Raw genomic sequence first — 42,962 nt, forward strand, 5'->3', positions numbered from 1 at the left:
CAACCCGGACGACACCATGAGCATCCCATCGACACCATCTGCGACTTCATCGTCACCGCCACCTTCGGCATCGACGCGCGACCCCGCACAGGGCCGCCTGCTGCTGCTGACGGCCATCCTCTTCATCTCCTATCTCTGCGTGGGCATGTCCCTGCCGGTCGTGCCGATCTTCGTGACGGGGCAGCTCGGGCTGGGCAACGTGTGGGCGGGGCTCGGCGTGGGCATCGCCTTTCTCTCGACCGTGCTGAGCCGGGCGTATGCCGGCACGCAGTCCGACCGCGCCGGGGCCAAGTCCGCCGTGGCGCGCGGGCTGGTCTTCTACGTGAGCGGGGCGCTGGTCTCGCTGCTCGCGGGCCTGCTGGCGCCGTCGCCCTGGACGGCCTACCTGGTGCTGCTCGCGGGGCGGCTGCTGGTCGGCCTCGGCGAAAGCCTGGTCGGCGTCGGCATCATCGGCTGGGGCATCGGGCTCGTCGGGCCGGCGCGCTCGGGCAAGGTGCTGGCTCTGGTCGGCGCCGCCATATACGGCGCGCTGGCGGTCGGCGGGCCGATTGGGCTCGTGCTGCAGCAGCGCTTCGGGTACGCCGGGGTCATGAGCGTCGGCGTGATCCTGCCCTGCCTCGGCATGCTGGCGATCTGGCGGCTGGCCGGGGTGCCAGCGCACCCCGGTGCCGAGCGCCCGCCGTTCTGGCGCGTGATCGGTCAGGTCTGGCCGCACGGCACCATCGTGTGCCTGCAGGGCATCGGCTTCGCGGCGATCGGCGCGTTCTTCACGCTGCACTTCCTCGACCAGCACTGGCGCTTCGCCGGGCTGGGCCTGACGGCCTTCGGCGGCGGCTTCGTGCTGGTGCGGGTGCTCTTCGGGCATCTGCCGGACCGCGTGGGCGGGCTGCCCGTGGCCATCGGCTCGCTGGCCGTGGAGACCGTGGGGCAGGCGCTGATCTGGAGCGCTTCCGATCCTGTGCTCGCCCTCGTCGGCGCGTTCCTCACGGGGCTCGGCTGCTCGATGATCTTCCCTTCCATGGGGCGCGAGGTCGTGCAGCTTGTGCAGCCGCATCTGCGCGGCACGGCGCTGGGCGGCTTCTCCGCGTTCCAGGACGTCGCCTACGGGCTGACGGGTCCGCTGGCCGGGCTGCTGGCCGACAGGGCGGGGTATGGCGGCGTGTTCCTGGCCGGCGCGGGCGCGGCGGCTGCGGGGCTGGTGATCGCGATCAGCCTTCGCCGGACTCAGACACGCTCTCGGCCCTGACCGCGCAGGAGGCCTTGGCCTTCAGCTCGGCTTCGAGCTCGGCCTTCAGTTCGGAGGCGACCTTCTGCGGCTCCAGCCGCAGCTCGACAAGGTCGCGCTCGCCGACGCAGAGACCATCGAGCCGCACGTAGATGCGCGAGAAGTTGCCTCCCAGCGCACGCGCCACGTCGCCGAGGCAATCGGCCAGCGTGGCGAAGCCGCCGTTGCGGTACGAGCTGGGAGGTATCACGCCCCTGGAGCGGGGCGCGCGAACGGAGTAGGCGTACGACGAGGCATCCTTGCGCAGCTCCACCACGGGCTGCAGTCCACGCTGTGCTTCCCCTGTTCTCTTCATGGCCGCAGTGTAGATGCGGCGAAACCCCCTGACCAGCCGCCCAGGTCAGGGGCTCGGCCCCAGCGCGCGCTGCTTCGCGACGAACTCCGGCGTGATCGCGGCCTGCTTGTTGCCGAACTGCGCGATGACGTAGTTGGCCAGCGCCGCGACCTCGGCGTCGGTGTAGGCCTTGCCGAAGGCCGGCATGTAGATCTCCCTGTCGTGCACGTGCATGCGCACGCCCTGCAGGATCATCTGCGTCACGTTGGAGCCGTCGGGGTCGTTCACGCCGCGCGTTCCCAGCAGCGATGCGTCGGCGGTCTGCTGGCCCTTGCCGTTCCACTGGTGGCAGCTTGCGCAGGCGGCAGCGAAGAGCCTGAGCCCCTGCTCGTGGCCCTCGGCCGTGTTGGCGGCCGGCGCCGAGGCATTCGCCGCAAGCGCCCATGGCGCCTTCGCGTCGATCTCGATCGGGTTCTTGCCACTTTTCGCTGGCACCGTGCGCAGGTAGCTCACGAGCGCCGAGGCGTCTTCCGGCTTCAGGTACTGCAGGCTGTGCTCCACCGCCTCGCCCATCGGTCCCGACGCCGAGCCGCGTCCCTCGGCATGGCCGGTCGTGAGGTAGGCGGCGATCTCGGCGTCGCTCCAGGCGCCGATGCCGCTCTTCGCGTCGGAGGTGATGTTGTAGGCGCGCCATCCCTGGATGGATTCGCCCGCGAGCTCGTTGCCCTTGTCCATCGCGAAGGCGAAGTTGCGCGGCGTGTGGCATTCGGCGCAGTGGCCCAGCGCGGTGGCGAGGTACTTGCCCTGGTTCCACGCGAGCGGCTTCGACGCGTCGGCCTCGAAGCGGGCGCTCTTGAAGAAGGCCGCGTTCCAGAAGCCCATGGCCCAGCGCTGGTTGAACGGGAAGCCGAGGTCGGGCTCCCGGTTCGGCTGGCTCACCTTGGGCAGGCTGAACAGGTAGGCCTTGATCGCGAGCACGTCGCTTCGGCTCAGCGCGGTGTACGAGGTGTACGGGAAGGCCGGGTACAGGCGCTTGCCGTCGGCGCGCACGCCGTCGTGCAGCGCGCGCACGAACTGGTCGTCGCTCCACTTGCCGATGCCGGTCTCGGGGTCCGCGGTGATGTTCGACGAGTAGATCGTGCCGAAGGGCAGCACGAAGGGCAGGCCGCCTGCGAAGGGCTCGCCCTTGCCGCCGGGCACCGTGTGGCAGGCGATGCAGTCGGCGGCCTTGGTGAGGTACTCGCCGCGCACGAGCAGCGCTGCATTGCTGGGTGCGCCGGCCAGCACGGGCGCCTCGCCCGCGGAGCCGTCGGTGCGGTTCAGGAAGAAGTAGAGCGCGGCGCCGACGACGACCAGCACCGCCAGGGTCTTGAAGAACCGCTTCATGCCGACCTCCCTTCGTCGAATCCCTTGCCGGGCCCTGCATCGGCGACCTTCTTCTTCAGCGCCTCTTTGTCCTGCGCCAGCAGCGCGCGGTTCACCGGCAGCGCGCGCAGTCGCACGCCGGTCGCGGCGAAGATCGCGTTTGCCAGCGCCGGTGCCGCGATGGCCGTGCCGACTTCGCCGAGTCCGCCCGGGGCTTCCGCACTCTTCACCAAGTGCACCTCGATGGCCGGCGCTTCGTTGATGCGCAGCGTCCGGTAGTCGTGGAAGTTGCTCTGCTCGATGGCACCGTCGCGCAGCGTGATCTCGTTGTAGAGAGCCGCGCTCAGCCCGAACAGCAGCCCGCCCTGGATCTGCGCCTCGATGGAGCTCGCGTTCACTGCGATGCCGCAGTCCACCGCGACCACCGCGCGCCGCATGCGCACCTCGCCCTGCGGCGAGACTTCGGCCTCGATGATGGCGCACACGCGGCTGCCGAAGGCATCGCCCACGGCCACGCCGCGCCCCACGCGCGCGGGCAGCGAGCCCTGGCCCCAGCCGATCCTGCTGGCCGCGAGGTCGAGCACCGCGAGCGTGCGCGGGTTCTTCTGCAGCATCGCGCGGCGGTAGGCGACCGGGTCTTTCTTCGCGCGTTGCGCGAGTTCGTCGATGAAGCTCTCCATCACGAAGAGGTTGTGCGTGGGGCCCACGCCGCGCCACCAGCCGACGTTCAGGCCAGCCGGCATGTCGTGCCGCACCCATTCGACCTTGAGGTTCGGCAGGTCGTAGCAGGGCTCGGCCACGCATTCGATGAGGTCGCCGTCCATGCCGTCCTTGCCCATGAAGGCGGGTGCCCAGCGGCCCAGCACCGTGCCGCCCGAGATGCGGTCGCCGAACCACTGGATGCGGCCTTCGCCGTCGACCACTGCCGAGATCTCGTCGTGGTACATGGGGCGCACGATGTCGTGGCGGATGTCTTCCTCGCGTGTCCACACCACCTTGAGCGGGTAGGGCACCTGCTTTGCGAAGGCCACGGCCTGCTCCACCGAATCGGTTTCCAGCCGGCGGCCGAAGCCGCCGCCCAGGTACTGGTTGTGCAGCACCACCTTGTCTTCGGCCAGGCCGGTGATCTTCGCGGCCACGCCCACGCAGCGCGCCGGCACCTGCGTTCCCACCCACATGTCGCAGCCGTCGGGCCGCACGTGCACCGTGGTGTTGAGCGGCTCCATGGTCGCGTGCGCGAGCATCGGCAGGTCGTAGGTGGCCTGCACCAGCGTGCCTTCGGGCCGCTTGCCGGTTTCCTTGCCGACGATGGCCTTGTCCTTCGCGAGCGCATCGGCCAGCGCCGCGCGCAGTTGCTGCGTGGTGAGCGTCGCGTTGCGCCCCGGCGTCCACTTCAGCTTCAGCGCCTCGAGGCCGCACTTCGCGGCCCAGAAATGCTCGCCCACCACGGCCACCGCGTCCTTGATGCGAAGAACGTCGATCACGCCGGGTATGGCGCGCGCGGCCTTGTCGTCCACCGAGGCCAGCACGCCGCCCAGCGTGGGGCTCGCCTTGACCGTCGCCACCTTCATGCCGGGCACGCGCACGTCGATGCCGAACTGCGCGGTGCCGTTGACCTTGCCCGCCGAGTCGACGCGCCGCAGCGGCTGGCCGATGAGCCGGAAGTCCTTCGGCTCCTTCAGCGCCACCTTGGCCGGCATCGGCAGCTTTGCGGCGGCGCCGGCCAGCGCGCCGAAGCCGAGCTGACGGCCCGAGGCCGCATGGCTCACCACGCCGCGCTCCACGGTGCAGCTCGCCGGGTCGACCTTCCATTGCGCCGCGGCGGCACTCACCAGCAGGGTGCGCGCCACGGCGCCGGCCTCGCGCAGCACGCCGAAGGTGCCGCGCGTGCTGGTCGAGCCGCCGGTGATCTGGCCGCCGAGCAGCGGCATGCCGTAGAGCGCCTCGTTCGCCGGCGAGTGCTCCACGCGCACCTGGTCGAGATCGACGCCGAGCTCCTCGGCCAGCAGCATCGCCGAGCCGGTGTAGATCGCCTGGCCCATCTCGGCCATCGGCATCACCAGGCGCACGCCGCCGTCGGCATCGATGCGGATGAAGGCATTCGGCGCGAACGCCGGGTTGCCGTCGGCGAGTGCGGCTGCCGCGTCGCCCGGCTGCTGCCTCGGGTTGATGGCGGCGAAGGCCTTGCCCGTGCCCAGCCACGTGAAGGCCAGCGCGAGGCCGCCGGCCTGCAGGGCCGCGCGGCGGCTGATGCCTCCGATGCCGATGCCGCTGGCGGGACGGTCGAGGGTCTTCATGATGCGCTCCTTGCCGGCATCACCGCCACCGACTGCATCACTTCGGCCTTGCCCGTGGCGGCCTGCTTGATGGCTGCGCGGATGCGCGAGTAGGTGCAGCACCGGCAGACGTTGCCCGACATGGCCAGGTCGATGTCGGCGTCGCTCGGGTTGGGCGTGCGCTGTATCAGCGCGGCGGCCGACATGATCTGGCCCGACTGGCAGTAGCCGCACTGCACCACGTCGACGTCGAGCCAGGCCTTCTGGATGCTCTTGCCGGCCGGCGTCTGCTCGATCGCCTCGATGGTGGTGACCGCCTTCTTGCCGATGGCGCCCACCGGCAGCACGCACGATCGCACGGGCTGGCCGTCGAGGTGCACGGTGCAGGCGCCGCACTGCGCGATGCCGCAGCCGAACTTGGTGCCTGTGAGTCCGACGATGTCGCGCAGTGCCCAGAGCAGGGGCATGTCGTCGGGTGCGTCGATGGCAACGGACTGGCCGTTGATGTTGATGTCGATCATGGGCCTTGCCTTTTCTCCGGTTCGCCGTGGGTGGAGCGAACCATAGCGCGACTTTGCAAAGCGCGCTTGGCGGGCAAGGGTGTGTTCGACCGGCGCGCGATGCTTTCATCGCAGGCGCCGGCCTGCGTTCATTCGAAGGTATTCATCGCTGCCGTGCACTGCAGCAGCGTCGATGCCCCGGGCAGGCGAAGCGGCGTCAGGCAGGCATCTTCTGAACGGCCGGCGCCTGCAGCGGCGGCGTGCCGTTCTTGAACAGGCTCGCGAGCTGCTTGCGCAGCTCGGGCGAGTCTGTGTGGCCGTGAACGGTCACGGCATGCTGCACCGCGGCATCGAGCAGTTCGCTCTCGCTGTCGGCGCAAAGCGCGACGCTGCAGTTCGTCGTGCTCGGGTACTCGCGGCAGTCGATGTATTGGCGTGGCATGGCGACTCCTTGAATATGTCCTCACGGACGTGCTTCGAAGATCAGGTTGAAGGGCGTCTCGCTGGCGCGGCGGAAGTGCGTGAAGCCGCCCTTGGCCGCCACGTCGCGAAGCCGCGCCTCGCCGGCCTGCGCGCCCAGGCACAGGCCCACTTCCTGCGAGCGCGATGCGGGCGTGCAGATGAAGTTGGAGGCCGAATAGAACACGCGCCCCACCGGGTTCATGTTGTCCTCCAGCCGGTCGTTGGCGAAGGGTTCCACCAGCATCCAGGTGCCCTGCGGCCTGAGGCTGGCGCGCACGTGCGCCGCCGCGCCCACCGGGTCGCCCATGTCGTGCAGGCAGTCGAAGAAGGCGACGAGGTCGTAGTCCCTGCCCGGAAAGTCCTTCGCGCTCGCGACCTCGAAGCTCAGCCGCTTCGGATCGTCGATGCCGGCCTTGCGCGCCGTCTCGCGTGCGCGCTCGATCGACGGCGCGTGATAGTCGAAGCCGACGAAGCTCGACGCTGGATAGGCCTGCGCCATCAGCAGCGTAGAGGCGCCATGCCCGCAGCCCACGTCGGCCACGCGCGCGCCCCGTTCGAGTGCGGCGGCGACCCCTTCGAGGGCCGGTATCCACTGGCTCACGAGGTTGGCCGCATAGCCCGGCCTGAAGAAGCGCTCGGTGCCGTGGAACAGGGCGGGGTCGTGCTCGTGCCAGCCGATGCCCAGGCCCGTGCGCATGGCCTGGACCATCTTGGGCACGGCCTTGAACTGCGCCACCGCGATCTGGAAGGCGCCGGGCACGAAGGCCGGGCTGCCTTCCTCGGCGAGCGCGAAGGCCTGCTCTTCGGAGAGCGAGAAGACCTCGCCCTTCGGGTCGTACTCGACATAGCCGCTCGCGGCCTGCGCCGAGAGCCATTCGCGCAGGTAGCGCGGATCTGTCTCGGTGCGCCGGGCCAGCTCTTCCGCCGTGCCCGGGCCCTTCGCCATTTCCTTGTACAGGCCGAGCTGGTCGCCCACGACGATGGTCGCGGCGTGCATCACGGCGCCGATGTCATGGACGAAGTTACCCATGAACGCGTTAAGCCTTGTTTCGTCGATAGCCATGTGTTTCCCCTTCGCCGGCGGACGGCTCGCGCGTCCCCTGCCTGCCTATACTGGTTTCGCGGCACGGGGACAGCGCGACATCCTCCGCCCCGGTGCATGCAGGCGCCATACGCAGCAATGCGTATGCGGCACGAAGAAGAAAGCGAGACAAGGGGCACGCCATGACGCATCTCACGCGCGGCGATTGCGCGAGCGCACTTCGCCTGCTGGAGCAGCTGGAATCCGGGCAGCCGCTCGTGCGGCATCACGGCGTGCATGCGATCCGCCGCAACGCGGCCAAGGCACCCCGCAAGCGCGAGTTCCGCCGCGCCTCGATGCAGGCCGAGCACTACCGCCGCGCAGGGCTGGAGCACGCGGTGGCGGTGGCCCTGCTGTATCGGCTGGCCTGCCGGGCGGAGGAGCCGGCGCGGCCCGCCTTGCCGCCGGTGCTCACGCCGCGCGAAGGCGAGGTCATGCGCTGGCTCTCGCGCGGCAAGACCGACGCGGAGATCGCCGCCTTGCTCCAGATCAGCCCGCGCACGGTGCACAAGCACCTGGAGCACGTGTACGTGAAGCTGGGCGTGGAGACGCGCACCGCGGCCGTGATGCGCGCGCTCGGCATGGACGCCGGGGCGCCTTGAGGCGGCGCCGGAGGGCCCTCAGCGCGTCGTCCGCGGATGCGCCGGTACCGGCGCATCCGCGGGCGACGCGCTGCGGCCGATCATCCACGCGCACGCCGCCGACACCACGCCCGCGAACAGAACGTACAGGCAGATCTGCCACGGCTCGCCGCCGCCCGACTTCAGCAGCGCGGTCGCGATGATCGGCGTGATGCCCGAGGCGAAGATGCCCGAGAACTGGTAGACGAAGCTGATGCCCGTGTAGCGCACCTTGGCGTCGAACAGGTCGCAGAAGAGCGCGGCCTCCGGCCCGTACACCGACGCATACAGGATGCCGAAGGGCACGATGATCGACAGCCATATGAGCAGCACGTTGCCGCCGCTGTGCGTCATGAGCCAGAAGCCCGGGAACGCCGAGACGGCCGTGATGAGCGAACCCCACATGTACACGCGCGGACGCCCGAGCCGGTCGGACATGCGCCCGAAGAACGGAATCGCGAAGCACATCACCACCGCCGCGGCCATCACGCCCAGCAGCGCCTCGGTGCGGTTGATCTTGATCGTGCTCGTCAGGTAGTTGATGGAGAACACGCCGAAGATGTTGAAGAACACCCCGTCGATGTAGCGCGCGCCCATGCCCTTGAGCACGTTGCCGGGGTAGCGCCGGATCATGTCCATGAACGGAATGCGCAGCTCGGCGTTGCGGGCCTTCACGGCCGCGAACTCCGGCGTCTCCTTCACGTGCAGGCGGATGTACATGCCCACCATCACCATCGCGCCGGAGATCAGGAAGGCGATGCGCCAGCCCCACGACAGGAACTGCTCGTCGGTCAGCAGCCACGACAGCAGCGCCACCACGCCCGAGGCCAGGCACAGGCCGATGGCCAGCCCGATCTGCGGCAGCGAGGCATAGAAGCCGCGCTTTTCCTTCGGCGCGTATTCATACGCCATGAGCACCGCGCCGCCCCATTCGCCGCCCAGGCCTATGCCCTGCGCCACGCGCAGCAGCAACAGCAGCAGCGGCGCCGCGATGCCGATCTGCGCATAGGTGGGCACCAGTCCGATGAGGAAGGTGGCCACACCCATGATCATCAGCGTGATGACGAGCATGCTCTTGCGGCCGATCTTGTCGCCGAAGTGGCCGAAGATCACGCCGCCCAGTGGCCGCGTGACGAAGCCCACCGCGAAGGTGGTGTAGGCCAGCAACGTCGACACCACCGGGTCGCTGCCCGGGAAGTAGAGCTTGTTGAACACGATGCCGGCCACCACGCCGTACAGGAAGAAGTCGTACCACTCGATGGTGGCGCCTACCAGGGCCGAAACCACCACCCTGCGAATCGCTTTCTCGTCGCTTGCACTCATGTCTGTCTCCGATGAGGTTTGTCGTGGCGGTCTCTGCGGACCGTGGGGTTCGAAACGGGAACTCAGTGCGCGGCCGCTGCCGCTCTCGCGTCCTCTCTGATCAGATCGACGGCCTTCTCGGCCATCATCACGGCGGGTGCGTTGGTGTTGCCCGACACCAGCGTCGGCATCGCCGAGCAGTCGATCACGCGCAGCCCCGCCACGCCGTGCACGCGCAGGCGCGCATCGACCACGGCGAGAGCGTCGCTGCCCATGCGGCAGGTGCCGGTGGGGTGGAAGATGGTGGCGCCGTTGTTGCGGCAGAACTCCAGCAGGTTGGCGTCGCTCACCGCGCCCGGGCCGGGCTTCACCTCGCGCTTCACGTAGGGGCGCATCGCGGGCGAGTCGGCGATCGCGCGCGCGGCCTTCACGCCGGCCACGGTGGTCGCGCGGTCGAGTTCGGTAGAAAGATAGTTGGGCTGCATCTCGGGCGGCTCGGCCGCGTCGAGCGAGCGGATGCGCACGTGGCCGCGCGACTCGGGCCGCAGCTGGCACACCGACATCGTGAAGCCCGAGTACGGATGCACCTTGCCGCCCGCCATGTCGGCCGAGAGCGTGGCGACGTGGAACTGGATGTCGGGCGTGGCCGCCACCGGCCGGCCTTCGGCATCCTTCAGCGCGCGCATGAAGCAGCCGCCCTGGTTGATGCCCACTGCCAGCGGGCCGGTGCGGTGCAGCAGCCATTCGAGGCCCATGCCCATCTGTCCGAACCAGGAGTTGAGCTGGTCGTTGGTGGTGATCGGCTTGCTGCATTCGTAGCCCAGGCGGATCTGCAGGTGGTCCTGCAGGTTCTCGCCGACGCCGGGCAGCTCGTGCTGCACCGGAATGCCGAAGCGGTCGAGCAGCGCACGCGGACCGATGCCCGAGAGCTGCAGCAGCTGCGGCGACTGCAGCGAGCCGGCCGACAGCAGCACTTCGCCGCGGCAGCGCGCGGTCTTGAGCTCCCCGCCCTGGCGGTAGGTGACGCCGGCGGCGCGCGTGCCGTCGAACAGCAGCCGCTCGGCCATGGCCTCGGTCTCGATGCGCAGGTTGGGCCGCCGCTTCACCGCTGGCGTCAGGTAGGCCTTGGCGGTGCTGCAGCGCCAGCCCCTGTGCGTGGTCAGCTGGTAGTAGCCGGCGCCTTCCTGCTCGGCGCCGTTGAAGTCGTCGGTGCGCGGCACGCCGGTCTGTCCGGCGCCCTCGATGAAGGCTTCGATCAGCTCGTGCTTCGCCGTGATGTCCGACACCCTCAGCGGCCCCTCGCCGCCATGGAAGGCGTCGCCGCCGCGCTGGTTGCCTTCGGAGCGGATGAAGTAGGGCAGCACCTCGTCGTAGCTCCAGCCGGGGTTGCCGAGCGCGGCCCAGTGGTCGTAGTCCTCGCGTTGGCCGCGGATGTAGATCAGGCCGTTGATCGAACTGGAGCCGCCCAGCGTCTTTCCGCGCGGCCAGTAGATGCGCCGGCCGTTCATGTTCGGGTCGGGGTCGGTCTCGAAGCGCCAGTTGTAGGTGGGGCTCCACATCGTCTTGCCGTAGCCGATGGGCAGGTGGATCCACAGCGACCGGTCCGCCGGGCCGGCCTCGAGCAGCAGCACCCGCGTGGCCGGGTCTTCGCTGAGCCGGCCGGCGAGCACGCAGCCGGCGGAGCCCGCGCCGACGACGATGTAGTCGAACTCTTCTTCAGGCATGCAATGGTCCCGGGGGAGGTTCTGGAAGGGCGAGCGCCCTCGTTCGAACCGATCCTAGGTCATTGATTTTCGGAACGCAATGTTCCGTTTTTAACGTTTACCCGCATGTCGCACGTCGGTGGCCCGGGTGCGGACTACCTGGCGCTTGTGCCGTCTTACGCCGGACCGCTTTCGGCGGCGAGTCGAAGCGCCGGTTCCACGGCCCGCCGCGGACGCCCGCCCTGGCGCGGGTCGCCGACCCGAAAGGCCGAGACCGCATGCGCCAGCTGCTCGACCTGGAAGTTCATGCTCTGGGCAGCGGCCGCGCTCTGCTCGACCAGCGCGACGTTCTGCTGCGTGGCCTGGTCCAGCTGCATCACCGCCGCGCTGACCTGCGCGACACCGGCGCTTTGCTCCGAGCTGGCCGTGCTGATCTCGCCGACGATGTTCGCGACCCGCCTGATGGAATCGACGACCTCCGCCATGGTGGCGCCCGCGCGGTCGACCAGCGCCGAGCCGGCCTCGACGCGATCGACGCTCGCGCCGATGAGGGCCTTGATCTCCTTCGCGGCATCGGCCGATCGGCCCGCAAGACTGCGCACTTCGGAGGCGACGACCGCGAAGCCCCGGCCCTTCTCCCCCGCGCGCGCGGCCTCCACGGCGGCGTTCAGCGCCAGGATGTTAGTCTGGAACGCGATGCCGTCGATCACGCCGATGATGTCGGCGATCCTCCTGCTGCTGTCGTTGATGCTCTTCATCGTCTCCACCACCTGGACGACGACCTCGCCGCCGCGCATCGCCACGCTGCTCGCGCTGTCGGCGAGCCTGTTCGCCTCGGTGGCGCTGGCGGCGTTGCGCCGGACCGCGGCGTTGAGCTTCTCCATGGATGCGGCGGTCTCCTGCAGTGAAGACGCTTCGGACTCCGTCCGGCGGGACAGGTCGTCGTTGCCCTGGGCGATCTCGGAGCTCGCGACGGCGATGTTGTCGGCGCAGGAGCGGACCTGGCCGATGAGCTTCGTCAGCTGCCGCTGCATGGCGACCATGGATGCCAGCACGCTGCCCCGCGGCGCCTCGTGTGCGCCGTCGATTTCGCTCAGGTCGCCATCGGCGACCTTGTGGGCGGCCACGCTGAGCCTGGCCGGCTCGCCGCCGAGCGCGGAGAAAAGACGGCGCGAAATGAAGACGCCGAGCGCCACCGCGGCAATCACTGCGAAGGAGCTCAGGGCGAGCAGCAACTTCAGCTGCCGCGAATAAGCCTCCGCGGAAGCCTCGACACTCTTGTGCGAAATTTCCGAGTTGTAGTCGGCGTATTCGACCGAGGCGAGCAGGAGCTGCAGGAGCAACGGTCTGCACGCCGTGTTCATTCTTTCGATCGCCTCCTCGCGTTTTCCTGCGGCGGCGAGTTCGACGATCGAAAGGGCGACCGGAAGGTATTCTTTTTCTATCCTTTCCATCTTGTCGAAGATGGCCCGTTCACGGTCGGTGACGTCTTTGTCCGCGCCAAGCGCCTTCTTGAGCTCTTTCAAGGTGGATTGCAGTTTCTCGTTGCTGTCGACCGCCATCGCCTTGGCCCGGTCACGATCCGCGCCCGTGTGCACGAGCACCATCTCCCGCACGCCGATGGCCCGCCGGCTCGCTGCGATGCCGATCTCGGCGGTCAGCGCCTTTCGGTGCGCGATGCCGGTGACGTAGCTGGAGAACCGAAGATCGGCGGCATTCAGCGAACGCAGGGCCAGCAGGCTCACGAGCAGCACCAGCAGCGCGAGGATCGTGAAAGTCCCGGCGAGCAGTTTCCGGGTCGAAAGAGTTTTCATGGGTCCGGTATCAGGTTCAGGAAAAACAGGATCGGAATAAGCGAAAGCGCCGTTTGAATTTCCGCGCTTTGCGATGGCACCAATTCCGTGCTTTTCTTTTTCGGTCGGGAATGGCGGTTCTTGAGGCCGCCAGCCAATATTTTTTGATTACAAATTCTTCGGATTTGTTTGCAAATATTGCTCACGACCCCTTTTGGGTAATTCCGCAGCAAGGTCGCATTGCATGGCAGGCAGGCGGAAACGAGGCCGCAGGAATGCGGGGGCCTGTCGGTGGAACAATCTCTTCGGCCGGGCCTGCTCCAAGGCCAGCCATTTCCGCACCGACTTTCCTTCGCAAGGTTCATCCGCATGCCACGTTCCGCGCGCGCATCCGCCGCAGTGATTCCCACCGCAGCCCTCATTCAGGACGAAGCGGAGTCCGCCGGCCTCTCCGGTTCCTCCGCCGAGCGCAGCCTGCGCCTGCTGGCGCTGCTCGCCAGTGAAGGCCGGGCCCTCACGCTGGCCGACCTGGCCGCGCAGCTCGGCCTGCCCAAGGGCACGGCACACCGCATCTGCACCCAGCTGCTGGCCACCGGCTTCCTGGCCCGCGACGTCGACGAGCGCTCCTTCACCGTCGGCCCCGCGCTGCGGCGGCTGGCCTTCGACACGCTGAACCACGGCGTGGTGCGGGGGCTGCGGCACGAGGTGCTGTCGGCGCTGGTGCGCCAGGTCGGCGAGACCTGCAACCTCACCACCCTCGACGGTGCGCAGGTGCTCTACCTCGACCGCGTCGAGGCGCAATGGCCGCTGCGCCTGACGCTCGACGTGGGCTCGCACGTGCCGCTGCACTGCACGGCCAGCGGCAAGCTGTTCCTGGCGCAGATGCCGGCCAAGGAGCGCGATGCGTTCATCGACGGGCTGCCGCTGGAGCGCATGACGCCCAACACCATCACCAAGGCCGCGGCGCTGCGCGCCGAATGCGAGGCGATCGCGACACAGGGCTACTCCTGCGACCGCGAGGAATTCATCGCCGGCCTCGTGGCCGTGGCCGTGCCGGTGCGCGATACGGCCGGCGCGGTGCGCGCCGCGCTGGCCGTGCATGCGCCCACGGCACGCATGTCGATGGACGACGCGCTCGGGCGCATCGATGCGCTGAAGGCGGCGGCGCAGAGGATGGCCGGGCTGCTCTGACTTCGGCTTCGTCAGCTTCGAGTGGGCGCGCAGCCGCAGAATCCGCCGCTCGCGACCAGCGCAAGAGGAAGAAAGACGAACGCATGCCCAACGCCGCCAAGACCATCCGAAGCTTCAACGCCGGGCGCGATCCCGAAAGGCTGGCGATGAAATACGCCAACCTGCGCTCCAGCCCCTTCGTCTTCCTGCGCGGCACCTGCCACCTCTTCTACGACCGCCTGCCGGCCGGCGGGCTGTTCTCCAAGGCGCCGGCGGCATGGCTGTGCGGCGATGCGCACCTGGAGAACTTCGGCAGCTACAAGGGCGACAACCGGCTCGTCTACTTCGACCTCAACGATTTCGACGAAGCCGCGCTCGCGCCGGTGACATGGGAGCTGGTGCGCTTCCTGTCGAGCATCCTGGTGGCGGGCGAAGGCCTGTGCAAGAGCACCGCCGACGCGGACGCCCTGTGCAAGACCTTCCTCGACTCCTATGCGGGCGCGCTCGTGCTTGGCAAGGCCCGCTGGATCGAGCGCGACACCGCCGGCGGGCTCGTCAGGGACCTGCTCGACACCCTGAAGGCGCGCACCCGCCCCGCGTTCCTCGACCGGCGCAGCGACCGCAAGGGCCGCAGGCGCTCCATCCGCTGCGACGGCAGGCATGCGCTGCAGGCCACCGAGGCGCAGCGCGAACGGGTCACCAGGCTCATCGACAACTTCGCCGCCTCGCAGCCCAACCCCGGCTTCTTCAGGGTGCTCGACGTGGCCCGCCGCATCGCCGGCACCGGCAGCCTGGGCGTGGAGCGCTACATCGTGCTGATCGAAGGCAAGGGCTCGCCCGACGCCAATTTCCTGCTCGACCTGAAGCAGGCGCAGCCGTCCTCGCTCGTGCCGCACCTGAAGAAGACCAGGCAGCCCGAATGGCCGTCGGAAGCGCACCGCGTGGTCGGCCTGCAGCGCCGCATGCAGGCCGTGTCGATGGCCTTCCTGCACCCCATCGTCGGCCGCAAGTCGTCGTACGTGCTGCGCGGCCTCCAACCCAGCGAAGACCGCGTGATGCTCGACGTGAACCGCACGCGCCTCGCCGACATCCGCGGCGTGATCGCCGAGATGGGCCAGCTCATGGCCTGGGCGCAACTGCGCAGCTCGGGCCGGCAGGGCTCCGCCATCGCGGATGCGCTGATCGACTTCGGCGCTTCGGCGAAGTCATGGCGCGGGGACTTGCTGGATGCGGCGCATCAGTGTGCGGCGCAGGTGGTGGAGGACTGGGGGCTCTATTGCGAGGCGTATGACGCGGGGCTGATGGCGCCGGCGGCCTGACAATGCTGGGGAATTCAACGAGCCCACATACCGGATCACATCATGGCAAACGGCTTAAGCGCCACAGAAAAGAACTATCGGATTCGAAGTGAAGCTGATGGGGACGGCACCGTGTTGTGCTTCGATTCGGTGGAAGGATTGCCACACAAAATCATCGGTGATGAAGACGACAGCATGGATGATGTACTGATCGTTCTCGAGGGCCTGGAGGCGCCGAAGAGCCAGCCGACGTTGAAGGAGGGGACGGTTTACACGATCTCCAAGGTCATAGGAGATGTGGAGGTCTATGTGGCGGGAATCTACTGCGTGGAGTTCCTCCTCGACAAGGATTCGCGCCAGCACTATGTAGCGTCGGTAGGGCGGTCCTATGTGCCGGTGGTCCAGATTCTCGATGCATGGACGGAATGCGTTCCTGTGAGTTGGCGAGCGCTCAATCCTTCTTACGGAACTTCCTGGATCGACGCCTGCAGGGCCTTGTCCTCTCCTCGCGATTGGCGGCAGACGCTCGCTACAGACAATGTTGTGCTCGATGTACGAGGCTTGCGAACGCGTGACGAGTTCTATTGCTATATCGGGGAAGCGATTTTTGGCTATCGAGGTTATGCAGGCAGCTGCCTCGACGCATTCGACGAGGTACTGAAGTCCAACAATCCGGAGCGCATTTCTTTTCTGATTTCCGACGAGGCCGAGTTCGATGCGGTTCTGGAAAAGCTCACGGAACGTGCGGACTATGCCCACTTGTTCAAACAAATCCTCATAGAGGCCGGGGCGTCCTTGAGGGTCGAGTCACGGTCTATCCAATCCAGCTGACCACCGACCGCGCCACGCTCATCGCCGCCAGCCCGATCAGCAGATTCAACACCAGCCGCCGGAACTGCTCCGGCGACACGCCCTTGAACGAGCGCTGCCCCCACCAGATGCCGGCGAGCATCGCAGGCGCCAGCCACAGCGCCCACTTGAGCGTGTCCGGCCCCAGCAGGTTGCCCGAGGCATGCGCCGACGAGGGCATCAGTGCCGCGCTGATCAGCGACACCACGTCGCTGAAGAGCAGCAGTGCGATCAGCGTGGCGCGCAGCGCGGCGGGGGCCATCTTCGCTGTGCTCAGCAGCACCGCGACCGCGATGCCGCCGATGGCCGCGACGCCGTTGATGAAGCCCGAGGCCAGGCCGGCCGCGAGGCGCAGGCCGTGCGTGGGCTCCAGCGCGACGTGTGCGCCGCCGCGCAGCAGCAATGCGGCGGCCATCAGCAGCACGCCGATCAGGAGGCGCAGCGGCGTCTCCGGCAGCCATGCGAGCAGCGCCACGCCGATGGGAATGCAGATCAGGTTGCCGAGCATCAGCCAGCCGAGCCATGGCAGGTCGACGTCGCGCGCGATGCCGCGCAGCTGGCTCAGGCTGGCGAGGATCTCCAGCATGAAGATGGCGGGCACCACGAGCGCGGGCGAGATCACCAGCGACATGCCCGCGACGGTGATGGCGGAGAAGCCGAAGCCCGCGAAGCCGCGCACGATGCCGGCCGCGAACACCACGCAGAGGCTGTAGGCGAGCGTTGCCGGCGCCAGCGGCGGCACCAGCAGGTCGGCGGCCGTCATGCCTGGAAGAGCGGCAGCAGCTTCAGGCGCTGCACCTTTCCCGAAGGGCCGCGCGGGAGGTCCTGCACGAAGCGGTAGTAGCCCGGGGCCTTGTAGCGGCCGAGCACGGTGGCGGCGAACTCGCGCAGCTCTTCCTCGCTGCAGGCGCTGCCTTCGCGCAGCACGATGCACGCGCCGATCTCCTGGCCGTAGTGGCGGTCGGGCACGCCCACCGAGACGGCCTCGAGCACGGCGGGGTGCTTCAGCAGGGCCTCGTCGATCTCGCGCGGCGCGATGTTCTCGCCGCCCTTGATGATGAGTTCCTTGATGCGGCCGGTGACGAAGAAGAAGCCGTCCTCGTCGCGATGGCCCAGGTCGCCGGTGCGCAGCCAGCCGTCGGGCGTGAAGCTCGCGCGGGTGGCTTCCTCGTTCTTGTAGTAGCCCAGCATCACGTTGGGCCCGCGGATGACGAGTTCTCCCGTGGTGCCATCGGGCACGGCCGCAAGCTGCGCATCCACCACGCCGGCCATGCAGCCCGAGGCACGGCCCACCGAGCCGAGCTTGCGCGCGGCCGGGTCCATCGGATTGGAGAACGATGGCGCCGCCGTCTCGGTGAGACCCATGGTCTCGACGATGCCGATGCCGAACATCTGCTCGAACGCGCGCAGGTGCTCCGGTGGCAGCGCGGCCGAGGCCGATCGGCAGAAGCGGATCGACAGCGTCTGCGCAAGCGGCGGCCTGGGGCCTTCGAGCAGGTACGAGATCATGGTGGGCACCACGTTGATCCAGCTGCATTGCGTCTGCGTAGCCTGCTCCCAGAAGCGGCCGGCCGAGAACTTCGGCGGCATCGCGAGGCTGCCGCCGTGCGCCAGCGGCGCGAGCATGGTCACGGTGAATGCGTTGATGTGATAGAGCGGCAGCACCGCCAGCACGCGGTCGGAAGGGCGCAGCTGGTGCTCGATGCTGATGGCATGCGCGTTGGCGGCCAGGTTGCGCTGCGTGAGCATCACGCCCTTGGGATTGCCGGTGGTGCCCGATGTGTACATCAGCAGCGCGACGGCGTCGGGCGAGGGCGGCGGCACGTCGTCGGCGGCTTCTTCCTCGCCGGGCAGCGCATCGCCCTCCGGGTCGACCACCATCAGCTTCACCGGCCGGTCGAAGGCTTCGACGATGCCGCGCACGCGCGACTCCCATTCGGGCGCGACGCAGACCATGCGGCAGTCGGAGTGCGAGAGCACGTAGTGCATCTGCTCGGGCTGCGAGAGCAGGTTGACCGGGTTCACGCGGAATCCGCCGTGCATCGCTCCCAGGAGCAGCCGCAGCGTCTGCAGGCCATTGGGCATGACGACCGAGACGGTGTCGCCCGGCTGCATGCCGAGCCCGCGCAGCACCGCCGAGACGCGGCGGCATCCGCGCGCGAGATCGCCGCAGGTGATATGCCGTTCCGATTCCGTGGCGCGCGCGTACACCGCGTGCGGCTGCTCTTGTGCCTGCCGCTCGATCAGCGCATGCACGGTGGTCGCGGCCGCCGTCATCTTCAGTTCGCGCCGTGGCTTGCGAAGAAGGCGCCGAAGATGTCTTCCTCGCTCGGCACCACCTCGGGAATCGGGCGCGACACGCGCGTGATGTTCAGGTAGTGGCGGTAGTTCATGTTGTCGGAGAAGTTGTTCCTGCCCCAGGTGCCGCAGCCCATCGACAGCGAGAAGGGCAGCCCGTTGTCGAAGCTGCCGCCGGTGGCGATGCAGTGCGCCTGGTCGACGATCACGCGCGACACCGGCAGCGTGAGGCCGAGCGTGAGCGCTCGATCGGGCACGGCGCTGTGCAGTCCCACCGAATGGCCCGCGCCTTCGTACGAATAGATGCGCGCCACAGCGGCGGCGGCCTCGTCGAAATCGCGCGCCGCGTACACCGCGAGCACAGGGCTGAGCTTCTCTCCGGAGAACGGGTGGTCGTGGCCCACACCGTCCTCCGCCACCATGAGGATGCGCGGGTCGGCCTCGGCGATCGCCTGCCACGCGGCCCGGTTGGCGCCATCGACCTCGGCCGCGCGCTCGGCGATGACGCGCGCAGACTGGCCGATGACTGCGGCAGAGAGCTTGCCCTCGGGCCACATCAGCTTCTGCAGCGTGGCCTTCTGCGCGTCGGCGAGCATGACGGCGCCGCGGTCCTTCAAGGCGGAGAGCATCTTCGCGCGCACCGCATCGACGACCACGAGGCTGTTCTCCGACGAGCAGCTGGTCGCGTTGTCGAAGGTCTTGGAGCGAACGATGCGCTCGGCGGCGGCTTCGACATCCGCCGTCTCGTCGACGATGCCTGCCACGTTGCCTGCGCCCACGCCGAAGGCCGGCGTGCCGCTCGCATAGGCTGCGCGCACGTTGGCCTGCGAGCCGGTGGCCACCACCAGGTCGCACAGCCGCATCAGCTCGGCGGTCGACTGCTTGTTTACCGGCGCCGGCAGCAGCTGCACCAGGTCGCGCGGCGCGCCGATGCGGTCGAACTGCTGGTGGATGAACTCGATGAGCCGCGCCGCCGTCGACCAGCCTTTCGGCGACGGTGCGACGATGACCGCGTTGCGCCCCTTGAGCGCATTGATGATCTTGTTGGCCGGCGTGGCGCCCGGGTTGGTCGACGGGGTGATGGCGCACACCACGCCCACGGGCCGCGCGATCTCGACGATGCCGCGCGCCGGGTCTTCGGCGATCACGCCGACCGAGCGTGCGCCGTGCAGGTCGCGCAGCAGGCCGAAGGTCTTGCGGTGGTTCTTGCGCACCTTGTCCTCGACGTTGCCCACGCCGGTGTCCTTCACCGCCAGCTCTGCCAGTTCGCGGTTGTGCGCCGGCTCGATGATGGCCCAGCCCGCCGCGACCACGGCGGTGTCGACCTGCGCCTGCGACCAGGTCTCGTAGATGCGCTGTGCGGCGCGGGCGCGCGCCACCAGCTCGGCGATGGGGGAGGGCGGAGTGGGATTCATTGAGTTGGCCATGGTTTCGTCGACTTCGATATCTCTTCATTCGGGGAACATCGCGGAACCGGCTTTGCCGGGCCGCTGGTGTTGCCCCCTGGGTATGGGGTGGCGCAGCTACACGAAGTGCGCGCAGCCTGGGGGCGAACTCAGTCCACCTTGATGTTGGCTTCCTTGGCGAGCTTTTGCCAGCGGACCAGTTCGGCGGTCACGACCTTGCCGAGTTGATCGGGCGTTCCGCCCACGCCTTCGCTGCCCTGGGCGAGCAGCTTGTCGCGGATCTCCGGCTCCTTGACGACGGTGTTGATCACGCGGTTGAGCCTGTCGATGGCGGGCTTGGGCGTCTTGGCGGGCACGAAGACGGCGTACCAGGAGTCGACGTCGAAGTCGGCGATGCCGGCCTCCTGCATCGTCGGCACGTCGGGGAAGGCTGCGCTGCGCCTGGTGGTGGATACGGCGAGCGCCTTGAGCTTGCCGGCCTTCACGAACTGCGCGGCCGCGGGAATCGACACCCACAGCAGCGGCACCTGCCCGCCCATCACGTCGGTCACGGCCGGGCCGCCGCCGCGATACGGCACGTGCGTCATCTGCGTGCCGGTGCGCAGCTTCAGCAGCTCGCCCGCGAGATGGCCGGGCGAGCCGTTGCCCACCGAGGCGAAGGAGATGCTGTCGGGCTTGGCCTTGGCCAGCGCGACCAGCTCTGCCACGGTGTTCGCCGGAAACTGCGTGTTGGCCACCAGGATCTGCGGCAGCGAGGCGACCATGCCCACGGGCGCGAAGTCCTTCGCGGTGTCGAAGCTCAGCTTCGCGTAGATGGCCGGGTTGATGGTGTGCGACGAGAGCGTGAAGAGCACGGTGTAGCCGTCCGCCGGCGCCTTCGCCACCAGCTCGGTGCCGATCGAGCCCGCCGCACCGCCGCGGTTGTCGATGAGCACCTGCTGGCCGAGCAGTGCCGAGAAGCGCTCCTGCACGATGCGCGCGATCACGTCGGTGCCGCCGCCGGGCGGGTAGGGCACGACCAGGCGGATCGGCTTGGTGGGGTAGTCGCCGCCGCTGTCCGCCTGCGCGGCGAGGGGCGATGCAAGGGCGGCGAAGGCAGCGAGAGCCAGCATCCCGGCGCGATGCCAGGGGGCGAAGAGGGCGAAGAGCAACTTCATTCGGGTCTCCTTCTCTTTATGGTGGACATCGGCGACGGTCCGGCCGCTGCAGCGCCTACGCGATAGCCCAGCGTCACGCTGGCGTCGCGTGCGCAGGCCATCAGGTGGTCGGCCAGCCCGCGTGCCTGCGTGCGCGCGAAGCGGATCGAGGGCACGCTCATGCCGATGGCCGCCACGGCCTCGCCGCGTGCATTGAGCACGGGCGCGCCGAGGCCGCATACGCCGATGCGCCATTCCTCGCGGTTCTCTGCATAGCCGCGGGCGCGGGAGCGTTCCAGTTCGTTGAAAAGGGTGTCGAAGTCGGTGATGCTGTTCCTGGTGTGCGCCTCCAGCGTGCCCAGGCACTCCTGCAGCGCCGGCACGCCGAGGCCCGCCGCAGCGAGAAGCGCCTTGCCCGAGGCCACGCAGTACGCCGCCGCGCGGCCGCCGATGCGCGAGTAGGCAGCCACAGGCAAGGGGCTGTCGAACTTGTCGAGGTAGACGATCTCCGCGCCGTCGAGCACCGCGAGATGGATGGTTTCGCCCGTGGCCTGCGACAGCCGCGCGAGGTGGGGGCGCAGCAGCGAGCCGATGTCGGACGCCTCGGAGACCATCGCTCCGAGCTCGAAGAGCCTCAGGCTCGGCCGGTAGGCGCTCGTCTCCGGGTCCTGCACGGCCCAGCCGCACTCGACCAGCGTCTGCAGCGTGCGGTGCGCGTTGCTGCGCGCCATGCCGAATGCCTGGGCCAGTTCGGTGACGCGGCAGCCGCGCTGCTGGCGCACCATCCATTCGAGGGCGGCGAGGCCCTTGGCAAGCGTCGAGTCCATGGGGCTGGGGTCTTCATTGGCGTTCCAAATAATGGAACGGCGTTCTTGATTTTGAAACGCAATGATGAACCCGAAGCGCCCTTTGTCAATCGGGGACTTGGATGTAGTCCCAAAGGCTTCAGCAGGCCGCCTGTGCGGCGCTCAACGGCGGTGCCGCCCGGCCATGAGCTCGATGACTTCCCGGAAGATGGCGTTGCCGCTCGCGTTCGCGAGGTCGAGCACGTGGCTGCGGCTGTAGTAGGGGCTCAGGTCGAGGCCCACGCCGATGCCGGCGATCTCGATGTCGCCGCGCTGTTCCTGCCGCGCGATCACGTCGCGCAGGTGGTGGTCCAGGTAGTGCGCGTCGTTGGCGAGGTGCGTGGCGCTGTCCATCGGCGAGCCGTCGGAGATCGCCAGCAGCAGCTTGCGCGCTTCACCTCGCTGTCGCAGCCGCGTGCAGGCCCAGTCGATTGCTTCGCCGTCGATGCCTTCGCGGAACAGGTCGGCCTTGAGCAGCGCCGCCATCGCCGGGCGCGCGCGCCGCCACGGCGTGGCCGCGGCCTTGAAGACGATGTGGCAGCGCTCGTTGAGCCGGCCCGGGTGCGGCGGCCGGCCCGCGCGCACCCATTCGCGCTGCGGGCGTCCGCCGTTCCATGCGCCGGTGGTGAAGCCGAGCACCTCGCAGGCCACGCCAGCCTGCTCGAGCGCGCGCGCGAAGACGTCGACCATCATCGCGACCGACTCGGCGTGCTCCTTCATCGAGCCCGAGCAGTCGATGAGGAAGGTGACGATGCAGTCGGCGATCGGCTCCATGCGATCGATGCGGAACAGCCGGCGCTCGGTGGGCGAGGCAATGAGTTGCGCGAGGCGGCGTCCATCGACGAGCCCTTCTTCCTGCGCGCCGTCCCAGCCGTCGCGCTCGGGCTCGGCGAGCAGGGCGCGCAGTTCGCGCGCGAGGCGGGCGATGTTGACGCCCTGCGCTGCGATGCGGCGGTCGAGCTTCTCGCGATGGCCCGCGAGCACTTCCTTGCGTGCGAGCGCGGCGGCGTCGTGCTCGCGGTCGTAGGCATCGGTGAAGACGCGGTAGGCTCCGCCCGCGCCCTCGAGCACCTCGCTGCGGCCCGACTCGGCGGTGGTGAAGCGCTCGACGATCTCCTGGTCCATGTCGGCCACGAGGCTGAACACGCTGCGCTTGTCGTCCACGTGCGCATCGCGCTGGGCTTCGCCGTCTTCCTCGCCGGCCTCGTGAAGCATCGCGGCGACGGTGCGCGCGATGGCGCGGGCGTGCACTGCGTAGGCGGCCTGGTCGGCGCGGTCCTTGCGCAGGCCGGCCAGCGCATGCCCGATCAGCGGCGCGAGCGCGAAGCGCGTGGCTTCGAGCATGTCCTCGGTTTCCTCCACCACCTGCTGGCCGCTGACGCGTGCACGGCAGATCTGCGCCACGGCGTACAACAGCAGGCCGCGCGCGGTGTCGGTCAGGCCCGAGTGATGGAAGGCGAGAGACCACTGCTCGTGCCGGTGCCGAAGGTTGTGCCGCATGCCGGCCATGACGTCGGGCGCGAGCGCCTCCACGCGGAACTGCTCCAGCATCTCGAACAGCATGCGCTCGACGGGCTCCTCGGGCCGCAGGCTTTCATGCAGCGCGGCGTCCGATGCGGTGAGCCGCAGCGCGAGGCCGTCCGCCACGCCGCGGAACGATGCGAAGTCGTCGGTGTCGGGCGACGGATGCAGGTGCGGCGCGAACCATGGCAGCGCCGTGCGGCCGCGGTGCAGCCGCCGTCCGCGGAAATGCAGGTCGCGCTCGCCGCTGAAGGCACGCACCACGCCCGCGCACAGCTCCGCCACGAGTTCTTCCTGCCGCACGCGGCGCTGCATCGCGCTCGCTGGGCCGGTGTTCATTCGCGCGCGTCCGACGAGAGCTGGTGCGACTCCTTCTGCTCGCGGTCGAAGCAGCGCTGGAAATACTCCGCCACCAGCGGACGCTCCGCGTCGTCGCACTTGTTGACGAAGGAAAGGCGGAAGGCCAGCGCCGGGTCCTTGAAGATCTCGACGTTCTCCGCCCATGTGATGACGGTGCGCGGCGACATCAGCGTCGAGAGGTCGCCGGCCGCGAAGCCCTTTCGCGTGAGGTCGGCCACGGCCACCATCGCTGCGACCAGCTTCGTGCCCGCTTCGTCGGCCAGCGAAGGCACGCGCGCCTGCACGATGGCGATCTCTTCCGCCGCGGGCAGGTAGTCGAGCGAGGCCACGATGTTCCAGCGGTCGATCTGCGCATGGTTGAGCCGCTGCGCGCCGTGGTACAGGCCGTTGAGGTTGCCCAGCCCCACCGTGTTGGCCGTGGCGAACAGGCGGAAGAAGGGGTGCGGCCGCAGCACCCGGTTCTGGTCCATCAGCGTGAACTTGCCGTCGCGCTCCAGGATGCGCTGGATCACGAACATCACGTCGGGCCGGCCCGCGTCGTACTCGTCGAAGATCAGCGCCACCGGCCGCTGCAGCGCCCATGGCACGATGCCTTCCTGGAACTCGGTGACCTGCTTGCCCTCGCGCAGCACCACCGCGTCCTTGCCGACGAGGTCGAGCCGGCTGATGTGGCCGTCGAGGTTCAGGCGCACGCAGGGCCAGTTCAGCCGGGCCGCCACCTGCTCGATGTGGGTCGACTTGCCGGTGCCGTGCAGGCCCTGCACCATCACGCGCCGGTCGCGCATGAAGCCCGCGAGGATGGCGAGCGTCACGTCGGGATTGAAGCGGTAGACCGCATCGACCTCGGGCACGTGGTCGTCGAAGGCTTTGGACGGGCTGAAGGCGGGCACGCGCAGGTCGGAGTCGATGCCGAACACCTCGCGCACGCTGAGCATCCGGTCGGGTCGAAGGTCGGCGGTGTCGGTCATGGGGTTTCCTGCGAAAAGGTTGTCTTCAGGCCCGAGCATGGTCGACGCGGTCGGAGGCCGCGTCGGCGTCGATGCGGCTCAGGGCCTGCGCCGCACGCTGCAGCGCGGGCAGCAGGCTCTTCGCCTTGGCGGCGTCGAGCCGCATCACCGGCGCCTGCACCGCGATGCAGAGGTTCGACGGGGCGTCGTCGCCCGAGGGCACCAGCGTGGCGATGCAAAGGAGGCCGGGCAGGAACTCCTCGTGGTCGATGGCGTAGCCGTCCTTGCGCACGCGCTGCACTTCCTTCTCCAGTGCCTCGGGGTCGGTCAGCGTCCTTTGCGTGTACGGCTCCAGCGGCGCGTGGGACAGCAGCCGGCGGCGCTGCGCTGCGCTCATCTGCGAGAGAAAGATCTTGCCGCTGGCCGAGCAGTGCACCGGCACGCGCGAACCCGAGTGCAGGTAGAAGCGCAGCGGCGCGGCGGTTTCCACGCGGTCGAGGTACACGACCTCGCTGCCCGAGAGGGCGGTGAGGTTGCAGCTCTCGCCGATCTCCTCCACCAGCTGGCGCAGCACCGTGTGGCGCGCGCCGTGCAGGCTGTCGTTGAGCAGCAGGTTCTCGGCCAGCCGCCGCAGCCGCGTGCCGATGCCGTAGTGCCGCCCGTCGCCTTCGCGCTGCAGCAGCCCCGCGCCTTCGAGCTGCTGGAGCATGCGGTGCAGCGTGGGCTTGGGCAGGCCGGTTTCTTCCACCAGGCCCTGCAGCGAATAGCGCTGGTCTTTCGCGGCCATGACTTCGAGCAGCGAGAACAGGCGCATGGTGGGCGAATCGCCACCCGGGCTCGCAGGGTCCTGCGCTTCAGGCGTGAGGCCTTTGACGATCTTCATGGCGCGGATCATATGCGTTTTACAAAAAAAAGAGACAAGACGTTCCGATTTTTGTAAATTGTTTGACGCGAGCCGGATGCCGTCCTATATTCCGCCGAAACGAATTCCGGAACAAGCCGTTCCGACTTTTAGAGTTCAACCTCGCCCCTCATCCTCCCAGGAGACGCCCCCATGAGCCAGAAGCCAGCCGCAGCCCCCGCACGCGAAGCCGTCAAGGGCGTGCAGAAGATGACGCCCTCCGAGGCCTTCGTCGAGACCATGGTCGCCAACGGCGTGACCGACATCTTCGGCATCATGGGCTCGGCCTTCATGGACGCGATGGACATCTTCGCGCCCGCCGGCATCCGGCTGATCCCCGTGGTGCACGAGCAGGGCGGCGCCCACATGGCCGACGGCTATGCGCGCGTGTCTGGCCGCCACGGCCTGGTCATCGGCCAGAACGGCCCCGGCATCAGCAACTGCGTGACGGCCATCGCGGCCGCCTACTGGGCGCACAGCCCGGTGGTCATCGTCACGCCCGAGACCGGCACCATGGGCATGGGCCTGGGCGGCTTCCAGGAAGCCAACCAGCTGCCGATGTTCCAGGAGTTCACCAAGTACCAGGGCCACGTCAACAACCCCAAGCGCATGGCCGAGTACACGGCGCGCTGCTTCGACCGCGCCATCTCCGAGATGGGCCCGACGCAGCTGAACATTCCGCGCGACTACTTCTACGGCGAGATCCAGTGCGAGATCCCGAAGCCCATGCGCGTGGAGCGCGGCGCGGGCGGCGAGCAGAGCCTGGAGGCGGCTGTCGAGCTGCTGGCCTCCGCGAAATTCCCGGTGATCCTCTCCGGCGGCGGCGTGGTCATGGGCGACGCGGTGGAGGAGTGCAAGGCCCTTGCCGAGCGCCTGGGCGCGCCGGTGGCCAACGGCTACCTGCGCAACGACTCCTTCCCCGCGAGCCACCCGCTGTGGGCTGGCCCGCTCGGCTACCAGGGCTCCAAGGCCGCGATGAAGCTGATCGCGCAGGCCGACGTGGTGCTCGCGCTCGGCTCGCGCATGGGCCCGTTCGGCACGCTGCCGCAGCACGGCATGGACTACTGGCCGAAGGAGGCGAAGATCATCCAGGTCGAGGCCGACCACACCAACCTGGGCCTGGTGAAGAAGATCACCGTCGGCATCCACGGCGACGCCAAGGCCACCGCGAAGGAACTGCTCAAGCGCCTGCAGGGCAAGACGCTGGCCTGCGACGCCACCAAGGCCGAGCGCGCCGACAAGATCAAGGCCGAGAAGGTCGCGTGGGAGAAGGAGCTCGACGAGTGGACCCACGAGCGCGACCAGTTCAGCCTCGACGTCATCGAGGAAGCCAAGGGCGAGAAGACGCCCACCGGCGGCAGCTACCTGCATCCGCGCCAGGTGCTGCGCGAGCTCGAGAAGGCCATGCCGCCGCGCGTGATGGTCTCCACCGACATCGGCAACATCAACGCCATCGCCAACAGCTACCTGCGCTTCGAGGAACCGCGCAGCTTCTTCGCGCCGATGAGCTTCGGCAACTGCGGCTACTCGCTGCCCACCATGATCGGCGCCAAGTGCGCGGCGCCCGACCGCCCGGCCGTGGCCTATGCCGGCGACGGCGCGTGGGGCATGAGCATGGTCGAGATCATGACGGCCGTGCGCCACGACATCCCGGTGACGGCGGTGGTCTTCCACAACCGCCAGTGGGGCGCCGAGAAGAAGAACCAAGTCGACTTCTACAACCGCCGCTTCGTGGCCGGCGAGCTCGAGAGCGAGAGCTTCGCGGGCATCGCCAAGGCCATGGGCGCCGAGGGCATCGTGGTCGACAGGCTCGAGGACGTGGGCCCGGCGCTGAAGAAAGCCATCGACATGCAGATGAACGAGCGCAAGACCTGCGTGATCGAGATCATGTGCACGCGCGAGCTGGGCGACCCGTTCCGCCGCGATGCGCTGTCGAAGCCGGTACGATTCCTCGACAAGTACAAGGACTACGTCTGAACGCCACCCACTGCACCCCATGACCGGTTCGCTGCTGACGCTCAACGCGGGTTCGTCGTCGATCAAGGTCGCGCTGTTCGATGCGGCCGTCGATGGCGGCTCCGCGTTGCCGGCGGCGCGCTGGTCGGGGCAGGCCGACGGGCTGGGCGCAGGCCTGAAGGCGCGGCTTCGCATACGCGATGCCGACGGGCGGACGCTGCACGACGTGCCGCTCGAAGGCGCGCAGGCCTCGCACCAGGGGGCGCTCGCGGCGCTGCTGGACTGGCATGCGAAGCAATCGGGAGCAGGGCGCATCGCGGCAGTGGGCCATCGCATCGTGCATGGCGGCGCGGATTTCGTGGCGCCGGTGCGCATCGATGACGGCGTGCTCGAAGCGCTGGCCAAGCTCGAACCACTGGCGCCGCTGCACCAGCCGCACAACCTCGCGGGCGTGCGTGCAGCGATGGCCGCCTTCGATGGCGTGCCGCAGGTGGCGTGCTTCGACACCGCCTTCCATGCGGTGCAGCCCGAGGTCAACCGCCGCTTCGCGCTGCCGCGCGAGTTGCACGACGCGGGTGTGCGTCGCTACGGCTTCCACGGCCTTTCCTATGAATCCATCGTCGCGCAGTTCGCCGGCATCGCGCCCGAACTCGCGCAGCGGCGCGTGATCGTCGCGCACCTGGGCAACGGCGCCTCGATGTGCGCGATCGCACAAGGCCGATCGGTCGCGACGACGATGACCTTCTCTCCGCTCGACGGCCTCACGATGGGCACGCGCTGCGGCCACCTCGACGCGGCCGTCGTCCTCTACCTGATGCGCTCGCGCGGCATGTCGGCCGACGAGGTCGAGGCGCTGCTGTTCCGCCGATCGGGACTGCTCGGCATCTCGGGCGTGTCCAGCGACATGCGCGTGCTGGAGGCTTCGGCCGAGCCTGCCGCCGCCGAGGCCATCGGCCACTTCGCCGAGCAGGTGGTGCAGCACATGGGCAGCCTCGCGGCGGCACTGCGCGGCGTCGATGCCATCGTGTTCACCGGAGGCATCGGCGAGAACGGGGCCGCTCTGCGCGAGCGCATCCTCGAAGATTGCGAGTGGATGGGCGTGAATGTCGACGCCGCAGCCAACCGCAGCGGGGCGGCACGGCTGACGACGGCCGAGAGCCCCGTCAGTGCGTGGGTGCTGCGTACCGATGAGGAAGCGGTGATCGCCAGGCACACGGCGCGCGTGCTGCGGGCCGCCGGCTGAAGGGCGCGCTCTCGTCTCTTCGATCTGATCGCTGCAAGGAGCCCGCCGCCCGGGAGTTCAGTGGCGCGTCATCTTGCCGACGAACTCAGGTGGAGCACAACAGGAGCAGGGCTTGGTCTTCTTCGACCATCTGGCCCTCCTGCACGAGGATGGAGGTGACCACGGCGTCTGCCGGTGCCAGCATCTCGATCTCCATCTTCATGGATTCGACGACGACGAGCGGTTGCCCGTTCTGGACCCGCTCTCCTGGCGCGACGAGCACTTTCCAGACCGATCCGGTCACGTCGGACGTCAGGGACACATCACGCATCTTGGGCTTCTTTCAGGAATGGGAGGAAGAGGGAAAAAGGACCGCGGCATCCAGGCTGCGGGTCGCGGTGGGGGAGGTCGATGCCGCCGGTGTGGAAGTCGAGGGCGATGTAGGCCGAACCCGGGTGCTTCAGTGCCGCGAGCTCGACATTCATCGTGATCTCTCTGTCTTGCAATGGGCTAGGCGCGCAGCGCCCGGGCCAGGCTCGCCATGGCCGAGGCGCGGCGCTGCAGCAGCCGCTGGGCGGCTTCCAGCGCGATGCGCTCGAAGCGGATCGATTCGCCCGGCATGCGCTGGGCCAGCAAGGGCAGGTCGACGCCCGCGACCTGGGCGATGCGCGGGTAGCCGCCGCTGGTCTGGCGGTCGGCCATCAGCACGATGGGCTGGCCGTCCGGCGGAACCTGCATCGTGCCGAAGGCGACCGCCTCGGACAACATGTCGCGCGGTGCGGTGCGCTGCAGCGCGGGCCCTTCGAGCCGGTAGCCCATGCGGTCCGACTGCGAGCCGATGCGGTAGTCCTCGGACAGCAGGGTGCGGTGCGACACGTCGGTGAACTGGGGCCATTCCGGTCCCTCGACGATGCGGACCGTGGCGCCTGCAGCACCGCGCTCCAGCAAGCCGTGCAGCAGAGCGCTCGCGGTGGGCGTGACGACGGTCGGTGCGCCAGGCGTGAAGGCCGGCAGGGCAATGACATCGCCCTTGCGGAGCGCGCGTCCCTGAAAGCCGCCGAGTGCGCCGCGCAGGTAGGTGCTGCGGCTGCCCATCGCAGCCGGCAGGCCGAAGCCGCCGGCCAGCGCAAGGTAGCTGCGCAGGCCGCTGCGGCGCTTGCCGAACTGCAGCAGTGCGCCAGCGGGCACATGCACGGGCTGCAGCATCGGGATCGGCGTGGCGGCGTCGGTGCCGGCAGGCTGCAGGGTGGGGCTCAGGTCCGCGCCGGCGAGCGCGATGAGGCTGTCGCGGCCGAAGCGCAGCGAGGGCCCCATCAGCGTGATCTCGAGCGTGGCTTCTTCGCCGGTGTTGCCGGCGATCAGGTTGGCGATGCCGTGCGACAGCGGGTCCATGGCACCGCACACCGGCATGCCGATGGCCTGCGAGCCGCTGCGCCCCAGGTCCTGGAAGGTGCTCAGCAAGCCCGGCTTGACCACTTCGAGACTCATGCGGCCTCCATGGCGCGGGCGAAGCTGTCGGGGTCGATCGCCTTGAACCGGATGCGGTCGCCGGGGCGCAGCATGCATGGTTCGGCGCGCGCGGGATCGAACAGCCGCAGCGGGGTGCGACCGATCATGTGCCATCCGCCGGGTGCGGCCACCGGGTAGACCACGGTCTGCCGGTTGGCGATGCACACGGTGCCCATCGGCATGTGGGTGCGCGGCGTCGCGCGGCGGGGGATGGCCAGCGCCGGATCGAGCCGGCCCACGTAGGGGTTGCCGGGCGCGAAGCCGATCATGTAGACGCGCTGCTCTTCACTGGGGTTTAGGTGCAGGGCGATGAGTTCGTCCGGCGTCATGCCACAGGCGGCGGAGGTCTCCTCGAGGTCGGGACCGAACTCGCCGCCATAGCACACGGGGATCTCGATCAGCCGGTCCGTGGCGCCGATGGACAGCCCTTCGCGCTCGGGCAGCAAGGGCGACAGCAGGCGCAACAGCGCTGCGAACGGGCTTTCGTTGCCATCGGTGGGAATGGCGTCGGCGCGGTAGTGCACGCCGACCACGCTGAAGGCCGGCAGCACATCGGTCACCCCCGGCAGGCGGCCGGCGGCGAGCGCGACGGCGATGCGGTCGGCCAGCGCGCAGACGCGGCGGTTGACGACAGGGTCCAGCGTGTCGCCGAGGACGATGCGCAGCGCGCTGTCGCCAAGTGGCTCGATGCGTGCTGCGGGGGCAGACAAGACGCTCATGACGTCGCCTGCGCCGCGCGGGCTTCCATGGCCTCGAGAACGGCGCCGCGTTCGCGCTCGACGAAACCGGTGTCCATTTCGCCGGCCACGAAGGCGGGATGGTCGAGCAAGGCCTGGAGGAACGCCCCGTTGTGCTGGATGCCTTCGATCTCGAGCGCCTGCAGGGCGCGCCGCATGACGGCGATCGCGGTCTCGCGGTCGGGGCCGTGCGAGATGAGCTTGGCGATCATCGGGTCGTAGTAGGGCGTGACGGCATCGCCCTGGCGCACGCCGCAGTCGATGCGCAATTGGGTGGATGCGGCCGGCAGCACGAGGCGCTTGAGCGGCCCGGGCGAAGGCATGAAGTTCCTGCGCGGGTTCTCGGCATAGAGCCGGCACTCGATGGCTGCTCCGCTGCCCCGGATGTCGTCTTGCGTCACGGTCGGCAACTCACCCGCGGCCAGCCGGATCTGGGCCTGCACCAGATCCCAGCCGGTGAAGGCCTCGGTCACTGCGTGCTCGACCTGGATGCGGGTGTTCATCTCCAGGAAGAAGAATTCGTGCGTGGCTGCATCGACGATGAACTCGACGGTGCCCGCGCCTGCATAGCGCTGGCTGCAGGCGAGCGCAACGGCCGCATCGGCCATGGCGGCGCGCACTCCGGCGGGCAGGTGCGGCGCGGGGCATTCCTCGACGATCTTCTGGAACCGCCGCTGCACCGAGCATTCGCGCTCGAACAGATGGACGGCCCGGCCATCGCCGTAGCCGAAGACCTGGATCTCGATGTGACGGGCGCGGGCAACGTAGCGCTCCAGATAGACATCGGATTGCCCGAAGGCCTTCTGCGCCATCGCCTGTGCCGACTCGATGGTGGCCTGCAACGCGTCGGCGCCGTCGACGCGCTTCATGCCGATGCCGCCGCCACCGCCGACCGCCTTCACAAGCAGCGGGTACCCCACGCGTGCCGCTTCCACGTGCCAGCTTGCGGGGTCGCCCGGGGCGAGACTGCTGCTTCCGGGCAGCACCGGCACGCCGCTGTCCACGGCGATCCGGCGCGCGCGGGCCTTGTCGCCCATGTCGGTGATGGTCTGCGGATCGGGGCCGATCCAGGCCATGCCGGCCGCCAGCACCGCCCTGGCGAAGGCAGCGTTCTCCGACAGGAAGCCATAGCCGGGATGCACGGCCTGCGCGCCGTGTTCGAGGGCGGCCTGCAGCACCTTGTCCGCGTCGAGGTAGCTCTGCGAGGCCGCAGCCGCGCCGATGGGCACGGCGATGTCGGCGAGCTCCACGTGCAGTGCATCGGCGTCCGCATCGGAATGGACCGCGATGGTGGCGATGTCCAACTGGCGGCAGGCCCGGATGATGCGGCAGGCAATCTCTCCCCGGTTGGCAATGAGGATCTTCTGGAACACGTTGGCGGTCGTGAATGAAAGGAGGAGGCAGTCTAGGAATGGCCGCCTGCATTGCCAACCCAGAACTTTTGCGCCGATCCATTCAGGAATATTGAACAGGTGGCAACACGCGCCGACGCGCGCCTTTGTCTGCCTGTCCGTCCCTGCCTCGGTTCAGGCCAGCAGGGTCACCCAGCGTGCATCGTGGCGCCTGCAGAAGTTGCGCGCTCCCTTGCGCAGGACCTCGGCGGTGCGCACCACCAGGGGTGCGGCATTCCATGGGGACCAGAGCGACATCTTGAAAGCCGGCAGCGGCGGAAGGTCGAGCTCTACCAGGTCGCCGCGCTCGATCTGTTCCTTCACGAAGATGCCCGGCACGAGCGCCACGCCCACGCCTTCGCGCGTCAGCGCCAGCTGGGCGGTGATGCTGGGCGCCGCCGACACCCGCAGTTCGCTCAGCGCCACGCCCTGGCGGCCCGCCATCTGCTGGATGACGTTCATCGCATCCAGGTAGGGCTGCGTGCCGCGCACCTGCGTCAGCAGCTGCTGGCGCAGCACGCTGTGCTGCAGGTCCCGCCTCGGGAGCAACCCCTTGCGGGCCACCCAGTGGACGGGCAGCATCATCAGGTCTTCCACTGTGGCGTGGGAGGGATGCACGGCACTGGATACGCGCATCACCAGGTCGAGGTTGCCCGACAGCATCTGTTCGGCGAGGTTCACGGTGAGGTCCACCTGCAGGTCGAGCTCGACGCCGGGAAGGCTGGAGCGCATGAGCTTCATCAGGTCGGGCAGGCAGGTATGCACGACCGTCTCGATGATGCCCACGCGCACGCGCCCGCCGATCTCCGCGCCGGTGTCGCGCGCGGCGGCCTCCATCTTGCGCGTGGTCTCCAGCAGCGACTCGGCGGGCTGTACCAGCCGTGCTCCCTGCTCCGTCAGGGTCATGCTCCTGCCGTCGTACAGGAACAGCGACACCCCCAGCTCCTCTTCCAGCGAGCGCAGGCGCATCGAGATGGCGCCAGGCGTGGTGTGCATGACCTCCGCGACCCGGCGGACGCTGCCGATGCGGGCCAGAAGAATGAAGGTTTCCACGAAACGGGTGTTCATCGTCGGTACTCCAAATGAGTGCGTGCAGCGCTCCGTCTTGGTGGGCCGTGTTCGATTGTTGTGCGCTGCTGTTCAAGTCTTCTGAACAGCTGCTTCGACAATTCTTCGATGGACGGTGGACCTGCACGCTTCATAAAGTAAGCAACTTCCTTGCTCACACGCCGAAACGCCATGACCGTCGCTTCTTCGCCCCTTGCCTTCAGGCAGCTCGTACGTGCCGGCCGGTTCACCGCACAGACCGCCGGGCAGTGCCCGGGCTACACCCAGGGGAACCTCGCGATCATGCCCGGCGAGTACGCCGACGAGTTCCTGCGCTTCGCCCGGCTGAACCCCAAGTCGTGCCCGGTGATCGGCATCACCAAGGTCGGCGATCCGGCCGTGCCGGAACTCGGCGAGGACATCGACCTGCGCACCGACGTTCCTGGCTACTGCCTCTTCCGCGATGGCGAGAAGGTCGCCGAAGTGCCCCATCTGCGCGAACTCTGGCGCGATGACCTCGTCGGCTTCGTCATCGGTTGCTCGCTGTCCTTCGAGGAGGCGCTGCTGGAAGGCGGCGTGCCCGTTCGCCACATCGAGCAGAACACCACCGTTCCGATGTACGACACCAACCGCCCCAACGGTACCGCCGGCCGCTTCGGCGGCATGGGCGTGGTCAGCATGCGGCCCATGACGGCGGCGCAGGCCATCCGCGCCGTGCAGATCACGTCGCGCTTTCCCAGCACGCACGGCGCCCCGGTGCACCTGGGCGATCCGGCCGAGATCGGCATCGCCGACATCGACGCGCCCGACTACGGCGAGGCCGCGGAGATCCGTCCCGGCGAGATTCCCGTCTTCTGGGCGTGCGGGGTCACGCCGCAGCAGGCGATTCGTTCGGCCCGCCTGCCCTTTGCGATCACCCACAAGCCCGGCCACATGCTGGTCACCGACGTCCGCAACAGCCACCTCGCGGTGTTCTGAAGCGGCTCTCCGATTCCGTCACCCATCCTCACCAGGAGTCATTCGATGAAACGCAGGCAAGTTCTTCTCGGCGCGGGCGCAGCGGCCGTTCTTCAGGGCGCATGGACCGAGGCGCTGGCCCAGGGCAAGGAGGTCGTCGTCGGCGCGATCTATCCGCTGACCGGTTCCAGCGCGCAGGTCGGCATCGACGCCAAGCAGGCCTTCGAGACTGCGCTGGACATCATCAACAACGCCAGTGCGCTCGACCTGCCGACCGCCAGGAATGCCGGCCTGGCCAACCTGGGCGGCGCCAAGGTGCGCGTGGTCTATGCCGACCACCAGGCCGATCCGCAGAAGGGCCGCTCGGAGGCCGAGCGCCTCATCACGCAGGATGGCGTCTGCGCCATCGTGGGCTGCTATCACTCGTCGGTGTCCACCACGGTCAGCGCGACCTGCGAGCGCTACGGCGTGCCCTTCGTCTGCGCCGATTCCTCCTCGCCCAGCCTGAGCCGCCGCAACCTGAAGTTCTTCTTCCGCACGGCGGCGCACGACGAGATGTTCTCCGAAGCGATGTTCGATTTCATGGATGCGCTCAAGGCCAAGGGCCAGAAGATCGGCTCGGTGGGACTCTTCTACGAAGACACCATCTTCGGCACTGACTCCTCCACCGTGCAGCGCAAGCTCGCCACCGATCGCGGCTACAAGATCGCCTGCGACATCAAGTACCGCAACAACTCTCCGTCGCTGACCGCGGAAGTGCAGCAGATCAAGAACGCCAATCCGGACGTGCTCATGCCATCGAGCTACACCACCGACGCGATCCTGCTGACCAACACGATGGCATCGCTGGGCTACAAGCCGCGCAACATCGTCGCGCAGGCCGCGGGCTTCGTCGAAAAGCCGGCGCTCGACGCGGTCGGCGACAAGCTGGTCGGGATGATCAGCCGCGCGAGCTTCTCCGAGGACATGGGCGAGAAGCGCGCCTCTGCGAAGGCCGTGAATGCGATGTTCAAGGCCAAGGCCGGCCGCGACATGAACGACCAGACATCCCGCCAGTTCAGCGCCCTGATGGTGCTGGCCGAAGCGATCGACCGCGCCGGATCGGTCGACCCGCGCAAGATCCGCGATGCGCTCGCCGCCACCGACATCCCGGGCGAGAAAACCATCATGCCGTGGTCGCGCGTGAAGTTCGATGCCACCGGCCAGAACACGTTCGCCAACCCGGTGCTGATCCAGTGGACCAAGGGCCGCTTCGTCACCGTGTATCCGTTCGAGGTCGCCACCGCCAAGCTGGCGTGGCCGATGAACGCCTGAGCGCCTTGTTCGCAACGCCGCCGTTCGCACCATGACCGCTTCCGCATTGATGCAGATCCTGGCCAGCGGCCTGCTGATGGGGCTGATCTACGGCATGGTCGCCGTGGGCCTGTCCCTCATCTTCGGGCTGATGGACGTCGTGAACTTCGCCCATGGCGAATTCATGATGCTGGCCATGTACGCCACCTTCGGGTGTTTCGTCTTCTTCCACATCGACCCCGTGCTGGCCCTGTCGCTCGTGGCGGCCGTGATGTTCATCTTCGGGGCCAGCGTCTACGTCGGCGTGGTGCGCCATGCGCTGCGGGTGAAGGTCAACGCCGGCATGGTGCAGATCTTCGCCACCTTCGGCCTGGCCACGCTGATCCAGGGCGCTGCGCAGTTCTTCTTCACGCCCGACTACCGCAACATCGGCGACAACGGCTGGCTCGGCGGCAAGACGCTGGAGCTGAGCGGTCTGTTCCTGCCGTTGCCGCAGGTGTTCGGCGCGGTGGTTTCCCTGATCGCCTTCGGCGGCCTGTACCTGCTGATGAAACACTCCGACTTCGGCCGCGCGCTGGAAGCCACGCGGGAAGACAAGGGCGCCGTGGCGCTGGTCGGCATCGACAGCAACCGGGTCTTCGCGCTGGGCTGGGGCATGGGTGCGGCACTGGTCGGCGTGGCGGGCGCGGTGCTCTCCACCTTCTATTACATCCATCCGCAAGTCGGCGCCGCGTTCGGCACCATCGCCTACATCACCGTGGCGCTCGGCGGTTTCGGCAGCGTCTTCGGCGCCTTCGCGGCTGGCATCGTCGTCGGCCTGGTCGAGGCGCTGACGGCCGTCGTGCTGCCGCCGGCCATGAAGTCCATGGGCATCTACGTGCTCTACCTGGCCATCATCTTCCTGCGTCCGCAGGGCCTCTTCGGAAGACTCTGATGCAACCGACGATCCTCGCTGCCACCACGGCTCCCGCCGTGGCGGCTTCCACGAACGCCGCCGACGACGCGGTGCACAGCTTCGGCCGGCGCCGCCGCATGCAGCTCGTCGTTGCGCTGGTGATCTTCGTACTGGCCGCGCTGTCGCCGCTGGTCGTGCAGAACGCCTATCTGCGAAACGTCATCGTGCTCACCTTGATGTACGCCGCCCTGTCGCAGGCCTGGAACATCCTCGGAGGCTACTGCGGCCAGATCTCGCTGGGGCACGCGCTGTACTTCGGAGTGGGTGCCTATGCCACCAGCAAGCTCTACGTCGGCTTCAACCTGCTGCCCTGGTTCGGCATGCTGGGCGGCGGGCTGATGGCCGCGGCATTGGCGGTGGTTCTGGGCTACGGCTGCTTCCGGCTGAAGGGGCACTACTTCTCCATCGCCACCATCGTGATCGCCGAGATGGGGCTGCTCATCGTGCACAACTGGGAATGGCTGGGCGGCGCTTCGGGCATCCAGTGGCCCTTCGGCGAGGACAGCTGGGCGACCCTTCAATTCGCCCGCGACAAGACGCCCTACATCCACTTCGCGGTCGGCCTGCTGGCGCTCACCTGGTTCATCTGCTGGCTGATCGAGGACTCGCGCTGGGGCTACTGGTGGCGTGCAGTCAAGGACAACCCCGAGGCTGCCGAGAGCCTGGGCGTGACGGTGCTCAGCTCCAAGCTGGCGGCTGCGGCCATCTCGGCCTTCCTCACCGCCGTGGGCGGAGGCTTCTACGCGGCCTTCGTTTCCTACGTCGACCCGGACAGCGTGCTGCAGTTCCGCTTCTCGCTGCTGATCGTGCTGCCGGTCGTGCTGGGCGGCATCGGCACGCTGTGGGGTCCGATGCTTGGCGCGGTCATCCTGATTCCGCTGACCGAGCTCTCGCGCAGCTACATGGGCGGCTCGGGCTCGGGCCTCGACCTGATGATCTACGGCGGCCTCGTCATGGCGGTGGCGCTGCTCAAGCCGGAGGGTCTGGTCCGCCTGTGGCCGCTGCGCCAGGGGCGCCGAAAGGAGGTCGCGCCATGAGCGGCGACATCCTCCTGCAGGCTCGCCAGGTGACGCGCCGCTTCGGCGGCCTGGTGGCCAACTCCAACGTCGATGCCCAGATCCGCAAGGGTGAGATCCTCGGCCTGATCGGGCCCAACGGGGCAGGCAAGTCGACCTTGTTCAACCTGATTGCGGGTGCCTTGCCGCCTACCTCCGGCAGCATCCACTTCGAAGGGCGGGACATCACCGCGCTGCCCGCCACGCGACGTTGCGCCCTGGGCATCGCCCGGACCTACCAGGTGCCGCGGTCCTTCGATTCGATGAGCGTGGTCGAGAACGTGATGATCGGCAGCTTCGTGCGCCATGCCGGCGCGTCGGCTGCCCGCCACGCGGCGCTGGAGATGCTCGAGTTCACCGGTCTGGCACGCCAGGCCAACACCCCGACCCACCAGCTCACCCCGCCGGAGAAACGCCGCCTCGAGGTGGCCCGCGCGCTGGCCACCAGGCCGAAGCTCCTGCTGCTGGACGAGGTGCTGACAGGCCTCACGCCCAGCGAAGCGCGGCTGGGCGTGGAGCTGATCCGCAAGGTGCGCGATGCAGGAGTCACCGTGGTCATGGTCGAGCACGTGATGGAAGTCGTCATGCCGCTGGTGGACCGGGCCCTGGTCCTGAACCTCGGGCAGGTGCTCGCCGAAGGATCGCCGCGCGACGTCGTGCGCGACCCCGCCGTCATTTCCGCCTACCTGGGAGAGCGCCACCATGCTGCTTGAAGTCCGCGGGCTCACTTCGGCCTATGCCGGGCTCGTCGCCATCTCCGACATCTCCATCTCGGTTAAGGAGGGCGAGATCGTCGTCGTCGCCGGCGCCAACGGCGCGGGCAAGTCCACGCTGCTGCAGTCGCTGATAGGCATGGTGAAGCCGCGCTCGGGCGAAGTCAGCTTCGCCGGCGAGCGCATCGAGGCGCTGCCGGGTCACCAGATCGCCGCGCGCGGGCTGGCCTTCGTGCCCGAGAGCAAGCGCCTGTTCCCGCGCCTGTCGGTGGCGGACAACCTGCGCCTGGGCAGCTACCTGCACCGCAAGAAGGCCGATCGCGAAGCGCCGCTGGAGATGGTGTTCAAGCTGTTCCCGCGCCTGAAGGAACGGCTGCCGCAGCGCGCCGAGACGCTCTCCGGCGGCGAGCAGCAGATGCTGGCCATCGGCCGTGCGTTGATGACCCGTCCGCGCCTGCTGATGCTCGACGAGCCTTCACAGGGCATCATGCCCAAGCTGGTCGACGAGATCTTCGACGCGGTCGTGGCCATCCGCGATGCCGGCGTCACCGTGTTGCTGGTCGAGCAGCGCCTGGCCGAAAGCCTGCAGATCGCCGAACGCGCGTACGTGCTGCAGACGGGGCGGGTGATCCTGTCCGGCACGGCGGCCGAGGTGCGCGACAACCCTGAAGTGCGTCGCGCCTACCTGGGCATCTAGAGGCCTAGCGAGAGGTGGAGGGGCGCGGGACCACCGCGCCGCAGTGGCGCAGGAAATCCGCCGTCGCGCGGCCCAGCAGCTTGTCGCGATGCATCACCGTCGCCAGCCGCCGCATCCCGGCTGGCAGGCGCGTGCGCAGTTCCACCAGGTGCCCGTCTTCCAGCGCCTGCGCCACCGTGTAGCGCGACAGGCATGCGAGCCCGGTGCCCGAAGCCACCACGCGCTTGATGGCTTCGGTACTGCCCAGTTCGAAGCCCACGTGCACCTGCTCCAGGTTCTGGATCAGCCATGCGTCCGTCACCTGCCGCGTGCCGGAGCCATGCTCGCGCAGCACCCACGTGGCCTGCGAAAGTTGCCTGTGGGTCGCGATGCGGCCCGCCAGCTCGTGGCCGGGCGCGGCGACGATCACCAGTTCATCTTCGCGCCAGGGCCGCACCACGAGGTCGGGGTGCGTCTGCGGGCCTTCGATGAAGCCCACGTCCACGTCGAAGCCCGCCACCGCCTCGATCACGTCGTGCGTGTTCGCGATGTGCAGGTGCACCTGGCTCTGCGGATGCAGTGCCGTCCAGGTCGACACCCGCTCCGGCAAAAGGTATTCGCCGATGGTGAAGCTGGCCGCCACACGCAGCGGCGCCGCATGCTCGCCGCTGAAGAGCGCTTCGACCTCTGCAGCCTGGTCCAGCAGCGCCTGCGCCTTGGGCAGCAGGGCCCGGCCGTTCTCGTTGAGCACCAGCCGGCGCCCCAGCCGGTCGAAGAGCTGCACGCCCACCGAAGACTCCAGGTCGGCCAGCGCGCTGCTGGCCGCCGACTGCGAACGCGCGATGCGGTCGGCCGCGGCGCGGGTGCTGCCTTCGCGGGCGGTGGCGACGAACACTTCGAGCTGGCGCAGGTTCAGGCGCAGGCGGGGGCTCGATGCCGTGCCCTGCTGCTGATCAGTTTTTCCGGTCATGGTGAGCGATATTCTCTGCTTTTTCGTTTGATCGAGGCTGCATACCATCGAACGGACCCGCCTGAAAACAAAGGACCGCCAAGTGTTCAGCTTCCTGTCTCGCGAGCCCGTGCACGACCCGCTGGCAGCGCCCACGCCCACGGCCGACACCACGGTCAAGACCACCACCTGCTACATGTGCGCCTGCCGCTGCGGCATCCGGGTGCACCTGCGCGAGGGCGAGAAGGGCCCCGAGGTCCGCTACATCGACGGTAACCCGAACCACCCGCTGAACCAGGGCGTGATCTGCGCCAAGGGCTCCTCGGGGATCATGAAGCAGGTGTCCCCCGCGCGCATCACGCAGCCGCTGCTGCGCAAGGCCGGCAGCGAGCGCGGCGCGGGCGAGTTCGAGCCGATCAGCTGGGAGCGCGCCTTCGACATGCTGACCGAGAGGCTCGCGAAGATCCGTGCCACCGATCCGAAGAAATTCGCGCTCTTCACCGGGCGCGACCAGATGCAGGCGCTCACCGGCCTCTTCGCGCGGCAGTTCGGCACGCCCAACTACGCGGCGCACGGCGGCTTCTGCTCGGTCAACATGGCCGCGGGAATGATCTACACCATCGGCGGCAGCTTCTGGGAATTCGGCGGGCCCGACCTCGAGCGCGCCAGGCTCTTCGTGATGATCGGCACGGCCGAGGACCATCACAGCAACCCGATGAAGATCGCCATCAGCAAGTTCAAGCGCGCTGGCGGCCGCTTCATCTCCATCAACCCGGTGCGCACCGGCTATTCGGCCATTGCCGACGAGTGGATCCCGATCAAGCCCGGCACCGACGGCGCGCTCTTCATGGCGCTGCTGCACGAGCTGATCGGCAACGAGCTGGTGGACCACGCATTCCTCAAGCGCTTCACCAACGCGCCGCAGCTGGTGGTGCTCGACGACTGCGAGCGCGAGGGGCTGTTCGCCTTCGATCCCGAGCGCGGCCCGCCGGGCGACGGTCGCAATCCGCACAACAAGCTGGTGTGGGACAAGGCCAGCGGCAGCGTGAAGCCCGCGTACCCCGAAGGCATCGCCGATGGCTGCGACCCCGCGCTCGAAGGCCACTACACGCTGGCCGACGGCACGCGCGTCGCGCCTTCGTTCCAGCTGCTGCGCGAGCGCGTGGCGAGCTGCACGCCCGAGTGGGCGCAGGCCATCACCGGCATCGACGCGGCGCGAATCCGCAAGCTGGCGCGGGAGATGGGCGAGACGGCGCTGAAGCAGGCCTTCGAGCTGCCCATTCCGTGGACCGACGCATGGGGCAGGAAGCACGAGACCACGCAGGCGAGGCCCGTGGCCTTTCATGCGATGCGCGGACTCGCGGCGCATTCCAACGGCTTCCAGACGGTGCGTGCGCTGGCCGTGCTGATGAGCGTGCTCGGCACCATCGACGCGCCGGGCGGCTTCAGGCACAAGGCGCCGTACCCGCGCCACATCGTGCCGAACTACAGGGCCTTCAACGACCCCGGCATGATCCAGCCGAACACGCCGCTCAATGCCGCGCCGCTGGGCTTTCCGGCCAGCCCCGACGAACTGGCGATCAACCCCGACGGCTCGCCGATCCGCATCGACCATGCGTTCTCGTGGGAGCACCCGCTGTCGGCGCACGGGCTCATGCACAACGTGATCACCAATGCGGTGAAGGGCGACCCGTACCGCATCGACACGCTGCTGATCTTCATGGCCAACATGGCATGGAACTCCAGCATGAACACGATGGCGGTGCGCGAGATGCTCAACCGCAAGGATGAGAAGGGCGAGCACATGATCCCCTTCCTGGTGGTGTGCGACGCCTTCCAGAGCGAGACCGTGGCCTTCGCCGACCTCGTGCTGCCCGACACCACCTACCTCGAGCGCCACGACGTGATGGGCATGCTCGACCGTCCGATCTCGGAGTTCGACGGGCCCGTCGATTCGGTCCGCATTCCGGTGGTGCCGCCCACGGGGCAGTGCAAGCCCTTCCAGGAGGTGCTGATCGAGCTGGCCTCGCGGCTGAAGTTTCCGGCCTTCACCACGCCCGAGGGCGGGCGCAAGTACAGCGGCTACCCGGACTTCATCGTCAACTTCGAGCCGCAGCCGGGTATCGGCTTCCTGATGGGCTGGCGCGGCAAGGACGGCACCGAGCACCTGCGCGGCGCGCCGAACCCGAAGCAGTGGGAGGCCTACGAGAAGAACAACTGCGTCTTCCACTACCACATGCCCGAGACCATGCACTACATGCGCAACTGGAACCGGGAGTACCTCGATTTCGCGAAGGACAAGGGCTGGCGCCAGCGCAACGACCCGGTGCAGCTGGCGCTGTACTCCGACACGCTGCAGAGCTTCAGGCTCGCGGCGCAGGGCAAGGCCCCGGGTCGGCAGCCGCCCGATGCGCTGCGCGAGCGCATCGACACGTATTTCGATCCGCTGCCCTTCTGGTATCCGCCACTGGAAGAAGCGGCGACCGATCTCGATGCGTTCCCGCTCAATGCGCTCACGCAGCGGCCGATGGCCATGTACCACTCGTGGGACTCGCAGAACGCATGGCTCAGGCAGATACACAGCCACAACTACCTGCACGTGAACCCGGTGACCGCGCAGGCCGCAGGCATCGCCGACGGCGGCTGGTGCTGGGTCGAGAGCCGCTGGGGCAAGGTGCGCTGCATGCTCCGCCACAGCGAGGCGGTGGAGCCCGGCACCGTGTGGACCTGGAACGCCATCGGCAAGGCCGACGGCGCATGGCAGCTCGCGCCGGGCGCGGACGAGGCGCGCAAGGGTTTCCTGCTGAACCACCTGATCAGCGAGGAGCTGCCCTGTGCAGGCACCGCGAGCGGGACCATCAGCAACTCCGACCCCATCACCGGACAGGCGGGCTGGTACGACGTGCGCGTGCGCATACGGCCGGCCGAGCCGGGTGAGCCTGAGGAGAGCTATCCGCAGGTTGCGAGCATGCCGGCCGTGCCTGGGGTGCTGGGGAAGGCGGCGAGTGTGCTGACGTACTTTGCGGGGAGGGCTCGGAAATGATGCAGTGGCTCAGGGACCTCATGACGTCCGCCCCGGTCTTGCCCCCTCCCCCTCTGGGGGAGGGCAG

The 42,962-nt window shown here is 68.4% G+C and carries 38 protein-coding genes; 14 read left to right on the forward strand and 24 right to left on the reverse strand.

The window, feature by feature from the left end:
* The first annotated feature begins 16 nt into the window (after positions 1 to 16).
* Positions 17 to 1,246 carry an arabinose transporter gene (locus G369_RS0126440; RefSeq protein ID WP_157773788.1) on the forward strand — a complete coding sequence of 410 codons (1,230 nt, stop codon included), beginning with the start codon at positions 17 to 19 and terminating at the stop codon, positions 1,244 to 1,246.
* Here G369_RS0126440 and G369_RS0126445 read toward each other — a convergent pair.
* From G369_RS0126445 to G369_RS0126470, 6 genes are all read right to left on the reverse strand, one after another.
* Entirely contained in the window at positions 1,209 to 1,580 is a 372-nt protein-coding gene (locus G369_RS0126445; protein WP_019657072.1) for a hypothetical protein, read from the reverse strand. The two genes, G369_RS0126440 and G369_RS0126445, sit on opposite strands and share 38 nt — an antisense overlap.
* 45 nt (positions 1,581 to 1,625) lie before the next feature.
* Positions 1,626 to 2,945 carry a c-type cytochrome gene (locus tag G369_RS0126450; protein ID WP_019657073.1) on the reverse strand — a complete coding sequence of 440 codons (1,320 nt, stop codon included), beginning with the start codon at positions 2,943 to 2,945 and terminating at the stop codon, positions 1,626 to 1,628.
* Entirely contained in the window at positions 2,942 to 5,221 is a 2,280-nt protein-coding gene (locus tag G369_RS0126455; RefSeq protein ID WP_019657074.1) for a xanthine dehydrogenase family protein molybdopterin-binding subunit, read from the reverse strand. The genes G369_RS0126450 and G369_RS0126455 overlap by 4 nt, the downstream gene beginning before the upstream one ends.
* Positions 5,218 to 5,721: a (2Fe-2S)-binding protein gene (locus tag G369_RS0126460; protein ID WP_019657075.1), complete on the reverse strand. Its 504-nt coding sequence runs from the start codon at positions 5,719 to 5,721 to the stop codon at positions 5,218 to 5,220. The genes G369_RS0126455 and G369_RS0126460 overlap by 4 nt, the downstream gene beginning before the upstream one ends.
* A 196-nt stretch (positions 5,722 to 5,917) precedes the next feature.
* A complete protein-coding gene (locus G369_RS0126465) occupies positions 5,918 to 6,142 on the reverse strand; it encodes a DUF1059 domain-containing protein (RefSeq protein WP_019657076.1) in 225 nt (74 codons plus the stop codon).
* A gap of 21 nt (positions 6,143 to 6,163) precedes the next feature.
* A complete protein-coding gene (locus tag G369_RS0126470) occupies positions 6,164 to 7,225 on the reverse strand; it encodes a class I SAM-dependent methyltransferase (protein ID WP_026346650.1) in 1,062 nt (353 codons plus the stop codon).
* A 161-nt stretch (positions 7,226 to 7,386) separates the two neighbouring features.
* Between G369_RS0126470 and G369_RS39940 the strand changes: the two genes are divergently transcribed.
* The gene (locus tag G369_RS39940; RefSeq protein WP_019657078.1) at positions 7,387 to 7,845 is read left to right on the forward strand and encodes a helix-turn-helix transcriptional regulator; all 459 of its coding nucleotides are present in this window, start codon (positions 7,387 to 7,389) and stop codon (positions 7,843 to 7,845) included.
* An 18-nt stretch (positions 7,846 to 7,863) separates the two neighbouring features.
* On the opposite strand, the gene G369_RS0126480 is transcribed toward G369_RS39940, so the two are convergent.
* The 3 genes from G369_RS0126480 to G369_RS0126490 all read right to left on the reverse strand — a co-directional run bounded on the left by G369_RS0126480 (position 7,864) and on the right by G369_RS0126490 (position 12,682).
* Positions 7,864 to 9,186: an MFS transporter gene (locus G369_RS0126480; protein ID WP_019657079.1), complete on the reverse strand. Its 1,323-nt coding sequence runs from the start codon at positions 9,184 to 9,186 to the stop codon at positions 7,864 to 7,866.
* 62 nt (positions 9,187 to 9,248) lie between these two features.
* Complete coding sequence (locus G369_RS0126485) at positions 9,249 to 10,889, reverse strand: GMC family oxidoreductase (protein ID WP_019657080.1); 1,641 nt, start codon at positions 10,887 to 10,889, stop codon at positions 9,249 to 9,251.
* A 155-nt stretch (positions 10,890 to 11,044) separates the two neighbouring features.
* The gene (locus G369_RS0126490) at positions 11,045 to 12,682 is read right to left on the reverse strand and encodes a methyl-accepting chemotaxis protein (RefSeq protein WP_019657081.1); all 1,638 of its coding nucleotides are present in this window, start codon (positions 12,680 to 12,682) and stop codon (positions 11,045 to 11,047) included.
* A gap of 348 nt (positions 12,683 to 13,030) precedes the next feature.
* Between G369_RS0126490 and G369_RS0126495 the strand changes: the two genes are divergently transcribed.
* From G369_RS0126495 to G369_RS0126505, 3 genes are all read left to right on the forward strand, one after another.
* Entirely contained in the window at positions 13,031 to 13,852 is an 822-nt protein-coding gene (locus G369_RS0126495) for an IclR family transcriptional regulator (protein ID WP_019657082.1), read from the forward strand.
* Positions 13,853 to 13,935: 83 nt separating this feature from the next.
* Positions 13,936 to 15,150, forward strand: a complete 1,215-nt coding sequence (locus G369_RS0126500) for a DUF2252 domain-containing protein (protein ID WP_019657083.1) — start codon at positions 13,936 to 13,938, stop codon at positions 15,148 to 15,150.
* A gap of 42 nt (positions 15,151 to 15,192) precedes the next feature.
* Positions 15,193 to 15,960, forward strand: coding sequence for a barstar family protein (locus G369_RS0126505; RefSeq protein WP_157773789.1), 768 nt, complete (start codon positions 15,193 to 15,195; stop codon positions 15,958 to 15,960).
* On the opposite strand, the gene G369_RS0126510 is transcribed toward G369_RS0126505, so the two are convergent.
* From G369_RS0126510 to G369_RS0126545, 8 genes are all read right to left on the reverse strand, one after another.
* Positions 15,944 to 16,741 carry a sulfite exporter TauE/SafE family protein gene (locus G369_RS0126510; protein WP_019657085.1) on the reverse strand — a complete coding sequence of 266 codons (798 nt, stop codon included), beginning with the start codon at positions 16,739 to 16,741 and terminating at the stop codon, positions 15,944 to 15,946. The genes G369_RS0126505 and G369_RS0126510 overlap by 17 nt on opposite strands.
* Positions 16,738 to 18,255, reverse strand: coding sequence for an AMP-binding protein (locus tag G369_RS0126515; RefSeq protein ID WP_019657086.1), 1,518 nt, complete (start codon positions 18,253 to 18,255; stop codon positions 16,738 to 16,740). Before G369_RS0126515 ends, G369_RS0126510 begins: the two co-directional genes overlap by 4 nt.
* Before the next feature lie 2 nt (positions 18,256 to 18,257).
* Positions 18,258 to 19,691, reverse strand: a complete 1,434-nt coding sequence (gene sauS / locus G369_RS0126520) for an acylating sulfoacetaldehyde dehydrogenase (protein ID WP_019657087.1) — start codon at positions 19,689 to 19,691, stop codon at positions 18,258 to 18,260.
* Positions 19,692 to 19,831: 140 nt separating this feature from the next.
* A complete protein-coding gene (locus G369_RS0126525; protein WP_019657088.1) occupies positions 19,832 to 20,839 on the reverse strand; it encodes a tripartite tricarboxylate transporter substrate binding protein in 1,008 nt (335 codons plus the stop codon).
* The gene (locus G369_RS0126530; protein WP_019657089.1) at positions 20,836 to 21,645 is read right to left on the reverse strand and encodes an IclR family transcriptional regulator; all 810 of its coding nucleotides are present in this window, start codon (positions 21,643 to 21,645) and stop codon (positions 20,836 to 20,838) included. Before G369_RS0126530 ends, G369_RS0126525 begins: the two co-directional genes overlap by 4 nt.
* Before the next feature lie 141 nt (positions 21,646 to 21,786).
* Complete coding sequence (locus tag G369_RS0126535) at positions 21,787 to 23,523, reverse strand: cobaltochelatase CobT-related protein (protein ID WP_019657090.1); 1,737 nt, start codon at positions 23,521 to 23,523, stop codon at positions 21,787 to 21,789.
* Positions 23,520 to 24,512 (reverse strand): AAA family ATPase, encoded by a 993-nt coding sequence (locus G369_RS0126540; RefSeq protein WP_020723276.1) that lies wholly within the window; start codon positions 24,510 to 24,512, stop codon positions 23,520 to 23,522. Before G369_RS0126540 ends, G369_RS0126535 begins: the two co-directional genes overlap by 4 nt.
* Positions 24,513 to 24,537: 25 nt before the next feature.
* Positions 24,538 to 25,386, reverse strand: coding sequence for an IclR family transcriptional regulator (locus tag G369_RS0126545; protein WP_019657092.1), 849 nt, complete (start codon positions 25,384 to 25,386; stop codon positions 24,538 to 24,540).
* Positions 25,387 to 25,545: 159 nt separating this feature from the next.
* Between G369_RS0126545 and xsc the strand changes: the two genes are divergently transcribed.
* Positions 25,546 to 27,369, forward strand: coding sequence for a sulfoacetaldehyde acetyltransferase (gene xsc, locus G369_RS0126550; protein ID WP_019657093.1), 1,824 nt, complete (start codon positions 25,546 to 25,548; stop codon positions 27,367 to 27,369).
* Between the two features lie 19 nt (positions 27,370 to 27,388).
* Positions 27,389 to 28,591, forward strand: a complete 1,203-nt coding sequence (locus G369_RS0126555) for an acetate/propionate family kinase (protein WP_019657094.1) — start codon at positions 27,389 to 27,391, stop codon at positions 28,589 to 28,591.
* Between the two features lie 85 nt (positions 28,592 to 28,676).
* On the opposite strand, the gene G369_RS0126560 is transcribed toward G369_RS0126555, so the two are convergent.
* The 6 genes from G369_RS0126560 to G369_RS0126585 form a co-directional block, all read right to left on the reverse strand.
* A complete protein-coding gene (locus G369_RS0126560; RefSeq protein WP_019657095.1) occupies positions 28,677 to 28,901 on the reverse strand; it encodes an acyl-CoA carboxylase biotin carboxyl carrier protein subunit in 225 nt (74 codons plus the stop codon).
* Positions 28,894 to 29,055, reverse strand: coding sequence for a hypothetical protein (locus tag G369_RS38745; protein ID WP_019657096.1), 162 nt, complete (start codon positions 29,053 to 29,055; stop codon positions 28,894 to 28,896). The genes G369_RS0126560 and G369_RS38745 overlap by 8 nt, the downstream gene beginning before the upstream one ends.
* A gap of 25 nt (positions 29,056 to 29,080) precedes the next feature.
* On the reverse strand, positions 29,081 to 30,058 hold the full coding sequence (locus G369_RS36340; RefSeq protein ID WP_019657097.1) for a 5-oxoprolinase subunit C family protein: 978 nt from the start codon (positions 30,056 to 30,058) through the stop codon (positions 29,081 to 29,083).
* Positions 30,055 to 30,798, reverse strand: coding sequence for a 5-oxoprolinase subunit PxpB (gene pxpB / locus G369_RS0126575; RefSeq protein WP_019657098.1), 744 nt, complete (start codon positions 30,796 to 30,798; stop codon positions 30,055 to 30,057). Before pxpB ends, G369_RS36340 begins: the two co-directional genes overlap by 4 nt.
* Positions 30,795 to 32,189, reverse strand: coding sequence for an acetyl-CoA carboxylase biotin carboxylase subunit (locus G369_RS0126580; RefSeq protein WP_019657099.1), 1,395 nt, complete (start codon positions 32,187 to 32,189; stop codon positions 30,795 to 30,797). The genes pxpB and G369_RS0126580 overlap by 4 nt, the downstream gene beginning before the upstream one ends.
* Before the next feature lie 153 nt (positions 32,190 to 32,342).
* On the reverse strand, positions 32,343 to 33,275 hold the full coding sequence (locus G369_RS0126585) for a LysR family transcriptional regulator (protein ID WP_019657100.1): 933 nt from the start codon (positions 33,273 to 33,275) through the stop codon (positions 32,343 to 32,345).
* Positions 33,276 to 33,446: 171 nt separating this feature from the next.
* Here G369_RS0126585 and G369_RS0126590 point away from each other — a divergent pair, with 171 nt between their 5' ends.
* The 6 genes from G369_RS0126590 to G369_RS0126615 are packed head-to-tail and all read left to right on the forward strand — an operon-like array spanning position 33,447 to position 38,924.
* Positions 33,447 to 34,232, forward strand: coding sequence for a putative hydro-lyase (locus G369_RS0126590; protein ID WP_019657101.1), 786 nt, complete (start codon positions 33,447 to 33,449; stop codon positions 34,230 to 34,232).
* A 45-nt stretch (positions 34,233 to 34,277) separates the two neighbouring features.
* Positions 34,278 to 35,525: an ABC transporter substrate-binding protein gene (locus G369_RS0126595; protein WP_019657102.1), complete on the forward strand. Its 1,248-nt coding sequence runs from the start codon at positions 34,278 to 34,280 to the stop codon at positions 35,523 to 35,525.
* Positions 35,526 to 35,556: 31 nt separating this feature from the next.
* Entirely contained in the window at positions 35,557 to 36,438 is an 882-nt protein-coding gene (locus G369_RS0126600; protein ID WP_020723277.1) for a branched-chain amino acid ABC transporter permease, read from the forward strand.
* Complete coding sequence (locus tag G369_RS0126605; protein WP_019657104.1) at positions 36,438 to 37,496, forward strand: branched-chain amino acid ABC transporter permease; 1,059 nt, start codon at positions 36,438 to 36,440, stop codon at positions 37,494 to 37,496. Before G369_RS0126600 ends, G369_RS0126605 begins: the two co-directional genes overlap by 1 nt.
* Positions 37,493 to 38,227 carry an ABC transporter ATP-binding protein gene (locus G369_RS0126610; protein ID WP_019657105.1) on the forward strand — a complete coding sequence of 245 codons (735 nt, stop codon included), beginning with the start codon at positions 37,493 to 37,495 and terminating at the stop codon, positions 38,225 to 38,227. Before G369_RS0126605 ends, G369_RS0126610 begins: the two co-directional genes overlap by 4 nt.
* Entirely contained in the window at positions 38,217 to 38,924 is a 708-nt protein-coding gene (locus G369_RS0126615; RefSeq protein ID WP_019657106.1) for an ABC transporter ATP-binding protein, read from the forward strand. The genes G369_RS0126610 and G369_RS0126615 overlap by 11 nt, the downstream gene beginning before the upstream one ends.
* A 4-nt stretch (positions 38,925 to 38,928) precedes the next feature.
* On the opposite strand, the gene G369_RS0126620 is transcribed toward G369_RS0126615, so the two are convergent.
* A complete protein-coding gene (locus G369_RS0126620) occupies positions 38,929 to 39,873 on the reverse strand; it encodes a LysR family transcriptional regulator (protein WP_020723278.1) in 945 nt (314 codons plus the stop codon).
* An 82-nt stretch (positions 39,874 to 39,955) separates the two neighbouring features.
* Between G369_RS0126620 and G369_RS0126625 the strand changes: the two genes are divergently transcribed.
* On the forward strand, positions 39,956 to 42,895 hold the full coding sequence (locus G369_RS0126625) for a molybdopterin oxidoreductase family protein (protein ID WP_019657108.1): 2,940 nt from the start codon (positions 39,956 to 39,958) through the stop codon (positions 42,893 to 42,895).
* The last annotated feature ends 67 nt before the right edge of the window (positions 42,896 to 42,962 follow it).

This window comes from Variovorax atrisoli 110B (assembly GCF_000382045.1).
Classification (GTDB): domain Bacteria; phylum Pseudomonadota; class Gammaproteobacteria; order Burkholderiales; family Burkholderiaceae_C; genus Variovorax; species Variovorax atrisoli.

Bases quoted from the DNA above. Each gene is read 5' to 3' on its own strand.
- G369_RS0126495 (WP_019657082.1), top strand. From the start codon at position 13,031: ATGCCACGTTCCGCGCGCGCATCCGCCGCAGTGATTCCCACCGCAGCC.
- G369_RS0126615 (WP_019657106.1), top strand. From the start codon at position 38,217: ATGCTGCTTGAAGTCCGCGGGCTCACTTCGGCCTATGCCGGGCTCGTC.
- G369_RS0126485 (WP_019657080.1), bottom strand. From the start codon at position 10,889: ATGCCTGAAGAAGAGTTCGACTACATCGTCGTCGGCGCGGGCTCCGCC.
- G369_RS0126545 (WP_019657092.1), bottom strand. From the start codon at position 25,386: ATGATCCGCGCCATGAAGATCGTCAAAGGCCTCACGCCTGAAGCGCAG.
- G369_RS0126445 (WP_019657072.1), bottom strand. From the start codon at position 1,580: ATGAAGAGAACAGGGGAAGCACAGCGTGGACTGCAGCCCGTGGTGGAG.
- G369_RS0126500 (WP_019657083.1), top strand. From the start codon at position 13,936: ATGCCCAACGCCGCCAAGACCATCCGAAGCTTCAACGCCGGGCGCGAT.
- G369_RS0126490 (WP_019657081.1), bottom strand. From the start codon at position 12,682: ATGAAAACTCTTTCGACCCGGAAACTGCTCGCCGGGACTTTCACGATC.
- G369_RS39940 (WP_019657078.1), top strand. From the start codon at position 7,387: ATGACGCATCTCACGCGCGGCGATTGCGCGAGCGCACTTCGCCTGCTG.
- G369_RS0126455 (WP_019657074.1), bottom strand. From the start codon at position 5,221: ATGAAGACCCTCGACCGTCCCGCCAGCGGCATCGGCATCGGAGGCATC.
- pxpB (WP_019657098.1), bottom strand. From the start codon at position 30,798: ATGAGCGTCTTGTCTGCCCCCGCAGCACGCATCGAGCCACTTGGCGAC.
- G369_RS0126610 (WP_019657105.1), top strand. From the start codon at position 37,493: ATGAGCGGCGACATCCTCCTGCAGGCTCGCCAGGTGACGCGCCGCTTC.
- G369_RS0126590 (WP_019657101.1), top strand. From the start codon at position 33,447: ATGACCGTCGCTTCTTCGCCCCTTGCCTTCAGGCAGCTCGTACGTGCC.
- G369_RS0126560 (WP_019657095.1), bottom strand. From the start codon at position 28,901: ATGCGTGATGTGTCCCTGACGTCCGACGTGACCGGATCGGTCTGGAAA.
- G369_RS0126540 (WP_020723276.1), bottom strand. From the start codon at position 24,512: ATGACCGACACCGCCGACCTTCGACCCGACCGGATGCTCAGCGTGCGC.
- G369_RS38745 (WP_019657096.1), bottom strand. From the start codon at position 29,055: ATGAATGTCGAGCTCGCGGCACTGAAGCACCCGGGTTCGGCCTACATC.
- G369_RS0126480 (WP_019657079.1), bottom strand. From the start codon at position 9,186: ATGAGTGCAAGCGACGAGAAAGCGATTCGCAGGGTGGTGGTTTCGGCC.
- G369_RS0126535 (WP_019657090.1), bottom strand. From the start codon at position 23,523: ATGAACACCGGCCCAGCGAGCGCGATGCAGCGCCGCGTGCGGCAGGAA.
- G369_RS0126460 (WP_019657075.1), bottom strand. From the start codon at position 5,721: ATGATCGACATCAACATCAACGGCCAGTCCGTTGCCATCGACGCACCC.
- G369_RS0126470 (WP_026346650.1), bottom strand. From the start codon at position 7,225: ATGGCTATCGACGAAACAAGGCTTAACGCGTTCATGGGTAACTTCGTC.
- G369_RS0126440 (WP_157773788.1), top strand. From the start codon at position 17: ATGAGCATCCCATCGACACCATCTGCGACTTCATCGTCACCGCCACCT.
- G369_RS0126510 (WP_019657085.1), bottom strand. From the start codon at position 16,741: ATGACGGCCGCCGACCTGCTGGTGCCGCCGCTGGCGCCGGCAACGCTC.
- G369_RS0126525 (WP_019657088.1), bottom strand. From the start codon at position 20,839: ATGAAGTTGCTCTTCGCCCTCTTCGCCCCCTGGCATCGCGCCGGGATG.
- xsc (WP_019657093.1), top strand. From the start codon at position 25,546: ATGAGCCAGAAGCCAGCCGCAGCCCCCGCACGCGAAGCCGTCAAGGGC.
- G369_RS0126530 (WP_019657089.1), bottom strand. From the start codon at position 21,645: ATGGACTCGACGCTTGCCAAGGGCCTCGCCGCCCTCGAATGGATGGTG.
- G369_RS0126450 (WP_019657073.1), bottom strand. From the start codon at position 2,945: ATGAAGCGGTTCTTCAAGACCCTGGCGGTGCTGGTCGTCGTCGGCGCC.
- G369_RS0126620 (WP_020723278.1), bottom strand. From the start codon at position 39,873: ATGACCGGAAAAACTGATCAGCAGCAGGGCACGGCATCGAGCCCCCGC.
- G369_RS0126505 (WP_157773789.1), top strand. From the start codon at position 15,193: ATGGCAAACGGCTTAAGCGCCACAGAAAAGAACTATCGGATTCGAAGT.
- G369_RS0126605 (WP_019657104.1), top strand. From the start codon at position 36,438: ATGCAACCGACGATCCTCGCTGCCACCACGGCTCCCGCCGTGGCGGCT.
- G369_RS0126555 (WP_019657094.1), top strand. From the start codon at position 27,389: ATGACCGGTTCGCTGCTGACGCTCAACGCGGGTTCGTCGTCGATCAAG.
- G369_RS36340 (WP_019657097.1), bottom strand. From the start codon at position 30,058: ATGAGTCTCGAAGTGGTCAAGCCGGGCTTGCTGAGCACCTTCCAGGAC.
- G369_RS0126585 (WP_019657100.1), bottom strand. From the start codon at position 33,275: ATGAACACCCGTTTCGTGGAAACCTTCATTCTTCTGGCCCGCATCGGC.
- G369_RS0126465 (WP_019657076.1), bottom strand. From the start codon at position 6,142: ATGCCACGCCAATACATCGACTGCCGCGAGTACCCGAGCACGACGAAC.
- G369_RS0126595 (WP_019657102.1), top strand. From the start codon at position 34,278: ATGAAACGCAGGCAAGTTCTTCTCGGCGCGGGCGCAGCGGCCGTTCTT.
- G369_RS0126515 (WP_019657086.1), bottom strand. From the start codon at position 18,255: ATGACGGCGGCCGCGACCACCGTGCATGCGCTGATCGAGCGGCAGGCA.
- sauS (WP_019657087.1), bottom strand. From the start codon at position 19,691: ATGAATCCCACTCCGCCCTCCCCCATCGCCGAGCTGGTGGCGCGCGCC.
- G369_RS0126600 (WP_020723277.1), top strand. From the start codon at position 35,557: ATGACCGCTTCCGCATTGATGCAGATCCTGGCCAGCGGCCTGCTGATG.